This window comes from Acinetobacter sp. 766875, from assembly GCF_000582055.1.
In the GTDB taxonomy this organism is placed as follows: domain Bacteria; phylum Pseudomonadota; class Gammaproteobacteria; order Pseudomonadales; family Moraxellaceae; genus Acinetobacter; species Acinetobacter nosocomialis.
Window position 1 is genome coordinate 57672 of sequence record NZ_JEXX01000003.1, and the last position, 57671, is coordinate 115342.

Below are 57671 nucleotides of genomic sequence, written 5' to 3' on the forward strand. Positions count from 1 at the left end.
ACTCTTCGTTATCTTTGAAATTAGAATAACGTGCATTAATAGTGACATCAGATGTCGCTTTATATTCAACTTTTGTTGTGATTAATTGATTATCAAACTCTCTTCTTGCAGCATTATTCACACCACTATTTTCTGAGTAGTTGTTATTACCCTTATTTTGGCTGATTTCAACGCTGGCATTTAAGTCATTTTTATTGTTGTAACCTAATTTTGCACTATAACCTTTTTGGTCATAAGCTGCTTTCATATTCTCTGGTTGACTATCGAATATACGAGTACCATCGCTTTCCAAACGTTGTCCGCGAATTTGAGCATAGAATCCTTCATCACTGACTAAATCTGCCCCTACAATTGCTTTATAGGTTTTATTTTCACCATAAATACCTGTAATAAATGCAGAGTTCTTTTGAGGGGTAGCCGTAATCATTTGAATTACACCCCCGATAGCATCACTACCGTATTGTACAGATGATGGGCCTTTTAGAACTTCAATGCGCTCAACATCAGTTGTATCCAAGAACTCAGGATAGATAGGAGATAGTGTATTTGGTGTATTTAAGCGAGCACCATCTTTAAGTAATAAAACATGATTTGGGTTAGTGCCTCGAATAGAGAGGTTTGTACCTTGTCCAAGACCGCCATTTTGTTTGATATAAACAGAAGCATCTTTTTGGATGAGATCAGATAAATTGAGTGCGGGATTCTGCTCAATGGTTTTTTCATCAATCACTGAAATGCGCGCCGGAACTTCACTCGCTTTTTCTGCGCTTTTAGAAGCAGTTACCACAATTGGATCAAGCTGAATTGCGTTTGTTGTATCTTCAGCAAAAATAATAGGCGAACACCCCATCGCAATAGCGATAGCACCTACCAGACGAGTAGGTTGAAAAGACTTAGACATAACATGCTCCATACATTCACCCCACGTGAATGATCGGGTAGATAGATGAAACAAGCAGGTCTCCGGACTTCAGCGCCATAATTCATTTATGGACATATTCACCTTCCCACATCACTGCAGTGGTGTAAATCGATCTCGACTTAAAAAATATGCTTTACATTGTTACCGTTGCGGGGGCAGTGCCGGACTTTCACCAGCTTCCCTAAAGCATCAATTGCTTACACTTGCTTCCATTTGAACGCAGTATAAAGTGCTGAATTGCTTCCTACAATGTCATTTCGAGCAATTCCCGGAGAACTTTTACGCAAGGGACTAAAATTGCATTACAATGACGCTTATTTTAAAAAATGGTTGTAGTTTAGGCAGATCATGAGCCCATCAAACCAAAAGCGTACTCGAGCAAAAATTTGTGGAATTACTCGTAAGCAAGATGTTCAAGCAGTGGTCACAGCTGGAGCAGATGCGATAGGTTTTGTGTTTTTTCCGCCAAGTCCAAGAAACGTAACAGTTGAACAGGCAGAAGAATTGGCAAAACTTATTCCACCTTATGTACAAATGGTTGGTTTGTTTGTTAATGCAAGTGCCACTGAAATTCAGGATGTACTTGATTGTGTTCCCCTAGATGTATTACAACTACATGGCAATGAAACTCCAGAACAATGCCAAGACATCGCTCGCCATTGTAAACGTCGTTGGTATAAAGCAATTCAGGTTAAACCTGATCTGGATGTAGTTGCTGAAATTCAAAAATATCAGGCAGCTGGTGCCAGTGCTGTATTGCTCGATGCATGGCATCCTGAGCTTAAAGGGGGCACAGGACATCAGTTTGACTGGTCTAAATTCCCGAAACTTGATATTCCATTAATTTTGGCAGGTGGTTTAACCCCTGACAATGTCATTGACGCTATTCATACTACCGGTGCTTTTGCAGTAGATGTGAGCGGAGGCGTAGAGTCCGCAAAAGGTATAAAAGACCAACAACTCATTGAAAGATTTATGCAAGGAGTCCAACGTGGATCAGCAAAATAATGTGATTGACTATACCCAATTCCCAGATGCAAATGGGCATTTCGGTATCCATGGCGGACGTTTTGTGTCAGAAACTTTAATGGCGGCATTAGAAGATTTGGAAAATCTCTATTCCCGCATGAAAAATGATGAACAGTTTCTGGCAGAATTCGACCGTGACCTCGCCTATTATGTAGGTCGTCCTAGTCCACTTTATTATGCTGAGCGATGGTCAAAAGAGTTAGGTGGTGCGCAGATTTACCTTAAACGTGAAGACTTGAACCATACAGGCTCACACAAGGTAAACAACACGATTGGTCAAGCACTACTTGCAAAGCTTTCTGGTAAAAAACGTATTATTGCCGAGACTGGTGCAGGCCAGCATGGCGTGGCAACAGCAACAATTGCAGCACGTTTAGGTCTTGAGTGTGTTGTATATATGGGTGCTGAAGACGTTAAACGACAAGCCATGAACGTTTATCGTATGCGTTTGTTGGATGCAACAGTTGTTCCTGTACAAAGTGGCTCTAAAACGCTGAAAGATGCCATGAACGAAGCAATGCGTGACTGGGTAACTAACGTTGATACGACTTACTATGTCATTGGGACAGTTGCAGGTCCGCATCCTTATCCTCAACTCGTTCGTGATTTCCAGTCGATTATTGGCCGTGAAGCCCGTAAACAGATTTTGGAGCAAGCAGGTCGCTTACCAGATGCATTAGTTGCATGTGTAGGTGGTGGTTCAAATGCAATGGGCTTGTTCTATCCGTTCTTAAACGATGCCAATGTGAAAATGTATGGTGTTGAGGCTGCTGGCTTCGGTATTGAAACTGGTAAACACTCCGCGCCTTTAAATGCAGGTCATGTGGGCGTATTGCATGGTAACCGTACTTACCTCATGAGTGATGCACAAGGCCAAATTATCGAGACACATAGTATCTCGGCAGGTTTGGACTATCCGGGTGTGGGTCCTGAACATAGCTTCTTAAAAGATATGAAGCGCGTAGAATACGTGCCAATTAATGATACTGAGGCGCTGCAAGGTTTCCGTGACTTAACCAAAATCGAAGGGATTATTCCTGCGCTTGAAAGCTCACATGCTATGGCATATGTATCTAAGCTTGCACCAACCATGTCTAAAGATCAGATTATTATTGCGACTGTTTCAGGCCGTGGCGATAAAGATTTAATGACAGTTGCACGCATTGATGGCGTAGAAATGGTTGAGATGTAAGAGGAAAAAAATGCCAAGTTTGTTTATGGTAATGTTGGGTGGCCGTCATGCGCGTGCCAATACAGAAGTCCATGACATCGTTATGGCTGTAGGGGATACTTTAGAAGAAGTTTACCCTCAACTTAAACAGGCTTGGTTTGGTGAGGCTCAAGGGTTACATATCGATGCTTGGGCCAAGCTTTCAGGGGTTAGCTCTCAAGGGCAAAACTATCAAATCCAGTTTACCGATGCAGCCCCATCAGCTTCAGATCTAAAGTTATATTTGATTAATCTGGGTGGATATACACCCCAAGCTTTTGGTGAGTTGCATAGTTATCATTTGGTTGTTGCACCTGATGCGGTAAGTGCAAAACAATTAGGTAAACAGTTTATAGATCAAGAGTGGCATAAACCACACACTGACCGTGTAGTGGATATTGATGATTGTATTCCTATTGACCATATTGCGGGTCGTTATATACAGTTAGTGCAAGGTGAGTTCAATCCAACACGTTGGGAAAATACTTATTTACTTCTTTAACTGTTCTTAAAAAAAGCTTAAAGGCAAAAATAAAATATAAAAAGTTGCTGATCTCATGTATAGCTCGCTCAAATCGCAACTTTTTTGTACCACTATTTACAATTCATCTGCTTAGACTAGAAGCTCAACATAAGCTCTTTGGAGTAATCAAAATGGGTCTTCTAGATGAAGTAGGTAAAATTGCTGGTGCAATTATCGCGGAACAAGGCGTCGATAAATTAGATCCAGATGCAGGTTTTCTAGAAAAAGCAGCTGGTGCTTTTGCTGGCTATGAAGCAGCAAAAATCGCTGAGAAAAAATTGGAAAATCAGGACAGTAACGAGCAAGAATCAGAGCCAGAACAGGCAAGTGACGATGATGCTTAACTTTTAGAAATTGAATTACACTTAAATCGAGAGTTGAATTTGATTTTGTTGATGGAGTGGGTCATAGCTACTGAAATAGACCCTCAAAGAGTTTAAGTTATCGTATATAGATTTAAGTGAATATCAGAAAAAAGAGCATATCAATATGCTCTTTTTTTATGGCTAAATCAAAGTCATTTGAAGATCAAAACAGATAAGTAGCCAACTGGTCAGTGATCAGTCTATTATTAGTCAATAGCTGAACAGGAAATCAACGGATAATAAATAATGGATTTAATTCAAGAAAATGGACAGCCTCGTTATGGGCGTTTTGAATCTGTACCGTCGACTATTCATGTACAACGTTATATCTATAAAACGCCTTATGGTAAGGTTTTAAAGGGCTGGCGTAAGCAATTAAAGTATAAAAAATTTAAATTCTGTGGCATTCAGCATAAACACTACAGTATTGGTCTAGCCATTGCAGATATTGGTTGGGTTGGACATGGTTTTTTCTATATTTTTGATCATGAGACAGGACAAGTCATTGAGTGGAACGCCATTCAACCTTTAGGTCATAAAACTCATCTTGATGAGCAGCCATTATTTAATCAAAGTTATTTTTCTAAATCGCCTTATCAACTAGATATTCAACATGCTAATGGTGTGCGATATATTCGGGTGACTAAATATGGGGAAATTTGCCTGAGCGCCCGTATTTTTTGTGCTGGAACAGATATTTTAAGTTTGTGTACCCCAACAGGTATCAATGGTTGGACATATACCCAAAAGCAGACCACTTTAGCTGTAGAGGGAATGTTCATGAATAAACAGAATCAACTTATACAATTTGATGAAAAGACATTTGCATCGCTTGATGATACTTGTGGATTTTTACGTCCCGAGACAGCATGGTTCTGGCTTTCATGTAATTTTTGGGATGAACAGGGGCGACGTATTGGGTTGAATTTGGCTTCTGGGGTCAATGAAAGTTTTGGTAATGAAAACTGTTTATGGGTAAATGGGGTTTTATTTCCACTCACTGATGTTTTGTTCGAAAAAATAAATGATGAAAAATGGAAAATTAGCTCTTTAGATCAAAAACTTAATCTAGAAGTGCATGTTGGTTGGTGCCGATACGAAAATATAAATTTAAGAATGATTGGCAGCCAATTCAACCAGTGGCAAGCTAAAATTACTGGCACTATTGAACATGAAGCAATTGATACGATTACTTATAATGAGCAATACGGTCTATTAGAACAACATTATGCAAAATGGTAACAAGCAGGTTATAAACCTGCTTGCCAAAATGCCTCACCCGCTGCGATAGGGTCATTTGTTTTTTCTAAAGTCTCAATCCAAACAGGGTACTGACGAATAACTGCATGTTGGCTTGGGTGAAAATCTTTTTTAAACCAGTCCAGATATTGCTTTTTCATAGCCGTTAATGTGCCATTTTTGCCAAAGAACCAAGGTAAACCTTTGAGTGTCATCGATAACCTTTCTTTAGGGCTAAACCCATCACATTTCAACATGATGTTGGTTCTATAGAGGGTAAAACCAAACATGAGTACAGTTGTTAAAACAAGTACAAAGCGACGGGTTGACTCTGGAACTTCACCCACCTGTCTCATGACATCAAATGCCACATCACGATGCTCCATTTCTTCGATAGCATGCCATGCAAATAATGCGCGAACGTAAGGATGAGCATTTTCCAAGGTTTTTTTATTGCTATAAAAGGTTTCTGCCATTAATGCTGTTAAATGTTCAGCCGCGGCTGTCATTGCAATATTGTATTGTGGTGAACGTTTGGTAAGCTCAAAACGGAAAATTTTTTTAAGTGTGCTTGTGAACTCATCCACAGGCATACCTTGTTCTTTCATGAGCTGATTCATTTTGTCATGGGCAATACCATGTTGAGCTTCTTGTTTAATAAAATCTGCAACTCGCTTTTGTAGTTCCGGGTCATCAATTTTGTCACGGAACATTCGCACACATTCAATGAAGTAACGCTCTCCGTCGGGAAAGGTTAAGCTGAGTGCATCAAACATGCGAGTCAAAAAAGGATCGTTATTAAACCAAAAGCGTGGTGCTTCGTTTAAATGAAAATCTAGATCTTTGCGAACCACTGGCTCGACCTGATAAGAAACATGTGCGTTCATCTTTGTATTTCTCGCAACTAAGCTTTTCATTAGTATGTCGTGAATGGTCGGCTTTGTTTTGACAGTTATCGCCAATTTTTATACAGTTTGCGACAATATGGCAGTAAAAAAAAGGAAACGCCATGCAAGAGTTTACGATCTCAAATGGATACTTTTACCTTTGGAATACGTATTTAAAAGAAAAGGGAATAGCGTGGCAGTCACTCAATTTAAGTGACACTCAAACTCGGCAAATACAAAATATTTTATCTGCCTCTATTGATGCTCAGTCCTCCTTACATCTTTTTACTGAGCTTTTAGAACTAACCGAATCTCGATTACAAGTGACCAATTTGGCTTTAGAAATGGCAGCCTGTATTACACCTGCCAATTTTGGCGTGCTGGGTTATATGGCCTCCAGAAGTGATACCTTAGGTCAAGTGGTTAAATATATTGCTAAATTTCATCGCCTAGTAATAGATGGGGAGCAAGTTGTACCCATACAAATCGAGCAAGATGCTTCCAAAATTCGCTTGTATTGGCCTTTGGTTGATGACAGTAATATTGTGCTTAGTGAGTTAACCTTAGCCGCAATGGTACAGCTTGCTAAAGAGATTGCTCCCTTACATGATTTTCTTTTACAACATGTCGAATTTGTACACCGACCTCGGGGGCCATTGGTTCTTTATCAACGCTTCTTTCAGTGCAAATTGTCATTTGACCGACCGTACTATGCATTAACTTTTGCAAGTGAAAGTTTAAATGTTCGCCCCCAGCATGCAGACCCGACTTTAGTGCAGCTTTTAGTAAAACAAGCTGAAGAAGCTTTGGTTCAACGGAAAATACATACCGATTTAGTTCAGCAAATACATTGGATCATACAAGAATATTTAAAGCATAAGCAGCAGGCTCCAAAAATAGAAGATATTGCCATCGAACTTAATGTTTCAGTACGAAGCTTGCAGCGTCAACTACAGGCATTAAACACTTCATTTAAATTAATTTTAGATACTGAGCGTATGAAGCGCTGCGAGATATTGTTAAGTCACAATGAAAGTCTTACTGCGATTGCTGACCAGTTGGGTTATTCCGATCAGTCTGCACTTGCGAGGGCACATAAAAATTTAACAGGGCAAACATTATTAACTCGTAAAAAGCAATTGCAACTCACCCATAAAAATACAGAGAAATAGATTTTTTGATGATTTTTTATTCATATTGCAAACGAATAATGGCTCAAAAATAGGAAGCTTTGATCATTGAGAAAAGTTTCAAAATATTGATAAATGTACGCCATGGGTTGTATGAATCATACAATCGAATATCGCCATAACGTTAGGCCTGTTCAATGAGCAAAAAATAGCGTTAAAATGCGGTGTTCTTGTATTTCTACAAACAACTCCTCAATTTTAAATAATTCAAGGAAAGCACAACCCTATGTCACGTCTTGCCACCCGTTTTGAAAAGCTGCAGTCCCAACAACGTAAAGCGCTTGTATCTTATGTCATGGCGGGGGATCCACAGCCACAAGTAACAGTTCCGTTACTTCATAAAATGGTTGCGGCAGGAGTAGACGTTCTTGAGCTTGGTTTACCATTTTCAGACCCGATGGCTGATGGTCCGGTTATTGCGCTTGCTGCGGAACGCGCGCTTGCGGCAGGGACGAACACCTTAGATGCATTGAACATGGTAAAAGAGTTTCGTGAACAGGATCAGGAAACCCCTGTTGTTTTGATGGGTTATCTCAATCCTGTTGAAGTGATTGGTTATGAGAAGTTTGTTTCTTATGCGAAACAATGTGGTGTAGATGGCTTATTACTTGTGGATTTACCACCAGAAGAGTCAAAAGAATTTGGTGCGATCTTAAAACAGCATGATATGGACCAAATTTTCTTACTTGCACCAACTTCAACTGATCAACGTATTCAACACGTAGCAAATCAGGCAAGCGGTTTTATCTACTATGTTTCACTTAAGGGTGTAACAGGTGCAGCGACTTTAGATACTTCTGAAGCGGCTGCGCGTATTGAAAAAATCAAAAGTATAACTAACGTTCCTGTTGGCGTTGGTTTCGGAATTAGTGATGCTGCATCAGCGAAAGCGATGGGTAGCGTTGCAGATGCCGTGATTGTAGGTAGTGCTTTCGTTAAATCTTTTGCAACGTTAACAGCTGATGAAGCTGTTGAACAGACGGTGAATAAAGTCAAGGAGCTTCGAGCAGCGCTCGATGAGTTAGTATGAATCAAGAAGTGAAATCAGGGAAAGTTCTTAGCCCTTCGACGCCATGGACACAGCGTCCAGTTCCAGGTATTGAAGTTGCAGATGAGCAACAGACTCTCAAAGCAACATTTACTGAGCCGACTATTGAGTGCCCTGAATGTCATGCTTTAGTGACACGTACAGCTATATCTTTCAATGCGTATGTATGTCCACAGTGTGACGAACACTTAAAAATGAAAGCTCGCGATCGCTTAAACTGGTTCTTCGACAATGTTGTAGCTGAATTAGGTCAAGAATTTAGCGCCAAAGATCCTTTAAAGTTTGTCGATAGCAAACCGTATCCAGAACGTATGCGTGAAGCGCAAACTAAAACTGGTGAAACGGAAGCCCTCATTGCTATGCAAGGAAACTTAAATGGCGTAGACATGATTGCATGTGCTTTTGAGTTCGACTTTATGGGTGGCTCAATGGGTACTGTAGTAGGTGACCGTTTTGTTAAGGCGGCTGAGCTTGCAATTGAAAAACGCCAACCTTTAATCTGCTTTGCAGCTTCTGGTGGTGCACGCATGCAAGAAGGTATGTTGTCACTTATGCAAATGGCGCGTACTTCTGCTGCAATTCAAAAATTAAAAGATGCAGGTTTACCTTATATCGTAGTGTTAACCCACCCAGTTTATGGTGGTGTAACTGCTTCTTTAGCAATGTTGGGCGATATCCATATTGCAGAACCTAAAGCAATGATCGGCTTTGCTGGTAAACGTGTAATTGAGCAAACTGTACGTGAAACATTGGAAGAACCGTTCCAACGTGCTGAATATTTGCTTGATCATGGTGTAATCGATCAGATTGTTCATCGTCATGCTTTACGTGATACTGTATCTCGACTTGTATCGAAATTGATGAACTTACCTTGAAACAACAAGCTCCACTTTCAACAGACTCTTTAGATACATGGCTCAATTATTGGAGCCATGTTCACGTTACAGGGATCGATCTTGGTCTGGAACGTGTTATTCCCGTAGCAGAAAAATTAGGAGTGACAAAACCCACTGCTAAAGTTTTCACTGTTGCCGGAACAAACGGGAAAGGTTCAACTACAACAACACTTGCGTCTATATTAAAAGCACAAGGTTATAAAGTTGGGTTGTATCAATCGCCGCATATCTATCGGTTTAACGAACGAGTCAAATTAGGTGGAGTCGAGGTTGATGATCAAAGCCTGATTGATGCTTTTGTACAAGTTGATCAGGCTCGTCGCGATTGCGATTTAAGCTTATCGTTTTTTGAAGCAACCACTTTGGCTGCTTTTGTCATTTTTAAACAGCAACAATGCGATGTATGGGTGCTTGAAGTCGGTTTAGGCGGACGTCTGGATGTCGTCAATGTCATTGACCCTAATATTGCTGTGATCACCAATATTGGTCTTGACCACACTGACTGGTTAGGCGATACCATCGAGAAAATTGCTTTTGAAAAAGCAGGTATCATTCGTCCTGATATTCCAGTCATTTTTGCAGGTGAGCAAGTTTTACCTCAAGCCATTCAAGATAAAACCAATAGTTCAAAAGCGACACTATACGCGATTAACAGAGACTATTTCTATAAACTCGCAAATGATGGAAAACACTGGTATTTTGCAAGTGAAGGAACTACTTTAAAACTGCCATTAGGGTCACTTGCAATTGAAAATATTGCAGGAGCAGTTGCTGCTGTCTTAAATAGCGGACTTGAAATCTCACAATCGGCGCTAGAGGAGGGCATTGAAAATGCTCGCTTGGCAGGACGCTTTGAAGTGCGTCAAGTCAATGGAAAAACCATAATTTTCGATGCTGGACACAATCCACATGGTGTTGAATTTTTGTTAAAGCAATTGCGAAATTTCTTAGAATACAATAAACAGTACACAGAAGTTGTCGCAGTATTTTCAATGCTGGCAGATAAAGATATAAAATCAGTAGTCGATTTATTGAAACCTACTGTTTTACATTGGAAAATTGCTGAGTTGAATGTGCCGCGTGCTGCACCGATTCAGCAATTGAATGACGCCCTACAAGGCCAGACAATACAACAATTTGGCAATATCAAAGAGGCTTTTAAATCAGCGCTTGAGCAGACAAATAACAATCAGCTGATTTTAGCCTGTGGTTCGTTTCATACTTTAGAAGCGATTTGGGAGTATTTGGAAGAATGTCAATGAATAACAAACAACGCTGGATGGGTGGCGTTGTTTTATTAGGTGGTGGTGTTTTATTGGCAGCATTACTTCTAAAAGGAAATGAAGAAATAAAACATGTGGGCGCTGAACCACAAACCTCTACATCACCGAAGCCACAAGCTAAGCCAAAGCCATCCGCACAAGAAGGGCAGATGGTACAGCTACAGCCGCTTGCAGTAGATGTGGAAACAGAGAAACGTCTTCTGGAAGAACAACGCCGTTCCCGTGAAAAAGCTGTCGCGGAACAAGAAGCTCGTGCTGCTCAGTTCTTGGCAATGCAACAACAAGCAGAAGCAGATGCAGCGCGTAAAGCCGCTGCAGAATATGCTGCGATTAATGCACGCCGTGCTGCTGCGCAGGAAAGTTCAGATAATATCCCTCCTGAAGTTGCAGGTGGTGAAGGTAAGACAAAAGGACAGCAGACTGATACAAAAAAGCCAGTAGATACAGTTAAAGCAGATGCAGATAAAAAAGCTGCTGAAGCGAAGAAGCAAGCAGAAGCCGACAAAAAAGCCGCTGAGGCAAAGCGTCAGGCCGAAGCTGATAAAAAAGCAGCAGAAGCTAAGAAACAAGCCGAGGCAGAAAAGAAAGCTGCTGAAGCTAAAAAGCATAAGGCTGAAGCAGAGAAAAAGGCTGAAGAAGCTAAACATCAAGCTGAGGCGGAAAAGAAAGCTGAAGCTAAGAAACATGCTGAAGCAGAAAAGAAAACAGCAGAAGCTAAACATAAAGCTGAAGCAGAGAAAAAAGCTGAAGCTGAGAAAGCGCGTGAATTGCTTGAAAATGGCGATAAGAAATGGATGGTACAGGTTGCATTGGCTGCTAATCAGGCAAATGCAGATGCTGTTGTTTCTAAACTACGCGCTAAAGGTTATAAGGTCACGACAAGCCCAACCAGTAAAGGTATTCGTATTATGGTTGGTCCAGCAAAAGACCGTGATACTGCAGATGCAGCTCGTAAGAAAATTACCTCTGACTCCAGTTTAAACATGAAGTCAGCTTGGGTGATTGATTGGGTGCCATTAGATCAGCGCTAATCTGATCATAAGTTTATTCAAGATCTAGTTAAGATGGATTCGACAATTGTTGTTGAATCCATTTTACATTTTCAGGGGTGAATAAACGGTCAATATTTTTCCAAATAATATGGTAACCATAACCCCCTTGTTTCATTTCTTTAACAGCATCATCAATTGTCCAATCTTTAAAAATAATTCGGTACATTGCAACGCTGGCACCGGTACGGTCTGAACCATGGTAACAGTGTAATAAAACACGTTGGTGATTTTGTTTGGCAATTTTAATTTGCTGCATGACTTCTAATAGATCTTGTCTGTTAATAGCCCATGTGTCGATAGGAATATGAACAAGATTAAAATTTTCATTTTTAAATACTAATTCATCTGAGTCTTTAGCTCTTAAATTAATAATAGTTCCAATTTGATGGTGCTTTAACTCGGGAATCATTGCTGCATTTGGTTGTTCGCTACGAAAAACATCATTACTCACTTGATAGAAATTATGGGTTTGAGAAACTAAAGTTCCCCAATCTTTGGGTCTATGCTCATGTGCAATGCTTTCATGTTGCATACATCCTTGTAGGTTTAAACACAGAACAAAAGCAATGAGGGAGAGTTTTTTCATGTTTGATACCGTCGAAGCTCATGAGGATCATGGGCACAAATAATTTCAATCGTTGGCTCATGTTGAGCCAAATGCTGTATTTTTTTCAGGTTAATAAGACGCTTTTCATTGTCTTCTGCAAATGTTTTTTCCAGAAGGGTTAGCGATCTTAATTTATTTTTAGGATTTAACTCTAGGTGTGAGTAGTAAGCATCTCCGCAGAACAATAACCACTGATTTTGCTGTTTGATGGCAATACCACAATGTCCTGCGGAATGGCCTAATAATGGCACCATTAAAATTTCGTCTTGGAATAACGGGAAACCTTTGACTTTTTCAAGATTAAACCATTTTTCACCCTGTTGATATTCAACAAAATTCCAGTATCGATGATGATTATATTGATTGGTTCTATAACGAAGCTTACCTTTAAAATTAGGCAATTGTGCAGCATTATATTCAGCGGCTAATACATGAACTGTGGCATGAGGAAAATCCGAAATGCCACCTGCATGGTCAAAGTCGAGGTGAGTCACAAAGATGTGTTGTACATCTTTAGGATGGAATCCCAGTTTTTGTATTTGCTGAATCGCGCTGAATTCAAGATTCGGCTCAATTTTCCCCAAACGTTTGACTAAAGAGCCAAGGCGCTGTTGCATGTGTAAATAGTCTTGCAGACCAAATCCGGTATCAATGAGCACAAGGCCTCGATCAGTTTCGACCAAAAGACAATGGCATACAACCTCAGCTTTCCAGCCTTTCTGCCCAAATAAAGGTGCGCAGACAGGACACATACTGCCGCATTTCAAATGATGAATTTTATGGATCATAATTTTTGTTTTTTGCACAAACTCCTTGGGAGTTATAACTGATCTCGACAGTAAAAACCATGTGTATTCAATAATGCAAAAAAAAGCCATCGGTTGAGATGGCTTGGAGATGGAACATTCGTTTATGAGCTTTAGTTAGTTTTCTTTGCTTTTTCTCATTATTGATTACGCGCTTTATTGGTTTTTTAGGCAACTTTTCAAATGTCTACCTATGCGCTTCGCTTATCTTGCAGGAAACTTTTCAGATGCTTGCCTACGCGCTTCGCTTATCTTGCAGGGAACCTTTCAGATGCTTGCCTACGCACTGCGTTTGTCTTGCAAGTGATAAAGCCTTTATTCGGCTTTATCACTTTCAGGCTGTGGTGTGAGACGTAAATAAGGTTTCACCGCAGTATAGCCTTTAGGGAAACGTTGTTTAATTTCTTCTTCATCTTTCAAAGAAGGAACAATCACAACATCCTCGCCTTGTTGCCAGTTCGCTGGAGTAGCTACTTTATGCTTGTCGGTTAATTGTAATGAATCTACTACACGTAAGACTTCGTTAAAGTTACGACCAGTCGAAGCAGGGTAAGTAATAATTAAACGAACTTTTTTGTTCGGATCAATAATGACTAAAGAGCGAACTGTAAGCGTTTCGCTAGCATTTGGATGAATAAAACCATAGAGCTCAGATACTTTGCGATCTTTGTCGGCAATAATTGGAAAATTAACTGTAGTATTTTGAGTTTCATTAATGTCATTAATCCAGCCTTTATGCGACTCAACGTCATCTACAGATAGGGCAATCGCTTTAACATTACGTTTTTCAAATTCATCTTTTAGTTTTGCTGTATAACCCAATTCAGTTGTACATACTGGCGTATAGTCGGCAGGGTGTGAAAATAAAATGCCCCAACTATCACCTAAAAAATCATAAAAACTAATTGTGCCTTCGCTTGATTCTTGTTGAAAATCAGGGGCAGTGTCTCCTAATCGTAATGTCATGATCTTTCCTCAGTTGCTTAAAATTTGTTATATGTTGAAATGACTATGCCGCAATTTATTTATTATTAAAATTATTGTTTTTTTATTTTATTATGAACTTTTTATATAAGTGTAAATATATATGACTAAAACTCGTTAATTTATGGCCTGAATCAATGTAACTTTAAGATAAATTTGCTAAATTAGATTTCTCGGAAGTTGTGTTCAATAGATAAGCGTTAATGTTGAGTTTTAGGTGCCAGATGCATTAAAGGGGCTTAGATAAAGGGTAAAACCGTTTATCTAACTATCAGATTTTTTTTATGGGTTTTGTGCAAACCCCTTGTACTTCAAATTTCTGACACCATAATAAACGACTGAGAAAAAATTTATTCATTTGACCAAGCAAGATTTAGAGAGTTTATCCATGTTGGCAAGTCTGATCGGAGGTATCTTCGGTACAAAAAATGAGCGTGAACTCAAACGCATGCGCAAAATTGTTGAGCAAATCAATGCGCTCGAGCCGACGATATCAGCTTTAAGCGATGCAGACTTATCTGCAAAAACTCCAGAATTCAAACAACGTTATAGCAATGGCGAAAGTTTAGATAAGTTACTCCCTGAAGCGTTTGCAGTTTGTCGTGAGGCAGCAAAACGTGTGATGGGCATGCGTCACTACGATGTACAATTGATTGGTGGTATTACTCTCCACGAAGGCAAAATTGCCGAAATGCGTACCGGTGAAGGTAAAACCCTTATGGGTACTTTGGCGTGTTACCTAAACGCATTAAGTGGGGAAGGCGTTCATGTGATTACCGTGAACGATTACTTAGCACAGCGTGACGCTGAGTTAAACCGTCCATTATTTGAGTTTTTAGGTTTAAGCATTGGTACAATTTATTCAATGCAAGAACCGTCAGAAAAAGCAGCGGCTTATCTTGCTGATATTACTTATGGTACCAATAACGAATTTGGTTTTGACTACTTACGTGACAACATGGTGTTTTCTTTAGCAGAAAAGAAACAACGTGGTTTGCACTATGCCATTATCGATGAAGTTGACTCAATCTTGATTGATGAAGCACGTACCCCATTAATTATTTCTGGTCAAAGTGAAGACTCTTCACATCTCTATACGGCAATCAATACAATCCCACCAAAACTACGCCCGCAAAAAGAAGAAAAAGTTGCGGATGGTGGACATTTCTGGATTGATGAAAAGCAACGTTCAGTTGAAATGACTGAAATCGGTTATGAAACTGTAGAGCAAGAACTTATTCAAATGGGCTTGTTGGCTGAAGGCGAAAGCTTATATTCGGCAACAAACCTAAATCTTGTTCACCATGTATCTGCCGCTATTCGTGCGCATTTCTTATTCCAACGTGACGTTCATTATATTATTCATGATGGTGAAGTCATCATTGTTGATGAGCATACTGGCCGTACAATGCCGGGTCGTCGTTGGTCAGAGGGTCTGCACCAAGCAGTTGAAGCAAAAGAAGGTTTGGAAATTCAGCCTGAAAACCAGACTTTAGCGACAACTACATTCCAGAACTATTTCCGTCTTTATAAAAAGCTTTCAGGTATGACAGGTACTGCTGATACTGAAGCTGCGGAAATGAAGGAAATTTATGGTCTTGATGTTGTTATTATTCCGACACATCGTCCAATGATTCGTAATGACCAAAACGATTTAATCTATTTAAACCGTAACGGCAAATATAATGCGATTATTCAAGAAATTATGAATATTCGTGAGCAAGGTGTTGCACCGATTCTAATTGGTACGGCAACTATTGAAGCCAGTGAAATTCTATCTTCTAAATTGATGCAAGCTGGTATTCACCATGAAGTGTTGAACGCTAAACAGCACGAGCGTGAAGCAGATATTATTGCTCAGGCGGGTAGCCCGAATGCAGTAACAATTGCAACCAACATGGCTGGTCGTGGTACAGATATTATCTTGGGTGGTAACTGGAAAGCGAAGCTTGCCAAGCTTGAAAACCCAACAGCAGAAGATGAAGCACGTCTGAAAGCACAGTGGGAGCAGGACCACGAAGATGTATTGCAAGCAGGTGGTTTGCACATTATTGGTTCTGAACGCCATGAATCACGTCGTATTGACAATCAGCTGCGTGGTCGTGCGGGCCGTCAAGGTGACCCTGGTGTTTCTCGCTTCTATTTATCTCTTGAAGATGACCTCATGCGTATTTTCGCAGGTGACCGTGTTGTTGCCATGATGCGTGCAATGGGCTTACAAGAAAATGAAGCGATTGAACACAAAATGGTAAGTCGCTCTATCGAAAATGCTCAGCGTAAAGTTGAAGCACGTAACTTCGATATTCGTAAGAACTTATTGAAATACGATGATGTGAATAATGAACAACGTAAGATCATTTATTCACAACGTGATGAAGTGTTAGCTGAAAATACTTTACAAGATTACGTTGAAGAGATGCATCGTGAAGTCATGCAAGCCATGATTGCCAACTTTATTCCACCTGAGTCAATTCATGACCAATGGGATATTGAAGGTTTAGAAAATGCTTTACGTATTGATTTAGGTATTGAACTTCCGGTTCATGAATGGTTAGAACAAGACCGCCGTCTTGATGAAGAGGGTCTGGTTGAGCGTATTAGTGACGAAGTGCTCGAACGTTATCGTCAACGCCGTGCGCAAATGGGTGATGAGTCAGCAGCAATGCTTGAGCGTCATTTTGTTCTAAACTCTCTTGATCGCCACTGGAAAGATCATTTAGCTGCAATGGATTATTTGCGCCAAGGTATTCACTTACGTGGCTACGCGCAAAAGAACCCGGAGCAGGAATACAAAAAAGAAGCGTTTAACCTGTTTGTGAACATGTTAGGCGTCATTAAAACTGATGTTGTGACTGATTTGTCTCGTGTACATATTCCAACACCAGAAGAACTTGCAGAAATGGAAGCTCAACAGCAGCAACAAGCTGAGTCGATGAAGCTTTCTTTTGAACATGACGATGTAGATGGCTTAACAGGTGAAGTGACTGCCTCTCAAGAAGCACTCAATGAGCCGGCTGGTGAACAACAAATGTTCCCAGTACCAGAAAGTCGTAATGCACCATGTCCATGTGGTTCTGGTTTAAAATATAAACAGTGTCACGGCAAAATTTAATTTTCGTGATAAAAAAAGCAGAACAATCGTTCTGCTTTTTTTTCATTTGTAGTAAGCCTGTGAATAATGTTTGCAGTTTTAAGTATTAAATGCTATTTACTTCTCATCCAGAGTGTATGTTGGAAAGACAATGAAAAAAGTATTACAACCTTTATTTTTAACTGTTCTTGCTGTACCAAGTTTCGTTTTCGCAGCAGAAACAGCTTCAGCACCTCAAACCACAACGGTTGATAAGGTTCTTGCGGCAAAAGGCCCAACTTCGGCTCAAGCTGTAGTGAAACAAGAAAATACGACGGTAATTAGTCCTCGTACAGGTATTCGTTATACATTGGGTAACACAGGTAATCGCCCAATCATTTTACAAACTGCTGCGATTGCTCCAGCAAACTCTGCAAACATCAATCGTATTGTGGCAACGAACCCAGCTCTATCTGCAAAAAGCCAAGAAAAAGCAAAAATTGCATTAATTGGTGAAGCGGCAGTTGCAGGCGCAGCAGCTGTGGCGGCAAGTAATGTAACTGCTCCTGCAGCGACAAACAGTGTTGCACCAGCAAACCCTGCATCAATGAATTAATTTTCATATATAAAAAAGCCGGTCAATTTTGAACCGGCTTTTTTATATTAGGGTGTTTGAAAATACTTAAATCTGATTATTCACATCTTCATTCTTGGTTTCACGAATAAGTAAAAAGGCGACCAATGATAAAAGTGATGCCGCTGTAAGATAATAACCTACAGCATACAAACCATAAGTTTCAGCAAGTTTTGTGGCAATTAATGGCGCAAACGATGCACCAAAAATACCAGCTAAGTTAAAGGTTAATGCTGAACCTGTATAACGAACTGAAGTTGGGAAAATCTCAGAAAGAACCGTACCAATCGGACCATAGGTCAAACCCATAATTGATAGGCCAGTACATAAGAAAAGAAAAACGATAAGAGTATTTCCAGACTCTAACATGCTAGAGAAGAATAATCCGAAGATCGCAGCAGCGATACATACACCAACTGAAGTTGCTTTACGCCCAAATTTTTCTGCAAAAATAGCAGATAAAGGTATGAAGGCTGCAAAACAAAGTGTGGCAAAAAGTTGAAGTTCTAAAAACTCACCACGTGCATATCCCAGTTTTGTCGTTCCCCAGTTAAGTGCAAACACTGTGGTCAAATAAAACACCACGAAAGTACAAATTGCGGCAATTGTGCCGAGAATAAGCTTTCCAGTGTGTTTCGTGACAACTTCTTTAAATGGAATATTAACTTCTTTTTGCTTATCTAAAACTTTCTGGAAAGCTGGAGTTTCATGGAGTTTTAAACGGATATATAAACCAACAATAACCAAAATTGCACTGGCAATAAATGGAATACGCCAGCCCCATTGCATGAATGCTTGTTCAGGAATAGCTGCACTTAAAAGTAAGAATGAACCCGTTGCTAAAATAAAACCAATAGGTGCGCCAAGCTGTGGGAACATGCCATACCATGCACGCTTACCTTCTGGAGCATTTTCAGTTGCAAGTAGTACAGCACCACTCCATTCGCCTCCTAGACCTAAACCTTGTCCGAGACGGCAAACTGCTAATAGTAAGGGCGCGACAATCCCGATTTGGGCATAAGTCGGAAGTAAGCCAATACATACCGTTGATATACCCATAGTAAGCAAGGCTGCCACTAGGGTTGCTTTACGTCCAATACGGTCCCCTAAATGGCCAAATAGCGCTGCACCAATAGGGCGGGCAATAAAGGCAATCGCAAAGGTTGCTAGAGACTGTAATACTGCGGCACTGCCACTGCTAGCAGGGAAAAACAGATGTGGAAAGATAATCACGGCAGCAGTTGCATAGATATAAAAGTCGAAGAACTCAATGGTTGTACCGACTAAGCTTGCAAACAAAACCCGTGTTTTTGAATTGGTGGCTACTACAGGAGCAGCTGTCGCAGAGGTTGACTCCATATAAGTCCTTATATCAGTTAAAATTTATTTTTAGTTTACTATTCTCTTTAAAGGCATATTTTTCTTCAAAGAATAGTGTGAAAGAACATCTTCCATGACTCTTTCAGGATCACTGAATATGAGTGAAAAATGGATTAAACAACGTACCAATAGATTGCAAGAAAGTGTGCACCTGCACCTAAAAGTACAAAAATATGCCATATCGCATGGGTATATCTTACCTTTTTTAACGCGTAAAACAATGCTCCAACGGTGTAAGCTAAACCTCCAGTAATCAATAACATCAAAGCGTCTTTACTTAAATAGGTACGCATATCATCCATTACAAAAACGGCAAGCCACCCCATAAGAACATAAGCGAGCAAAGAGATTTTCTGAAAACGATGAATAAAAACTAACTTGAAAAGTGTACCAATTGCAGCAATGCTCCAGAGTGCAATAAGCAGAATATGAGCTTTTTGTGTAGGTATCGCAATACTCAAGAACGGGGTATATGTCCCAGCAATTAAATAATAAATAGCAGTGTGGTCGAGTTTCTTATACCAGTAACGTAAGTTTTGGGACTGGGCAAAATGATAGAGAGTCGAACTGGTAAAAACGAGAATGAGGCTAAATGAATATACCCACAAACCTACCCACTGTGCGGTGGAAAGATAAGAACCTTTTATAATTAAAAGGATAGATGCAATCACGGCCATAACAACGCCAGCACCATGGCTATAGGCATTAAAAAGTTCTTCTTTAGGATCGTAAGTTTCTAACACCGATTTGCTCATAAGTTTATTTTTTTGATTAAAAATACAAATGTATAGAAATACAAAACAGTCGTAAAGTTATTTTATTTTTAATCCTATACCCTTTAAACTTTCACTTTATATGAGTCACCATTCTTTAGGTATATCAGTGTCGGTTTTCTCCTTTGAGCAAGAACAGCAATTCTTTCATGAAATCAAACAAATGCTTGATGAGCAAAGTTTTGAGCGTTTGATTTTGAGCCAATATAAAGGAGAGGTGGCACAGCTAGAAAAAATCACTTTCCGTATTGTGGAGTTAAATGGGAAAAAACAGCTTTCAGCTTTATATCATTATACTACTCAAGATGTGACTAAAAACTATACCTTTGAAGAGGGTTTAGAACAGATCGCAACACTGATTGTTCAATGCAAACAAGCAAATTTATTTTCAACTCTGCAAGAAATTCAGCTTAAAAAAAATAAGAAAAAAGCCATGCTTAATATGGGTAAAAAGCAAAGTACGAATACGACTCCAACAGTACAAGCGCATGATCGTGAAAAACACCGTTATGTACAGCAAGGCAGTGCATTTTTAAAAGAGCTTGGTATTACCGATGAGAAAGCTCAAATCATTCCAAGCATGGCTCGTAAATGGAAGCAGATTAATAAATTTATCGAAATTTTTGCGAGTGCGTATGAGCAGATCGATGCAGAGCAAAAAGAATTACGCATCGTCGATTTTGGTTCAGGAAAAGGTTATTTAACTTTTGCTTTGTATGATTATTTACAGGAACAACAAAAGATACCGCTGATTACTGGTGTAGAGCTGCGTCGTAACTTGGTGGAGTTTTGCCAGAATGTGGCAGACAAAGTGCATTTTAATCATTTGGACTTTTTTGAAGGCGATGTTCGTAGTTATCAGCCAGAAAAACTGGACGTTATGATTGCTTTGCATGCGTGTGATATCGCGACTGATTTTGCCATTCATACCGGAATTCGTTTGAACGCTTCAATGATTATGTGCGCGCCGTGCTGTCACAAAGAATTACGTCCACAACTACATAGCCCTGAAGTTTTACAACCCATGCTACAGTTTGGTATTCATGCTGGACAGCAAGCTGAGATGTTGACCGATACTTTGCGTGCGTTACTTTTAAAAGCATATGGTTATGAAACCAAAGTTTTTGAGTTTGTATCGCTTGAACATACCAGCAAAAATAAAATGATTTTGGCAACAAAACGCAAAGACGTTTCTCAACCTGATGCGAAAATTATGGCTCAAATTCAAGCATTGAAAGAAATGTATGGGATTAAAAAACAGACCTTGGAATTGTTGTTACAAGATCAGTTGCCAATCGAAAATATTGGTTGCAAATGCTAGGAAGGTGAGTGGATGTATAAAATTATAGCGGGTGATTGGAAACAGCTTGAGAAGGACGCCAAATACATCCGTGAACAAGTTTTTATTCAAGAGCAAGGTATTGCACCCGAAGACGAGTGGGATGATTTTGATGTCACTGCTGTGCACTTTATGGTGTATGACAAAGAGCAGCCTATCGCTACAGCACGCTTGTTACCGCAGCATAGTGTAGGACGTGTTGCTGTTTTAATGCCTTATCGAAAGCAGGGTATAGGTAAAATTTTAATGCAGCATATTATTGACTATGCGCGTAATCAAAAATTGCCTTATTTAAAGCTTTCCGCGCAAACTTATGTGACAGCTTTTTATGAAGCTCTAGGTTTTAAAGTCCAGGATGAAGTTTACCAAGATTGTGGTATTCCACATATTGATATGACTTTAGCGTTAAGTTGAGATTCCTTTTTAGAAATCTCAACTTTGAATTACTTCATCGCATTCCAGTTTTCGATGGCTTGTAAGCCTGTTTCCAAACCAACTTCATAGCTGTAACGAAGCTTTTTCGGATTTGTCGTTAAACGCCCTGCCATATTTTTAAGAGGCGGTGGACATACCTCTAAAATTTGCTGTTCAGGGTTACTGCTACGAACAAATTCAACTGAAGCATTATAACGGGCACAGCGGTTACGCAAGCTATTTGCAAAACCGTAATGGTGTTTAAAAGCATATTTTGCAAGGAATTGGTCGCCTCGACTACTTGCTTTAAAGTAGTTCTTCGGACGAGTACGTAAAACTAATAGCTTTTTGACACCACTTTGCTGAGCCGTCCAGCGAACGGGTAGAGCATCTGCAACGCCGCCATCAAAGTAGGGTTCACCCATAATATCGACGGGATGACGAGTTAAAACCGGAATTGAGCTAGAAGCACGCAGTGCATTTAGCAAATTATCTTTACCAGCACGAAGATACTCAGCATGACCAGTTTTAGCATGCGTCAATACCATATAAAAATCTGGATTTTTGGCAAAAAGGCTCTGTTGATCAAGTGGATGTTCTTTTTCACCAATTTCCCACATCCATTTTAAATCAAGTAAATCGCCACCTTTAAAGAAGCGCTTATAATCGATAAATTCAGGACGTAATGAATGGTCAACATAGAAGGTTAAAGTCCGACCTTGTTGACCTGCTAAGTAGTTAGCCACATTGGTCGAACCAGAAGATACACCAACGTATAAGTCAAAAGGATTGAACTGTTGTTGTAGAAAAGCATCAAGTACACCACTGGTAAAGGCACCACGCATGCCTCCACCTTCTACAACCAGTGCGTTGCGGGAAAAATCTGTCATTTGAAAAATATCTGATTACTGATGTGAATGCTGATGTTCTTGCATGTCCATTTCAGGCATGTTGTCATGCTGACTTTGTTGATCTGTCGATTTTTCAACTTTTTGTTGCATTTCGTGCTGTTGAGCTTTGCGCTGAGCACCTGGCATATAGTCAGGTTCATTACTCATTGCTAAATAGAAAAAGCCAAGGAAAATCGCACTTAAAACACCAACGATCAGAACAAATTTCCAGCCTAAAACTGCTGACTCGGAAGAATTTTTATCGGACATAAGGATTTCTCGAATGTGCTGTAGAAGCACAAAAATGAAATCTATTTATAGCATATTTAGGCAGTAGGCTGAAATCTTAAAGGTCATAAAGAAAAACCCATATAAATAAAATATATTTATATGGGTAAGGTTTATGCAGTTTTTAAATATTTAATAGATTTAAATTATTGAATATTTTGTTTCTGCTCAGCTTTGGTTTTGAGTAACGCAGGGGGCGTGAAGCGCTCACCATATTTGGCAGCCAACTCTTCAGCACGTTTCTCTGCTTTATCAATACCATACTGATTTAGGAATTGAATCGCTCCGCCAGTCCAAGGGGCATAACCAATTCCAAAAATAGAACCGACATTGGCATCAATAACCGACTCCAACACACCTTCTTCGTAACAACGTAAGGTATCTAAGGCTTGTACAAACAAAATGCGATCTATCATATCCTGCTCAGAAATATCGTGATCTTTCTGCCAGCGGTTTAAGCCTTCCCATAGGTGCTTTTTACCATTTTCAGGATAATCATAAAAACCTGCGCCAGCAGCTTTACCTTTACGGTTTAACTCATGAATCATGGTATGAATCACTTCATCTACTGGTGTTTTCGGTAGCTCTCTGCCTTCGGCTTGCAGCGCTTTACGTGCTTCATTGGCAACATGCTCTGTCAAAGTTAAAGACACTTCATCTTGAATCGCAAGTGGTCCCACAGGCATGCCTGCTTTCAGTGCTGCCATTTCAATACGTGCTGGGTGGACACCTTCTGCAAGCAAGCGCATACCTTCTTGAATAAAAGTACCAAACACACGACTGGTAAAGAAGCCACGGCTGTCATTAACAACGATTGGCGTTTTTCCAATTTGCTGTACAAAGTCGTAGGCTTTAGCAAGCGTCTCTGCCGAGGTGTTTTTACCTTTGATAATTTCAACCAACTGCATTTTGTCGACAGGGCTAAAGAAATGCAGACCAATAAACGCTTTATCATCTTTACTTGCTTGAGCTAAACCTGTGATTGGCAGGGTCGATGTATTCGATGCCATTACGCCGTTAGGTGCTAAATATTGTTCAGCTTCTTGAGTGACTTTGGATTTGAGTTCTTGATTTTCAAATACCGCTTCAATAATTAAGTCACAGCCTTGAAGGTCTTGAGCTGACGCTGTAGCCGTAATGAGCGATAAAACCTGATCGCGTTTTTCTGCGGTCATACGGCCTTGTGAAACACGTTTATCTAAGAGTTTTTGTGAGTAAGCTTTGCCTTTCTCAGCATTTTCAACAGATACATCTTTAAGGATAACAGGAATGCCTTTAATTGCGGTTGAATAAGCAATGCCCGCACCCATCATGCCCGCACCTAACACACCAACTTTAGTCGCTTGCCATTTGGCAACATCGGCAGGGCGGCTTGCACCAGACTTAATTGCATTTAGGCCATGCCAGAACGTGCCAATCATATTTTTAGAAATTTGGCCAGTTGCTAGTTGAGTAAAATAGCGAGACTCGATGCGCAACGCTGTATCAACATCAACTTGAGCGCCTTCCACTGCGGCAGCCATAATCGCTTCAGGAGCAGGGTAGCAGCCCTTGGTTTTGTCTTTTAACATGGCTGGTGCAATGGCAAGAACTTGTGCAACTGCCGGAGTTTTTGGATCGCCACCCGGAATTTTATAACCCTTCACATCAAAAGGCTGTTGAGATTTCGGATTTGCCTTAACCCATGTAATTGCTTTATCTAAAAGTTCTTGTTCATTTTCAGCTGTGTCATGAATTAAGCCTAAAGATTTGGCTTTATCGACACCGAACTGCTTACCTTCCATTAAAAATGGAAATGCATTTTGAAGACCAAGCAGACGTACCATACGTACAATACCACCGCCACCCGGAAGTAAACCTAAAGTAACTTCTGGTAGGCCAAATTTGCTTTTCGGATCATTGATTGCAATACGGTGATGGCAACTTAAAGCTATTTCCCATCCACCGCCCAGTGCCGTTCCATTCAATGCTGCAACAACTGGAATACCAAGCGTTTCAATTGTACGTAAATGACCTTTTAACTTCTCAACCATATTGAAAAAGTCAGTTGCATGCTCAGGTTGAACTTGAATTAGCTCATCTAGGTCGCCGCCTGCAAAGAACGTTTTTTTAGCCGAACGGAAAATAATGCCTGAAAGTTCTGTTTCTGCTTTAAGTTTCTGAGTGACCTCATCAAGCGAGTCACGAAACTCAGCATTCATGGTGTTTGCAGATTGTCCAGTTGAATCAAGCGTTAAAATGACAATATTGTCGGCATTTTTTTCGTATTGAATTGCACTCATCTTTATCTATCCCTAAATTTTTATACACGTTCAATAATGGTGGCAATACCCATACCACCGCCGACACAGAGCGTCGCTAAACCGCGTTTTTTATCTTGTCGTTCAAGCTCATCAAGTAGGGTGCCTAAAATCATGGCGCCGGTTGCGCCTAAAGGATGCCCTAAAGCAATTGCACCGCCATTTACATTGACTTTCTCAGCAGGGACATTGAGCTCATTTATAAAACGCATCACGACAGCTGCAAATGCTTCGTTGACTTCAAATAGGTCAATATCATCAATTGTTAAACCAGCTTTTTCCAAGGCTTTGCGTGCAGCAGGTGCAGGACCAGTTAACATGATGGTTGGGTCGGTACCGACTAGGGCAGTCGCCAAAACTTTAGCGCGTGGTTTTAAATTTTGTTCTTTTACTGCTTTTTCTGAAGCTAATAAAACGACAGCCGCTCCATCGACAATGCCTGATGAGTTACCTGCGTGATGAACATGATTTACTTTTTGTGCTTCTGGATATTTTTGTAAGGCAACAGCATCAAAGCCCATTTGTCCCATCATTTCAAAACTTGGGTTGAGTTTTGCAAGGCCTTCGAGTGTGGTATTGCCTTTAATAAATTCATCTTTTTCTAAAATCACCACACCTGAATGATCTTTGACTGGCACAAGTGATTGATCGAAATAACCATTTGCTTGAGCTGCCGCTGCTTTTTGTTGCGACTTCACCGCAAAATTATCAACATCTTCACGGCTATAGCCGTCTAAGGTTGCGATAAGATCAGCCCCGATACCTTGTGGAACAAAAGATGATTTAAGGTTGGTTTCTGGATCTAACGCCCATGGTCCGCCATCAGAACCCATTGGAATGCGTGACATTGATTCAACGCCACCAGCAACCACTAAATCTTCCCAACCAGAGCGGACTTTCATGGCTGCCATGTTGACGGCTTCTAAACCTGAAGCACAAAAGCGGTTAATTTGTACGCCAGCAACATCATCATTCCAACCAGCAGCAATTGCTGCGGTTTTGGCAATGTCCCCACCTTGATCGCCAATTGGTGTTACGCAGCCCAGAACAATATCGTCCACTTTAGATGTATCAAGCTGATGGCGTTGTTGCAATTCGTTTAATAGAGTGGTGAGTAATGATATTGGTTTTACTTCATAAAGAGAGCCGTCTTTTTTTCCTTTTCCGCGTGGTGTGCGAATGGCATCAATAATATAAGCCTCGCTCATAACAGTTCCTTTTTTATTGCTTAAAATTTATTTGTGCTTTGAGTGTACTGGTTTTAATAGCGAGCGCAATGACGATAAGCGCACCAGTCAGGTGATGATTTTTGCCAATAGAGATATAAAAAAAGCCCAAGTTGAACTTGGGCTAGATGTGAATATAAAGAGATATAAGACTTAGTGGTAACCGTGTAGTTGGCGATATAAGCCAGGAGTTACACCAGTCCACTTTTTAAATGCACGGTGGAATGTACTGGTTTCACTAAAACCTACCTGTTGAGCGACATCTTCAAGTGTTAATTCAGGGTTGAGCAACAAGTGAATCGCAGCATCACGACGTAGAGCATCTTTTACGCCTTGATAGCTTTTACCTTCAGCAGCTAAGCGGCGGCGTAAAGTTTGCGGAGATAAATACAGCATTGATGCAACGTCGTTAAGCGTTGGCATTTCTTCACCAATTTGACTCTTGAGTACGTCACGAATACGAGAAGTCAGCGAGTTGGTGTTCTTGAATTTTACTAAAAGCTGAGCAGGGGCTGCTTTCAAGAACTCTTCTAGCGTTTTTTCATCTTGACGGATTGGTAAATCAAGATAATCAGCTGCAAAGGTTATTTCAGTACGTGGTGCATCAAACTGCATAACTGGCGCAAAGAATAAAGCATCATATTCATCTGCATGTGCAGGGCGCGGATAGCTAAAATGAACACGTTCTAATGGTAAGCGGCGTTCAATCAGCCAAGATGCCAAACCATGCCAAATCATGAGCATACTTTCAGTAATGAAATGATCTGGATCTAATGTTTTTGGAATGAGAGGTACTAAACGCGCTTCGTGTTTGTCACGCTCTAGCGTTACTGACCATTCATCACCAAATAATTTATAAAACTGAGATGAGAGTTCAAGGGCTTGGCCCAAGGTTTTTGCATGAATAATCAACTGACACATAATGGCAAAAGTGCCCAAACGACGCGGCTGTACATCAAAGCCGACGTGTTCATCTTGTGTGACCATCCATAACATTTTTATAAAACGGGTATATTGTTCTGGTGAGATTCGAGCTTTAGGTTGACGTAATAGTTCCGCTTCGATACCCACATGTGAAAGTAACGTCTCGACATCCATGCCAAGGCGTTTTACGCCTGTCAAAGCCGCATTCACGAAGTGGATGCTAATCGTATCGCGACTCATATTGAATCCTTCAGTCTCTTTGATGTTCACTTTAAATTGACCTAAATGACCGTCTAAAAAAATAAATTGGCGATTTACAACAGTGTAAAAGCACTTTTTACATGTTAAATTGCCGAAATGATCAAGGTAAATGGCTGAACATGACATTGTTTTAGAATATTTGCTTAACTAATATAAAAGAAAATTCGAATAATAGTGGTTAAAAATACGATGACGACAGCATTAAATGGACTTAAAGTTCTCGATTTCTCGACGCTCTTACCTGGACCTTTTGCCACAATGTATTTGGCCGATATGGGGGCAGAAGTCATCCATATCGAATCACCATCACGTCCAGATCTCATTCGGATAATGCCGCCATATGCCAATGGACAGGCGACTGCACATAGTTATCTAAACCGAAATAAACAGTCGATTGTTCTCGATTTAAAAGATGCTGCCAGTATTGATCTGATAAAAGCCAAGATTTCCGAGTTTGATATTGTCATAGAACAATTTCGACCAGATGTCATGCGCCGTTTAGGATTGGACTATGCAACGCTTGCAGAAATTAACCCGCGTTTAATTTATTGCTCAATTACAGGTTATGGACAAACAGGAAGCTACAAAGATCGAGCTGGACACGACATTAATTACTTAGCTTTAGCAGGTATTTCTGGATATAGTGGCCGACAAGATAGTGGTCCACCACCGCTTGGCATTCAGGTTGCCGATATTGCAGGTGGATCATTACATGCAGTTATTGCGATTTTGGCTGCGGTCGTTGAGCGCAGCCGTAGTGGTATAGGCCAATATATTGATATTTCCATGACGGATTGTGTGGCGAGTCTAAATAGTATGGCTGCGTCAGCTACGCTTGCAGGACAAGTTGAACAGGCGCCAGAAAAGGGAATGCTTAATGGAGGTATTTTCTATGACTATTATATGACTCAAGATGGTCGTTATCTTTCGATTGGCAGTCTTGAACCGCAGTTTATGGCTGGCTTATCTGCTGCATTAGATTTACCTGTGTTATTGCAAAAAGGCGCTTCATTAGATGCCGAAGATCGACAGGAAGTTAAACAAGCCATTCAAGAAAAAATTAAAACCAAAACATTTAAAGAGTGGCATGAAATTTTTGCAAATCTTGATGTGTGTGTAGAGCCTGTATTGAGTTTAAGTGAGGCTTTAAATTCACCGTTAGCACAACAACGTGGATGGATTGTGAATGTACCTTTGCAAAATAATACGGCAGATACAGAACCTCAAATTGCATGCCCAATTAAGTTCTCACGTTCCCAAATGCGATATTCCTTTGTAGGTCAAAAGGTTGGCGAGGGGCAGTGGTAAGGTTAGAGGGCTATTTCTTATACAGTAAGTACTAAGATTATTATCTGATTAATCAATTGATTAACATTTTGAATAATTTCTTTACATAAAATTAGCGTAACCTTTATAAACAAAGACATAAAAGGTTCGTAAACATGAAAACGCATAAATCTTTGATGGTTTCCTGTTTATCCGTTTTATCAATTACTCTTTTTGTTCAGCATGCACAAGCTGCTGCTGCATTTGACCCAAATAGTTCTTGGATGTTGGGTGATTGGAACGGGCAACGTACAGCGTTACAAGCACAAGGTTATGATTTTTCTTTTGGATATACCGGTGAATACGCCGGTATTTTAGATTCAAAGAATACTTCTACACACGGTAGCGCTTATACAGGGCAACTTGCTTTAGGTTCGCATTTGGACCTAGGTAAAATTTTAGGGTGGCAAGATACTGAAGCTCAAATCACTTTAACTTATCGTGATGGGCAATCGCTTTCTGAACATTCTCCAGCTTTAGCTGGACACATTAGTTCTGCACAAGAAGTGTGGGGGCGTGAGCAAACTTGGCGTTTAACAGACTTGTGGATTAAGAAAAAATTCCTTGATCAGAAGTTAGATGTAAAAGTTGGTCGTTTTGGTGAAGGTGAAGACTTTAATAGCTTTGACTGTGACTTCCAGAACTTGGCCCTCTGTGGTTCACAAGTGGGTAACTGGGTAGGCGATCAGTGGTATAACTGGCCAGTTAGCCAATGGGCAATGCGTGTTAAATATAATGTGCAACCCGATTTATATACGCAAATTGGTGTATATGAATATAACCCAGAGAACCTGGAGCGTGGCAAAGGTTTCAACCTAAGCACAGATGGTTCTCACGGTGCAATTATTCCGGCAGAGGTCGTTTGGTCACCTAAATTAGGCGTGCAAAGCATGCCTGGTGAATACCGTTTAGGTTATTACTACAGCACTGCTGATGCAGAGGAAATTACTAATCCAACCAAAACATCTCATAAGCAAGGTGTTTGGGTAACTGCGAAACAAAAATTATTCCAGCCAGCTGATCAAACTGATCGCGGTTTAACAGGTTTTGTGAACCTTACTTTCCACGATTCAGATACTAATAAAGTTGATAACATGCAAAATGTAGGCTTAGTCTACAAAGGTTTGCTCAATCAACGTCCACAAGATGAGTTGGCACTTGGCGTTGCTCGTATTCATATCAATGATGACTGGAGCGATATTCAAGCCAAAGAATACGACACTGAATACAATACCGAGCTTTACTATGGTATTCATGCCACTAACTGGCTAACTATTCGTCCAAATGTGCAATATGTTCGTCATGTTGGTGCATTAAAAAATGGTGATAACACTTGGGTAGGCGGTATTAAATTCTCAACCGTATTCTAAGTAATTATTCCGAAAAACGGATTGTCGAGGGCTAAATCATTGATTGAAGTATCCAGACCTTCCGTTTTTTTCTTTATGCCTGAATTTTGTTTTATATGTATTGGTGATGCCATTTTTCTATAAGGTTTTTGGCACATCTTTCCGATAAAAATGATGATTGATAAGAGGTGGTTTATGAATCAACCTTCTTCAAGATCAGGATTAACGACATTTACCGTAATCATTATTGGGTTATTGGCGTTATTCCTGTTAATTGGAGGTATTTGGCTCGCTACACTAGGCGGTTCAATTTACTACATTGTAGCTGGAGTCTTACTTCTCATTGTTACATGGCAACTCTACAAGCGCGCTTCAACTGCTTTGTGGGTTTATGCTGCATTAATGCTAGGTACTATTATCTGGAGTGTCTGGGAAGTTGGAACAGACTTTTGGGCGCTTGCACCTCGTTTAGATATTTTAGGTATTCTTGGTTTATGGTTATTGGTTCCGGCAGTGACTCGTGGAATCAACAACCTTGGATCAAGTAAAGTTGCCTTATCTTCAACTTTAGCGATTGCAATCGTGTTGATGGTTTATTCTATCTTCAACGATCCACAAGAAATTAATGGTGAGATCAAAACTCCTCAACCAGAAACTGCTCAAGCCGTTCCAGGTGTAGCAGAGAGTGATTGGCCAGCTTATGGTCGTACTCAAGCTGGTGAGCGTTATTCTCCGCTCAAACAAATTAATGACCAAAATGTCAAAGATTTGAAAGTAGCATGGACACTACGTACTGGTGATTTCAAAACAGATAATGATTCTGGTGAAACAACCAATCAGGTTACGCCAATTAAAATTGGTAATAACATGTTTATCTGTACGGCTCACCAACAATTAATTGCGATTGATCCGGCTACTGGTAAAGAGAAATGGCGTTTTGATCCTAAACTTAAAACAGATAAATCGTTCCAGCATTTAACTTGTCGTGGTGTAATGTACTACGATGCAAACAATACTACTGAGTTTGCAACGAGTCTCCAAAGCAAGAAATCTAGTTCTACACAATGTCCACGTAAAGTCTTTGTTCCAGTTAATGACGGGCGCTTAGTGGCTGTGAATGCTGACACTGGTAAAGCATGTACTGACTTTGGTCAAAATGGTGAAGTGAACTTACAAGAGTTTATGCCATATGCTTATCCAGGTGGTTATAACCCAACATCTCCTGGTGTTGTGACAGGTTCAACAGTAGTTATTGCTGGTTCTGTGACAGACAACTATTCAAATAAAGAGCCATCTGGTGTGATTCGTGGATATGACGTGAACACTGGTAAGCTTCTTTGGGTATTTGATACTGGCGCAGCAGATCCAAATGCTATGCCAGGTGAAGGTACAACATTTGTTCATAACTCTCCAAATGCTTGGGCACCTTTAGCATACGATGCCAAACTTGATATCGTTTATGTTCCAACAGGTGTAGGTACTCCAGATATTTGGGGTGGTGACCGTACCGAGTTGAAAGAACGTTATGCGAACTCTATGTTAGCGATTAATGCTTCAACTGGTAAATTGATTTGGAACTTCCAGACAACCCATCACGACTTATGGGATATGGACGTACCGTCACAACCATCTTTGGCAGATATTAAAGACAAATCTGGTAAAACTGTTCCAGCAATTTATGTATTGACTAAAACAGGTAATGCCTTTGTTCTTGATCGCCGTAATGGTCAGCCAATTGTTCCTGTAACTGAGAAACCAGTTCCACAAACAGTTAAACGCGGACCACAGACTAAAGGCGAACATTATTCAAAAACTCAGCCATTCTCTGACTTGAACTTGGCACCACAAGATAAATTGACTGATAAAGATATGTGGGGTGCGACAATGCTTGATCAGCTCATGTGTCGTGTGTCATTCAAACGTCTCAATTACGATGGTATTTATACACCACCATCTGAAAACGGTACTTTAGTTTTCCCTGGTAACTTGGGTGTGTTTGAATGGGGCGGTATGTCAGTTAACCCTGATCGTCAGGTTGCTGTCATGAATCCGATTGGCTTGCCATTCGTAAGTCGTCTAATTCCTGCTGATCCAAACCGTGCGCAAACTGCAAAAGGTGCAGGTACTGAGCAAGGTGTTCAGCCAATGTATGGCGTACCGTATGGTGTAGAAATCAGCGCATTCCTATCTCCGCTTGGTTTACCTTGTAAACAACCAGCTTGGGGATATGTGGCTGGCGTAGATTTGAAAACTCATGAAGTCGTTTGGAAAAAACGTATTGGTACTATCCGTGATAGCTTACCAAAACTGTTCCAATTACCAGCTGTTAAAATTGGTGTTCCTGGTTTAGGTGGTTCAATCTCTACTGCCGGTAATGTTATGTTTGTTGGTGCAACTCAAGATAACTACATCCGTGCCTTTAACGTCACGAATGGTAAGAAATTATGGGAAGCACGTTTACCAGCAGGTGGACAAGCAACACCAATGACTTATGAAATCAACGGTAAGCAATATGTTGTGATCATGGCCGGTGGTCATGGTTCATTTGGTACAAAAATGGGCGACTATTTAGTGGCTTATGCATTGCCAGATAACAAATAAACGTTTGCTATCAAAAAAGCCCAGATTTATCTGGGCTTTTTTATATCGATGTATATAAGCTTATCAATAAAATCGTTATTAAATATGCAAAAAAAGCATTTTATTGATGAATAAAAGCTCGCTATGCTATCCGCCTTAATAATGAATCTACTAGCCATACGCCATGTATTTATATACCGATTTCGACCAGCAGCTGGTTAATGAACGAGTTGCTCAGTTCCGTGATCAGACTGAACGCTATTTAGCTGGCAAACTTTCTGAAGATGAATATCGTCCATTACGTTTGCAAAATGGTTTATATGTGCAACGTTATGCGCCTATGCTGCGTATTGCTGTGCCGTATGGCTTAATGAATTCAAAACAATTACGTAAAGTTGCTGAAGTTTCAACAAAATATGATCGTGGTTATGCACACGTATCAACACGTCAAAACATTCAGTTAAACTGGCCTGCACTTGAAGATGTGCCAGATATTTTGGCAGAACTTGCAACTGTACAAATGCATGCTATTCAAACTAGTGGTAACTGTATTCGCAACACGACAACTGACCAATATGCGGGTGTGGTTGCTGGTGAAATTGCAGACCCTCGCCCAACATGTGAATTGATTCGTCAGTGGAGTACATTCCACCCTGAATTTGCATTCTTGCCACGTAAGTTCAAAATTGCTGTTTCTGCACTTGAAGAAAAAGATCGCGCAGCAACTGCATTCCATGATATTGGTGTTTATATCGTGCGTAATGAGGCAGGTGAAATTGGCTATAAAATTATGGCTGGGGGTGGTTTAGGCCGTACCCCAATCATCGGTAGTGTCATTCGTGAGTTTTTACCACGTGAAGATTTAATTGCTTATTTAGAAGCTGTTCTACGTGTTTATAACTTGCATGGCCGTCGTGATAACAAATATAAAGCGCGTATCAAAATCTTGGTTAAAGCATTAACGCCTGAAGTATTTGCACAGAAAGTTGAAGCTGAATTTGAACACACACGTGAAGCATTAAAAATTCAGCCAGAAATCTTGAAAAAACTGGATGAAGAGTTCACTCCGTTTGATTATCAAGATTTGGCAGATGAAGATTTCACGGATTTATTCGCTGAGCATCCAAAATTCAAACAATGGTTCAATATCAACACGCATGCACATAAAGTGAAAGGCTATCGTATTGTTACGATTTCTCTAAAACGTGCAGGCATCGCACCGGGTGATATGACCACCGAAGAAATGAATTTTATTGCAGATCTTGCTGATAAATATACGTTCGGTGAGCTTCGTACCACTCACGAACAAAATATTGCTTTGGCAGATGTGCCTCAAAAAGATTTGTTTGATGTATGGCAAGCGCTTGAACAACACAATATGGCACGTGCACATATTGGTTTTATTACCGATATTATTAGTTGCCCGGGTGGTGATTTCTGCTCACTTGCAAATGCGAAATCAATTCCAATTGCTGAAGCGATTACACGTCGTTTTGAAGACTTAGACAAAGTTTATGATCTTGGTCATTTAGATCTAAATATTTCTGGTTGTATGAATGCTTGTGGTCACCACCACGTGGGTAACATCGGTATTTTAGGTGTAGATAAAAAAGGCGCTGAGTTCTACCAAATTACATTAGGTGGTAATTCAGACCATGATGCCTCTATCGGTGACATCTTAGGCCCATCATTTGCAGCAGATGCTGTTCCAGACGTTATTGAAGAAGTATTAAATACTTATCTTGATTTACGTACTGAAGGTGAGCGTTTCGTCGATACATATCGCCGTGTAGGAATTCAACCATTTAAGGAGCGTGCATATGCTTAATACAGCTCTACCAGTGCTTTATAAAGACGGCACGATTGCAGACAATACTTATCAAATCATTGCTGAAGATGGTGTGGTTCCTCAAGGTGATGTTGTTGTAACAACAGCTCAACTCGATCAATTAACTAATGTTCAAGGCAAAAAAGCTTTGTATGTGACTGTGAGCGATTCACCAGAAGATCATACATTCCCACTTAGCGAACTCGATGCGATCTTTATTGAGTTTGCTGGCTTTGGTGATGGTCGTGGATATTCATTTGCAGCGTTATTACGTCGTCAAGGTTTCCAAGGTGAACTGCGTGCAACTGGCGATGTGTTTAAGGATGTCTTAAACTACTTAAAGCGCTCAGGTTTTGATAGTTTTGTAATTAAAGAAGGTAAAGATGTGCAAGAGGCGGCAGCTGGTTTGCAAGACTTTACCAACCCGTACCAAGCTTCAACAGCCGTACCGCAAGCAAGTTATCAAACTGGTGCTTAAATAATTTTGAATGAAGAAGCTGAACTTAGGTTCAGCTTTTTTTATAATTACTTTTTAATAAATGAATGAAGAATAAGAATGTTAGGCTTAATTTCAAAAATAAATCCTGGTGCTTGGTGGTTAATATTTGCTATTGCGACAGATGTGCTCTCAACATTTTATTCGGCTAAAGGCAATGGATTAGTTAATAAAACTGCTCAAGGAATTGCTCTAGTTTTATATATTGGGTCTTTTGCATGTGCAGCTATTGCTTTGAAATATATGCAGGCGGGAATTTTATATGTGCTTTGGTCTGGAATAGGTGTATTAGCAACTGCTTTTCTTGCAAAGATTTTTCTTGGGCAGAATATTGATGTAGCTGGATGGGTAGGTATAGGTTTTATTACCGTTGGTTTAATGATTATTGCGCAGTATTCTAATATTAATGTTTAAGACCCTTATAGAAATAGTAAGTGTCTCTATAAGGGGCTGATCTTAAAAAATATTATGTATCAAGCTGACAGTTAACCATCCACTTTATGCCAAACTGATCGGTAAATGCACCGTATAATGCACCCCAGAAAGTTTTTTCTAATGGCATTTCAACTTGTCCATTTACAGATAGAGCATCGAACAGCTGTTTTGCTTTTTCTTGCTCATCTTTTTCAAGGTTGATTGCGATGTAATGATTATTACCTTTAGTAAATACACTATTCGGGGTACAGAATTGATCGATAGTGTCTGATGCCATGAGTACTGTGTACTCATTAATCGGTAGAGAAACGTGCAGCACTAAATTTTTTTCGGCTTCAGATAATGTTACACCCTCGTTAGGTGGCATGTCGCTATAACGGCTCAGCATAGCAAATTCACCACCAAAGACCGATTTATAAAAATTAAAGGCTTGTTCTGCCTGACCTTGGAAATTGAGATAGTGATTGAGTTGCATTGTTATTGTCCATTGTTGTTTTCGTTTAAAGGAATAAGTTAAAACTTAAAAGTGATTTTGTGGGTCTTTTTTTGTAAATTTTTCATAAAAAATCCCACCGAAGTGGGATTTTAAACAGATTTTAATTAAAGAATTTCGATGGCAACAGCTGTTGCTTCACCACCACCAATACAAAGTGCGGCAATACCTTTTTTACCGCCAGTGCGTTTAAGCGCATGAATAAGTGTAAGAATAATGCGAGAACCTGTAGAACCTACCGGATGACCTAGGGCACAAGCCCCCCCATTGATATTTACTTTCTCTGCATCAAGTTTGAAATCATCAATTGGACACATGGTAACCATAGCAAATGCTTCATTAATTTCCCAAAGGTCAACGTCCTGAGCATTCCACCCAGCTTTTTTAAGAACTTTCTCGATAGCACCCACAGGAGCGATGGTAAATTCTGAAGGATGCTGAGAATTTGAAGCTGTCGCAATAATTTTAGCAAGCGGTTGTAAGCCACGTTGTGCTGCAACTTCACTTGATGTTAACACCAATGCAGAAGCACCATCAGAAATAGAACTCGCATTTGCTGCGGTAATTGTACCGTCTTTTGCAAAAGCTGGTTTAAGTGAAGGAATTTTATCAATCTTCGCATTTAAAGGTTGTTCATCTTGGTCAACAATCACATCGCCTTTACGTGTAGAGACAGTAACAGGGACGATTTCATCTTTGAAATAGCCTTCAGTAATTGCAGTTTGAGCACGTTTTAAAGAACGAATGGCAAAGTCATCCATTTGCTCACGTGTATAGCCACGTGTATTTGCCATATCTTGAGCAAATGAACCCATTAAACGACCCGTTTCAGCATCTTCTAAACCGTCGAAGAACATATGGTCTTTAATTTCGCCATGACCCATACGGTAACCAGCACGTGCTTTGGGCAATACATAAGGAGCATTAGTCATTGACTCCATACCACCTGCAACCACAATTTCAGCACTGCCTGCTTTGATCATGTCTGCTGCTTGCATCACGGCTTTCATGCCTGACCCACAAAGCTTATTAATCGTCACTGCACCTGTAGAGTCAGGTAAACCAGCTTTACGCATCGCTTGACGAGCAGGGCCTTGTTTTAAACCCGCAGGTAGTACACAACCCATAATGACTTCTTCGACATCAGTAGGTTGCAAGCCTGCTCGTGCGATTGCTTCTTTAATTGTTACTGCACCTAGTTCAGGAGCAGTTAGATCAGATAGTGATCCTTGAAAACCACCCATAGCAGTACGAGCACCATTAACAATTACGATGTCAGTCATTGTTGTAATCTCCGATTGTTCTTTATCTCAAATTAAGAAAACATTAAAACTTAAGCAGTATATTGCAAAATGAGGGATGTATTGGTCTCGGCATTAGACTGTAGAGTTCTAACAATTTTTTAATTCTTCGACACGTACATGCCCCATTTTGCTAAGAACTAATTTAAAATTTTTAAGCTGATCATAAGAACAGTAAATAAAACTACCATTAGACTCGATTGGAAGTCCCGAGCTTCCTTGAAAAATAATACTATTTTGTTTTTTACCAAAACGTTGTAATTTCATAGAACCATAAGTATGGTTAAGATCTATAGAGGTTAATAATTCTTCATTTAAATCATGCTGTAGATTGCGGTTACTATCTACGAAGCTGATTAAGTGTTTATTCCAATCTGTATTACAGATTACCTGATCTGAACTTGGACACAGAACAATGTTCTTATGCTGAATAATTGCGTCCGATTTGGCTTTTTGTATATGAATTGTGAGTACACGCGAAGTATTTTTTAATTCTACAGATGCCATAAATTGATGGTATAAAGGAATGGCTATAACTGACATAATCACAAGAATTACGAGGGTTATAGAGAGCTCAACTATAGTAAAACCAGGAGATCTAAACATTAAGAAACCTTAATATATGTATAAATAGAGCAATTTTATGTTTTCTGACAATGATTTATATTATTTTTTATAATAAGGAAACACAAAATTAAATAAGGGTTATCAGTTGGCTAGAATACTGGTAAAATCACCGCAAGCGAAACAAAGAAGTTATTCATTTTTGCTAGTTGAGTAAAAAATTACCGAATTACAACGGAAATTGTAAGTAATTTTGTCAATAATTTACTTGATTAAAATTATCAAGCACTTGGAAAGTTTATCAAGTGTTTGTATGATTCAAATGTGAATAGCTTAAAAATAATACTGGGGTAAAAATATCTCAGGGGCCAATAAATTTAGGCTGAGCTTGAACAACAATTGTTATCTCTGGAGGATATCCATGAAATTGAGTCGTATTGCACTTGCTACTATGCTTGTTGCTGCTCCATTAGCTGCTGCTAATGCTGGCGTAACAGTTACTCCATTATTGCTTGGTTACACTTTCCAAGACAGCCAACACAATAATGGCGGTAAAGATGGTAACCTAACTAACGGTCCTGAGTTACAAGACGATTTATTCGTTGGTGCAGCTCTTGGTGTTGAATTAACACCATGGTTAGGTTTCGAAGCTGAATATAACCAAGTTAAAGGTGATGTAAACGGCGCTTCTGCTGGTGCTGAATACAAACAAAAACAAATCAACGGTAACTTCTATGCTACTTCTGATTTAATCACTAAAAACTACGACAGCAAATTTAAGCCGTATGTATTATTGGGTGCTGGTCACTACAAATACGACTTTGATGGTGTAAATCGTGGTACACGTGGTAATTCTGAAGAAGGCACTTTAGGTAATGCTGGTATCGGTGCATTCTATCGCATCAACGATGCTTTATCTCTTCGTACAGAAGCTCGTGGTACTTATAACTTTGATGAACAATTCTGGAACTATACAGCTCTTGCTGGTTTAAACGTAGTTCTTGGTGGTCACTTGAAGCCTGCTGCTCCTGTAGTAGAAGTTGCTCCAGTTGAACCAACTCCAGTTGCTCCACAACCACAAGAGTTAACTGAAGACCTTAACATGGAACTTCGTGTGTTCTTTGATACTAACAAATCAAACATCAAAGACCAATACAAGCCAGAAATCGCTAAAGTTGCTGAAAAATTATCTGAATACCCTAACGCTACTGCACGTATCGAAGGTCACACAGATAACACTGGTCCACGTAAGTTGAACGAACGTTTATCTTTAGCTCGTGCTAACTCTGTTAAATCAGCTCTTGTAAACGAATACAATGTTGACGCTTCTCGTTTGTCTACTCAAGGTTTCGCTTGGGATCAACCGATTGCTGACAACAAAACTAAAGAAGGTCGTGCTATGAACCGTCGTGTATTCGCGACAATTACTGGTAGCCGTACTGTAGTAGTTCAACCTGGTCAACAAGCTCAATAATTTGAGTTTCTGAACAGTAAAAAAGCGACTCGTTAGAGTCGCTTTTTTTATTGTGATTTTTAAAATATCTTTCATTTGTATATCTCCTTGATGACATTTATTCAGTTAATTATTTATAGATAAGTTTTTACCAAACACCTTTTCTTAACTGTTGTTTGGTGTCTTGTCTATCTCTACGATGCTGTGCACGAGGTTTTTCTGTCTCATGCATGCCACCTTTTTGAAGTAAAGGTGAAAGGGCTACGTGGTTGCGAGCCTTAATTTTTGGCATTTCTTTAATTTTCATGTTTTAACCTTTAATACATAAAACTTGTTTAAGTGTATGGACCACTTCAATAAGATCTGACTGGTTCGCCATAACTTCATCAATGTCCTTATAAGCGCTTGGAATCTCATCGACAACACCACTGTCTTTACGACATTCAATTCCTTGCGTTTGTTCAATTAAGTCTTGTTGATTAAAAAGTATTTTTGCCTTGCTTCGGCTCATTTTGCGGCCAGCTCCGTGAGAGCAAGAACAAAAAGACTCAGGATTAGCTTTTCCTCTAACAATATAAGAACGTGCTCCCATAGAACCTGGAATAATTCCTAACTCATTTAAACCCGCTCTAATCGCTCCTTTTCTGGTAACTAAAAGATTTTCACCAAAATGGGTTTCTCGACTTACATAATTATGATGGCAATTAATTGCTTCTTTTGTCATTTGAAAAGAGGGTAGAAGAGGTCGAATTGCTTCTAAGATTAATCGCATCATTTCTTTGCGATTTTCGAAAGCATATTCTTGTGCCCATTCCACAGCTTCTACATAATCATTAAAACTGTTTGAACCTTCAGCAAAATAACTTAGGTCTTTATCAGGTACATGCCCGAAGCGATGTTGTGCTTCTTTCTTGGCAAGTTCAATAAAATAAGTACCAATGACATTACCAAGACCGCGACTACCTGAATGGAGCATGACCCATACATCTTGATTTTCATCAATACATAACTCTATAAAATGATTACCACCTCCTAATGTCCCTAATTGTTTTTGCCAAGTTGCATCAAACTGCCGAAGCATACGAACTAGACTTGGATGTTTCTTTATAATCGGTTGTAAACGCTTTTCGAGTGGAATAATACTCGACGCCTTAGCTTTGACCTGTTTATGTAAAGCAAAACCGACGGGTACTTTACGTTCGATTGCATCACGTAAACGGCTTAAGTTATCTGGAAGTTGTGACGCTTTTAGACTCAAACGAATTGCATTCATTCCACAACCAATATCTACACCAACTGCAGCTGGAATAATTGCATGTTTAGTCGGAATAACACTACCTACAGTCGCGCCTTTTCCTACGTGAACATCTGGCATAACAGCAATATGTGAGTATATGAATTGCAGCTGTGCCATTTTCTTTAGTTGTTCGATACTTTCACTATCTATATCTTGAGTGAAAATTTTAACCGGCACACCATAGAGTGCCTCTTCGTTTAATATTTTTTGTATGCCCATAATTTTTCTCTTATTTTTCTGTCCGAATAGGCATAAAAAAACCTAGCGAATGCTAGGTCTTAAATTCGAGCATTCGGACAAGTGAATTAAATTTGTACACTTGTCCGTGAGCTGACATCGTGCCAAATCGTTACTGTGTTTTACCTTGTAGTGTTGGCATGATGTCCTCCTTTTTTAAAAGTGCCGTTGAAAATCTGAACGGCATTTTACCTGTTTTTAACTAAAGATCAAGTTTTTGACATTTAGATATTTTTGATTAGCTCTTTAAGCTTACTATTAATCTTGCTCTGGTTTTACATCCATTTGATCGTAAGGTATTAATTTAGTCTTATTTTTCCATTTATATCCGAGCCAAATTACTAAGAATAAAGGCAAGCTAATATAGGTAGAAAGTAAGCCCATCCAGTCAATTTTACCGCCTAAAACAGCTTGATAGTTTTGTCCTAAAATAATGACAGAACAAAGAATAAAGGCAAACCATGGAGCAAATGGGAAAAACTTAGCACGGTAGGCAAGATCTTCGAGCTTATAACCTTGAGCAATATAACCTTTACGGAAACGATAATGTGAAATTGCAATACCTAGCCAAACAATGAAACCACACATCCCAGACATATTGAGAAGCCAGTTAAAGACTTGCTTTTCACCGATAAAAGTCGTTAAGAAGCAGAATGCAGCAATAAATGTAGTCGCATATAAGGCATTCATTGGAACACCACGATTGTCGAGTTTTGCAAACCATTTTGGTGCGCGGCCTTGTTGAGCCATATCAAATAACATACGGGTAGACGAATACATACCTGAGTTACCTGCCGACAAAATAGCTGTCAAAATAACCGCATTCATTAAGCTCGCAGCGAAAGCAAAGCCTACTTTTTCATAAAGCAAGGTAAAAGGAGAAAGTGCAACATTTTCTGTTGTCGCAGCTTGTAATAGGTTTGGATCATCATAGGCAATGAGTGTACCGATAATGAAAATACACAACACATAGAATAATAAAATTCGCCAGAAAATCTGTTTAATCGCAAGTGGTATCGTTTTCTTTGGATCTTTCGATTCACCCGCAGCCACACCCACCATTTCGGTTCCCTGAAATGAGAACCCTGCAATCATGGCAACACCAATCATGGCTTGTAAACCACCTACAAAAGGCGCATCTTTGTAAGTCCAATTACCAAAAGTGGCCACACCTGGTGTCAACATCACCTTAATAATCATGGCAATACCAATGATAATGAAGGCAACAATAGCGATAACTTTAACCATTGAAAACCAGAATTCGCTTTCGCCAAATCCTTTTACACTCATCGCATTAATCATAAAAATAATGACGAGGAAGAGCGCACTCCAATAGAACCCGGGAATATCTGGAAACCAGAACTTCATAATAAACTGTACTGCAACGAGTTCAAACGCAACCGTGATTGCCCAGTTATACCAGTAGTTCCAACCTAGTGCGAAACCAAAGCCTTCTTCCACATAGCGACTGCCATAGGTGAAGAATGCGCCAGATGTCGGTGTATGAGTTGCAAGTTCGCCCAAGCTGGTCATTAAGAAATAAATCATAATACCAATGAGGGAATAGGCGAGTAACGCCCCACCTGGACCTGCATTTGCAATGGTTGAACCAGAAGCAAGGAAGAGACCTGTACCAATGGAACCACCAATGGCGATCATATTCAGATGACGAGCCCCAAGCTTTCGCTGGAGTTTTTCAGGAGCATGTGTTTCGCTCATGGAGATTCCTTACATAGTTTGTTATGCACAGGCATATAACACCTTAAAGCCTTGTAGATCAGTTTTAATCTCACACTGACCAAAGTGCTTCTCGATTAAGATCGGATAGTTTAAAAAACGGTTTGCTACAATCCATAGCTCACCTGATGCCTTTAAATGTTTTTTAGCGTTCTGGCAGAGTCCTTCACTTGCATCGTAGTTGGTATGAATACCTTGATGAAAGGGGGGATTACTGACAATGGCATCAAGTTCTGTTGGGGCGTCTGCAATTCCTGTAACGGGCTGCAATCTCAACTGGTCTGAACCTATTCCATTTCGACTAAAAGTCATTTCCGTTGACCGTAAAGCGAAGGCATCAATATCTAGGGCATGAATAATATTACTTGAATTTACTTTTGCCAAATAGCAACTGATAATTCCCGCACCACACCCGAAGTCGGCAATTCTACCTGATTTCACCTGATTTAGATAAGGGAGTAAAACAGCAGTTCCGACATCTAGATGATTTTGACTAAAAACGCCAGGTAGCGCGCAAATGGTAAGTTCTTGTTCATTTGCTTGAACAGTATAGGTTTTTAACCAGCTTTCAAGAGGTTTGATCTTTTCAGTTTTTTCAATTTTTAAATGCCATAATTGACAATGGCGTGCACTATCGAGTTTAAGTATCTGACCAAAACTTTGTAATTGTTTAGCTGCTCTTTCAACACCGCCTTTTTTCTCACCTACTAGAAAAACTGATTGATCAGCCTTTAAATGGCTCATCACTACATGCAATATATAGTTTAAAAGCTCTTTTGATTTAGGCACAAAAATTAAAGCTTGATCAAATTCTTGTGATGGAAACTCAACTGAGAAATGTGCTGGCGTACCTGTATTAATGAAACCTTGGTAGTCGGCATAATTCCATGTCCAGACTGAGGCATCAACCGCAGTAGGTAATTGACTGACTAAGGCATCATTGGGTGCATTAATCAACAAGAGTCTACCTTTTAAATAGTCTTGCTGTCTTAATACCACTTCACTTCTAGGATCCATGTACATCTCTCATGAAGAAGAATGCCCAGTGGAAACTGGGCAGTAAACAAAAAATTAAAAAATAGGTTATTTGTGGATTTCAGGCAGAACAATATTTAAAATTAGTGCTGCAATACCACCTGTTGCTACACCAGAACTAAAAATATTTTTAAATAACTCTGGCAAGTGCTCCAAAATTTGTGGAACTTGGGCAACACCTAAACCGAGTGCAAGTGATATTGCAATAATTAAAAGTGCGCGACGATCTAAATGAATTGATGAAAGAATGTTAATGCCTGAGGCAGCAACAGCGCCGAACATTACCATAACTGCTCCACCTAATACGGCTTGTGGAACAGCTTGTATTACACCAGCTACAGCAGGGAATAGACCTAATAAAATGAGTAAAGCAGCAATCCAGATTCCTACATAACGACTTGCTACACCGGTTAATTGGATAACGCCATTATTTTGGGCAAACACCGAACTTGGGAAAGTATTGAATAGGCCAGCAAGTAATGAATTTGCACCATTTACTAACACACCACCCTTAATACGTTGCATCCACTGAGGACCATCTACAGGTTGGTTTGATAGTTTACTGGTTGCCGTCACGTCACCAATTGCTTCTAATGAAGTCACTAAATAAATAAATGCCATTGGAATAAATAAGCCCCATGAGAAGCTTAAGCCAAAATGCATTGGTGTCGGAATTTGAATCACGGGTGCATCTTTTAAACCAGAGAAGTCTAAATACCCCATAAACCCGGCAAGAATGTAGCCAATAACTAAAGCAATTAAAATAGCTGAACTTTTAATCCAGACAATACGAATACGGTTTAGGACAATAATAATAGCAAGAACCGTACACGACATTATAAGGTTATCAGCACTGGCAAAGGTATGGTCCTGCATGGCTTGATAACCACCGCCCATACTAATCAAACCTTCTTTAATGAGCGTTAGACCAATCAGGAGTACCACAATACCTGTTACAAGGGGAGTAATTAGCTTTTTTACCCATGGGAGAATTTGTGATACGCCCATTTCAATAAATGAACCTGCAATCACAACACCAAAAATAGCAGCCATAACTTGATTGACTGGCGTCCCCGCAGCAACCATTGCACTGCCAATACCGATAATCGGGCCAATAAAGTTAAAGCTTGTTCCTTGAACAATGAGTAGACCTGCACCGAAAGGACCAACTTTTTTGCATTGTAAGAAAGTTGCAATTCCTGAAATGACCAAAGACATGGATAAAATCATGTTAGTTTCGGTACGTGAAACGCCCAAAGCTAAACAAATGAGAAGTCCAGGTGTAACAATCGGGACAATAATTGCAAGCAAATGTTGAAAAGCTGCTAGAAAAGCCACGAAGGGTTTTGGTCGGTCATCTAGTCCATAAACGAGGTCAAGACGGTCTTGTGATGGTTGATTGGACATGGGAGTAAATACGCCGCAATTTCGCAAATTGGCGCTATTCTAATCGAGATACCTATCTTTACAAAACGAAATACAGACTATTGGAAATTTTTTTTGTCAATGTCAATAAACTGTCACTACTCAAGAGTAGTGTTTTTCTGTATAATTTGCCCTCAAATTTTAGGCGTTTCGAATTTTCATGTCAGATATCAAAAATCTCCGTAATATCGCAATTATTGCGCACGTCGACCACGGGAAAACCACACTTGTCGATAAACTACTTCAGCAATCAGGTGCTCTCGGTGACCGAGCAGGCGAGATTGAGCGTGTCATGGACTCGAATGCGCTTGAAAGTGAACGTGGTATTACCATCTTAGCGAAAAACACCGCTATTACTTGGTTAGACAAACGTACAGATACAACTTACCGTATCAACATCGTAGATACCCCGGGACACGCCGACTTCGGTGGTGAAGTAGAACGTGTAATGTCGATGGTTGACTGCGTACTACTTCTTGTTGACTCACAAGAAGGCCCAATGCCACAAACTCGCTTTGTGACTCAAAAAGCCTTTGCTCGTGGTTTAAAACCAATCGTGATTATCAACAAAGTTGACAAGCCAAGTGCTCGTCCAGACTGGGTAATCGATCAAGTATTTGATTTATTTGATAACCTTGGTGCAACTGATGAGCAACTTGATTTCCCAATCGTTTATGCATCAGGTTTACGTGGTGTAGCGGGTCCTGCTCCTGAAGAGCTTGCAGAAGACATGACTCCGTTGTTCGAAACGATTGTAGACATCGTTGAGCCACCAGCGGTTGATGTTGATGGTCCATTCCAAATGCAGATTTCATCACTTGACTATAACAGCTTCGTAGGTGTTATCGGTGTTGGTCGTATTCAACGTGGTTCTGTAAAATTAAATACTCCTGTTACTGTAATTGACAAAGAAGGCAATACACGTAACGGTCGTATCTTAAAAATCATGGGTTACCATGGTTTAGAGCGTATTGATGTTGATTCTGCATCTGCGGGCGATATCGTATGTATTACTGGTATTGATGCACTTAACATTTCTGACACGATTTGTGATCCGAAAAACGTTGAAGCATTACCACCTTTATCTGTAGATGAACCTACAGTGTCTATGACTTTCCAAGTAAACAACTCACCGTTTGCTGGTAAAGAAGGTAAATTCGTAACTTCACGTAATATTCGTGAGCGTCTTGACCGCGAATTAATTCACAACGTAGCTTTACGTGTTGAAGATACTGATAGTCCAGACCGTTTCAAAGTGTCTGGCCGTGGTGAACTTCACCTTTCAGTTTTAATTGAAAACATGCGTCGTGAAGGCTTCGAATTAGGTGTATCACGTCCGCAAGTAATCATTAAAGAAATTGATGGTGAAAAACAAGAACCTTACGAAAACGTAACGTTTGACGTTGAAGAGCAGCACCAAGGCGCTGTAATGGAACAAATGGGTCACCGTAAAGGCGAAATGACCAATATGGAAGTTGACGGTAAAGGCCGTATCCGTATTGAAGCAACTGTTCCTTCACGTGGTTTAATTGGTTTCCGTTCTGAATTCTTAACCATGACCTCTGGTACTGGTATTATGACTTCAAGCTTCTCTCACTATGGTCCTCTTAAACAAGGTACTGTTGCGAAGCGTCAAAACGGTGTGTTGATTTCTATGGTTCAAGGTACATGTTTGGGCTATGCATTATTCAGCTTACAAGACCGTGGTCGTTTATTCGCTAAGCCACAGTTGGAAGTTTACGAAGGTATGATCGTAGGTATTAACTCTCGTTCAGACGATATGGTTGTAAACCCAACTAAAGCGAAACAGTTAACTAACGTTCGTGCGTCTGGTACTGATGATGCTTTAACTTTAACACCTGCAATTGAATTCACGCTTGAACAAGCTCTTGAATTTATTGAAGATGATGAGTTAGTAGAAGTTACTCCAAAATCAATTCGTATCCGTAAGCGTTACTTGACTGAAAACGAACGTAAACGTAACCGTGATAAATAATTTTTCTTAAATGAAAAAGAAAAACCGCTAAATTCGTTTAGCGGTTTTTTTATTACTTACTGGTAAAGCTGAAAGTAAACTTAAAGTCATATTTTTCTTGTAAGCAAATATGTTGTTAAAGTGTGAAATAGCTTTCTTTTTTTGAAAAAAATATTAAATTATCAATATCATGGCGAGTACTATCTAGACGGATAAGAGGCCAGTGAAAAAAGAAAAATATGATGTGTTCCTCCCCCCTACATCTGGAGATGTTTAGATGAGTATTATTCAAGAATTTAAAGAATTTGCCATTAAAGGCAATATGATGGATTTAGCCATTGGTGTAATTATTGGTGGTGCTTTTGGCAAAATCGTAGACTCGTTAGTAAAAGATATCATCATGCCGCTTATCACTGTAATTACTGGTGGTGGTGTTGATTTCTCGCAGAAATTTATCGTATTAGGTGCAAACCCTAATAACTTACAATCTCTAGATGCCTTACAAAAAGCAGGTATCAACGTATTAACTTATGGTAACTTCCTGACCATTTTAATTAACTTCCTGATTTTGGCTTGGGTTGTGTTCTTAATGGTGAAATTATTAAACAAACTTCGCCGTGATAAGAATGAGCCAGAAGCTCCAGCTGCAACTCCAGAAGATATTCAATTATTACGTGAAATTCGTGATGAGTTGAAAAAACAAGCTTAATAAAAAGAATTTGAGTATAAAAACGGTACCTAGCGTACCGTTTTTTATTACATAGCATTTTATACTGGACTAGAGATATTGATAAACTTGCTAAATCACAGTTAAGTTTAGCTAAGCAGATAGAACAGGAACATAAATTAATGAATCAGCTTTTTGTATATGGAACCTTATGCCCTAATAAAGCAAATGCTCATATTTTAGAGCAGATTGGTGGAAGCTGGACGAAAGCTAGTGTACGAGGGGTAATTCATATTTTAGATTGGGGGCCAGACAAAGGCTTAAAGGCCTTAGAGTTAGATTCGCAAGCAGATTGGGTAGAAGGCTATTTGTTTAGCACAGAAAAGTTAGCAGAAAACTGGCAAATGTTAGATGATTTTGAAGGCTTTCAATACCAACGCGTGACAGCTGATATAAAACTAGAGTCGGGTGAATATATTAAAGCTTGGACATATCAAATGAATGCCCAGGCTAATACTTTTGAAAACGATAATTAAATTAATGAGTCCTAACGTAAGCTGCCCATTCGGAATTTAACTTCTAAAAGATGATAGCCAAACTGACTTTTGATAGGACCTTGTAACACGCGTTCAGCAGCAGTAAAAACGACTTTGTCGATAACAGGTACCAACTGTCCTTTTTTGACTTCACCAAGTTCACCGCCACGTTTAGCTGAATTACAGGTAGAATATTGCTTGGCAAGTTTGGCAAAGTCAGCCCCACTTTGTAGCTTCTTTTTTAGCTGTTCGGCTAAGTCTTTATCTTTGACTAAAATATGTCGGACAATTGCTGTTTGCATGTTGTCTTTCTCCAAAAAATTAAGGCTTTTTCAGCTTTTTAAGCGGTTGGCATTGTGGGCAAAATACACTGGCGCGTTGACCAAGTTTTAAGTTTTCTAATGTGGTTTCACAGTTAACACACATTTCTCCGGCACGACCGTATGCGAGCAATGTTTGCTGAAAATAACCATTTTCACCCATGGCATTGCTGTAGTCTCGTAAAGTCGAGCCGCCTAAATCAATTGCCGATTTTAAAATGCGCTTAATCTCGATAACCAGTTTCTCAATTTGTTGCATAGTCAAATCGCCAGCAGGCTGAGCTGGGTGAATGCCAACATTAAACAAGCTTTCGGTTGCATAGATATTGCCAACACCAACCACTACATGATTATCCATGAGTGCAATTTTTATGCCGACAGCTTTATTCTTGAGTTTGGAAGCTAAATATTCTGCATGAAAGTCAGTACTTAAAGGCTCTGGGCCTAAAGTATCGATGAGTTTGCCTTGAGTTTCAGGGTTAAGCCAAAGAATGCAGCCAAAACGACGTGGGTCGTGGTAACGTAACTGATGATCTTCAAATTGAATAATCAGATGATCATGCTTTCTCAATTCATCGTTTGTTTGACATAGACGAAAGCTACCCGACATTCCTAAATGCCAGAGCATTTGATTTTGTTCAAACTCTGCCAAAATATATTTTGAACGACGATTTAATCCAATCAGGCGTTGCCCAACAAGTCTTTGAATATCATCTGGTATTGGCCAACGTAAGCTAGGATTACGTACTTCAACACTTAAAACTTTTTGATTCAATAAGGGAAATAAACTGGTTTTGGTGGTTTCGACTTCGGGTAACTCAGGCATGCCAACTCGCAGAATTAACAGATATACTGGATTAATCAAGTATAACGTGTGGTATGTAATATTTCAGAGAATACTATGTCAGATATTTTACCATTAAGCTGGTTTCAACGAGAAACTTCGGAAGTAGCATATGATTTAATCGGCTGCGTATTATGTAAGCGACAATCTGATGGACAAGTTATCCGCTGTACAATTAGTGAAACAGAAGCTTATTTGGGCGTGCGTGATAAAGCCTGCCATAGCTACAATGACAAACGTACCGCACGAACAGAAGTGATGTATCGCCATGGTGGTACCATTTATGTCTATTTAATTTATGGCATGTATGAAATGCTCAACATTATTACTCAAACAGAAGGTGTACCTGAAGGAGTGATGATTCGATCAGCATTTTTAAATAGTGCTTCAACCAAAAAAGAATATAAGCTTTTGGCTGGACCTGGCAAACTGACACGTTATTTGAGCATTGATCGGACTTTAAAAGGCCAGACTTTAGGTGAAGAATCTGGACTATGGATTGAGGCAGCCACTACACAACAAGAAGTGGTTTTAACGCCACGTATTGGAATTGATTATGCCGAGGAAGCAAAAGATTGGCCTGAACGATATTGCTGGAAAGATCATCCATCTTTGAGCCGATAACTCTTAAACTGGAAATCAATTTTTATATCGCAAAACGACTGTTCCAGATTTACAACAATGTAAACCGAATTCTATATCCAGACAAGGCACTGCTTTTTGTTATCATAACTACAATATAAATAAAGGAAATAAGCATGTCCTTATTACGCTTAGACCGACTTCACTACTGTATTTTGATGAGTATGGGCTGTATTTCTAGCCCACTTGTTTGGGCAGAAGACTTAAATTCAGACGTTGCCAAATTGCCTACTTTACATGTGGAAGCAACGCGTACTGATACTACTTACTTACAAACACCTGCTTCGGTTTTTCGAATAGATGCACCTCAGGCGGATAGTTCTTCACAAGTGAATTTGACCGAAGTTGTGAAGGGGATACCGAGTTTGCAAATTCGTAACCGTGAAAATTATGCGCAAGATTTACAGCTATCTATGCGTGGTTTTGGTGCACGTTCTACTTTTGGTGTCCGAGGTATTCGCCTATATGTGGATGGTATTCCTGCAACAATGCCAGATGGGCAAGGCCAAACGTCTAATATCGACTTAAGCAGTCTGGACCATGTTGAAGTCCTAACAGGGCCTTTTTCTTCACTTTATGGAAACTCATCGGGCGGGACAATTTTAACTTCTACTAAAGAAGGAAAGGGGAAAGACTCAATTGAGCTCAGCTATTCGGGTGGTAGTCACGATAAAAGCCGAGCAGGGCTAGTGCTACAAGGTGGAGCAAAAGGGGCGAATGAACCAAGTTATATTATTAGCTCATCATACTTCGATACCGATGGTTACCGAGAACATAGCGGGGCAGAAAAAATATTAAATAATGCAAAGCTCAGTTGGAACCTTGATGATGGAAGTAAAATCAACTGGGTGACTAACTATGTCAAAATCAATGCCGATGATCCACAGGGTTTAACGCATGATCAGTGGAATGCGAATCCAAAGCAACAAGTTCCGTTTTTAAAGCAATTTAATGTTCGTAAAGATATCGAACAAACCCAAACGGGCATGACATGGTCTAAGCCGATTAATGACAAAAATGAACTTTATGCCATGGCATATTTGGGTAATCGTCAAGTCACTCAGTATCAATCTATTCCTAAATCTACCCAAGATGCCAGTATCAATCATGCGGGTGGTGTGATTGATTTTGACCGTAATTATTATGGTGCTGATTTCCGTTGGATAGGTAAAGAACTATTGCCAAATACAACGGTGAGTTTGGGGGTTGCACTCGATGCGATGGATGAAGATCGTAAAGGCTTTGAAAACTTTAATTTAGTAAATGGTCAACCTTCTTATGGCGTCAAAGGTAAATTACGCCGTGATGAAGACAATACTCTGTGGAATATCGATCCATATTTACAAGCTTCATGGCAGTTCTTACCTACATGGCGTATAGATACAGGTGTACGCTACAGCAATGTGCATTACAAATCCAAAGATAACTATTTAAGTAATGGCGACGATAGCGGCAAGACTGATTACAGTAAAGTTTTACCGTCGCTTGCGTTAAGTTGGCAAATTTTACCTGAGCTCATGGCTTATATGAGTTATGCCAAAGGGTTTGAAACACCGACCTTTACTGAAATGGCATATCAAACTGATACGACAAAGTCAGGTTTTAATTTTGATTTAAAACCATCGACAAGTGATACCTATGAAGCTGGTTTAAAATCACAAAACCAATTAGGTGATTTTACTTTGGCAGTTTTTCAAACTAAAACCAAAAATGACATTGTTTCAGCAGGAAGCTCAAATGGTCGTTCTACCTTCCGAAATGCGGATAAAACTTTGCGTGAAGGGGTAGAGTTTGCATGGAATAAAAAGTTGTGGCGAGATTTAACAGCGACAGCAAGCTATGCCTATTTAGATGCTACTTTTGATGCGGATATTCCTGCTTTAGGCAATATTGCTCAAATTCCAGCTGGCAATGCGATTCCTGGAATTGCTAAAAATCAGGCTTACATTTCTTTAACTTGGCAACCGAGCCACGGACTATATGGTGGTGTAGATGTACAGTATATGGACAAAGTATACGTGAATGATACCAACAGTGACGCAGCACCAAGCTACAGTGTAACTTCAGCAAATATTGGTTATGCATGGGATTTAGGTAATTGGAAAGTCAAAAGCTTTGCTCGTGTAGATAACCTATTTGATAAAAATTATGCGGGTTCAGTTATCGTAAATGATGGTAATGATCGTTACTTTGAGCCCGCTGATGGGCGTAACTGGAGTGCAAGTTTACGTGTAATTAAACAATTCTAGGAATTTAAAATGGCAAAATTATTTGAAACGGTTAATTTTGATTCGCTACAACTGGTCAATAGAATTGTAATTGCCCCAATGTGTCAGTATTCAGCAACTGATGAAGGCGAAATTACCTATTGGCATGAGCAGCAATGGGCAAATTACGCGTTGTCTGGAGCTGGGTTATGCATTGTGGAGGCTACGGCTGTACAAGCGGAAGGTCGAATTAGTTACGCAGATCTTGGACTTTGGAATGATCAGCAACGTGACCAAATCAAAACTTTATTAGGAAAAGTTAAAACACTTTCTCCTATGCCATTTGGAATTCAGTTAGCACATGCTGGACGTAAGGCATCAACTGAAAAGCCTTGGTTGGGTAAAGGTCAAATTGCAAAAGATCAGCCACATGGTTGGCAAACAGTTGCTCCAAGTACAAGTACTTTTTCAGTTCACGATGCTGCGCCACATGCATTAACAATCGATGAAATTAAACAAATTCAACAAGACTTCGCTGCTGCGGCAAAACGTGCAGTTGAAGCTGGCTTTGAGCTAATTGAAGTACATGCAGCACATGGCTACTTGTTGCATCAATTTTTATCGCCAATTGCGAATCAACGAACAGATGAATATGGCGGTTCTTTAGAGAACCGTATGCGTATGACGCTTGAAGTACTTCAGGCAATTAAACTTGCTGTTCCTGCGGGTTATCCTGTAGGGGTGCGTTTATCTGCAACTGATTGGATGGATGGTAACGAACAGTGGGACGTTGAGTCTACAGTTGGGTTATCAAAAGCTTTAGAGCAGCTGGGAGCCGCTTATATCCATGTCTCTAGTGGTGGCTTACATGAACACCAAAATATTACCATCGGGGCAGGTTACCAAGTACCATTCGCGGAGCAGGTTAAAAAACATGTATCTATTCCTGTGATTGCGGTAGGTCTTATTACTGATCCACAGCATGCTGAACAAATTTTAGAAAACCAACAAGCTGATGCCATTGGTCTTGCACGTGCAATGTTATATGACCCACGTTGGCCATGGCATGCTGCAGCTACATTGGGGGCAAAAGTCAAAATTGCTCCTCAATATTTGCGTTGTCAACCACATGGCTTAAAACAGCTTTTTGATTCTTTTTAGTTTTTAATATTCGGGCAAATTAAGATTTGCCCGTTTTTCTTTTGAAATGAGTGAGGAAGTAGTCTGTGGTTTTTCAGGTAATTTTACCAATTTTGATTTTATTATTGATGGGGTACTGTAGTGTCCTCATTAAACTGGTAACACCTGAACAAATTAAGGCTCTGAGTGCATTTGTTATTAAAATTTCTTTACCTGCTTTTTTAATCCAATCTTTAGCCAATAAAAACTTACAAGATATTTGGCACCCAGCTTATTTTATTGCTTATGGTGGCGGCTCTTTAATCTTGTTTTTTTTGGCTTTTATCCTTTACCGCAAGTATTTTAAAAATAGCCTAACACATAGTGCAGTCATATCGATGGGCGCTTCTATGTCAAATACAGGTTTTATGGGTACAGCGATTCTAACCATGCTAATGGGGAGTCATGCTGCAATCTATATATCTTTAACCTTAATTATCGAAAATTTATTAATAGTTGCTTTAATGCTTATTTTGGCAGAAGCGGGTTTGCATCAACAGCAACGGCTTTTGCCTTTACTGAAAAAAACATTCATTAATTTACTTAAAAACCCTGTAATTATTGCAATTTTAGTTGGGATGAGCTGCATTTTGCTAGATATTCATCTGCCTTCAAAACTTGGACAAGCCTTAGAACTTTTAGGAAGAACAGCTTCGCCTCTAGCATTATTTGCTATTGGTGGCAGCTTGGTTGGTATTGGTATTACCGCCGTGAATTTCCAAAGTATATTGTTGGCTGGATTTAATGTCATCCTTATGCCTGTTGTGATTTTTGGGCTGTTCCTTTTACTGCCAAACGTGAGCCAAGAGATGTTATATGCTGGCACTTTACTTGCTGCGCTGCCAATGCCGATCGCTTTTGGTATTTTTGGTCAAGCCTACGGTTTAAATGAAAGAGCATTAACACCTTTAATGATAAGTACCATTATTGGTTTTATTGGGGTAAGTGGACTTATCGCTTTGTGGTGGTAAAAGAAAAGCCCCATACGGGGCTATTGTTTCTTTGCTATTTTTTAGGTGCAGGCTGTGTAGGGGCGGCTGCAGCTTGTTTATTCTTCTCAGCAATAATCTTTTCGACTGAAGCTAAAGATTCTCTAGCATTAGGAACATTTTGGTTAGCAAGTTCAGTAAAAATCTGTTTTGCTTGAGGCAAGTTCTGAGGAATGATATTGCCATTTGCCATCATAGTCGCTAAAGCCATAGACGCTGGTGCATAACCTTTTTGTGCAATTGCTTGTAAAGCTTCAATGCCTTGGCGTTTCATTAGCGGGTTTTTATTTTCAACCCCTTGGCTAATATCATAAAGTGCTTTGACTTGAATAGCAGGGTAGTTTCCTTTTCGAATTAAAGGCGCTAGCTTTTGTAAAGCAATTTGATGAGACTGTGGCTTTTTCTGAGCAAATAAAATAGTCGCAATTTTTACCGTTGCATCATCAGAGCCTTGAGCTGATGCTTTTTGCACATATTGGCTAAATTTATTACTATCTTTTGCAACGCCTAATTCACCAGTTTCATAAATCTGTGCAAGTCTATAACTGGCCTGAGCATAACCTTTGTTTGAAGCGTCTTCATAATATTTTAGAGCTTTGGCATTATCTTTAGGGGTGCCTTGTCCCATTTGCGTCATATAGCCTAAGTTATAGATCGCTTGAGCATTGCCTGTCTGCGCAAGGCGCTGCACTTCTTGGAAAGCAGCAGGATAATTTTTTGCCGCATACAATTGTTCAGCCTGTTTAAAGACATCATTTTTTGCCACAGATGCTGTAGTGTCTGCCGCAAAGATTGATGAACTTGAAATGGCGATTAGGCTGGCGATGAGTAATTTCTTCATTTCTTTTTAACCTTTTACTTTGTAGCTACATCATTCCATCGATGTATTGAATCAACTCAACTTCTCATCATAAATATTGATAGATGAAAGTAAACAGCCGATTTGTATATAAAACGATGTCTATAAAGCAAACTGTGGAGAAAAGTAATACGCCACCTCTACTTAAGAGAGTGGCGTATTGGATTATTTTACTGACTGTAATAATGCTTCAATCTGTTTTGCATCACTTGGTACGCCAGAGATTCTTTGACCATCTTGTAAGAACAGAGTTGGTGTGCCATCTATATTTAATTTCTGGCCTAAAGCAATATTTTTCTGAATTGGACTTGTACAGCTTTTGCCAGCCGCTGGCAATTTACGGTTAAGCATATAATTTATCCAAGCTTCTGAAGGGTTCTTTGAACACCAGATCTGATTTGAAACTTTTTCAGCATTGGGGTGCAAACTGGTCAGCGGATATAAGAATACATATACCGTTACGTTATCAACCCCAACCATATTTTGTTCTAGACGCTGACAGTAAGGACAATCAGGGTCACTGAAAATATAAAGAGTACGTTCTCCTTTACCTTTTACATATTTAATCGCTTGGTTTAGAGGTAGCTTTTTAACATCAATTTTACCCAATTCGGCAATTCGTTCTTCTGTCATATTTTTTTGTTGTTTGATATCAACCAAATTGCCTACAAAAAAGTATTTAGCATCTTGATTGGTATAAACAATACGACCGCTTGTATACACTTCATAAATACCTTGCACAGGTGATTGATAAACACCTTTTACAGGTAAGTCTGGGTAATTTGTTTTCAGATTTTGTTCAAGTGTTTTGACATCAGCATGAGCAGAACCGAAAAAAGCCAGACTCAACATGAGTGTAGCAAGTTTAGTTTTCATATTTTTTCTCTTAGATTACAACATGGACTATGATGGCATAGAAAAATTAAAAAATTGATGCCCTAATTAAATGAATTTATTAGAATTTTGTATCTATAGAAAAGCCCGTAGGGTCATCCACGGGCTTTTTATTTGCTAAATCTGCTTATTGTGGTCTAGCAACATCACCACTTAAAGCTTCCGGTAAGTCGAGAACTTGAAGGCCGAGTTCAGCTAGAGCGGCTGGTTTTGCAACCACTAACGCAATATATCCGTCAGGAGTTTGGGTACTATTTACTACTTCAATATCGTTATTTAATTGAGTAGCTGGAGCAGGTGCTTCACCTGTACCTTGAACTAGATGCAACCAGTGTTTTGGTTTTGCTTTAAACCAAAGGCGCGCCACAATTTCTTGACCTAAGTAACAGCCTTTATCGTAATTGACGCCTTCACGTTGATGTAAACGTAATTCTTGTGGCTGAAACTCATGTTCGGTCGCTTGAGCAATCCATGCTTGACCCGTCATGATAGCTTGTTTTTGCCATTCGGAAATATCAGTTTCTGTAGAGCTGAACTCAGTGTGACCATTCACAACTTTTGGAAACACAGCGCCTTGTTCACTTAAGGTCATTTTTGAAAATGCGCCATATTTTTTAATATGCTTAGCAAACTCTTCAGCTTGATCTTGAGTAACAACAATCTCAAAACTTTCAGCGTTAATCTTTTTCAACCATAGGCCAAAATGAATACGGCCTTTAAGATCACAAATGGCTGTATAGCGTGTTTCATTTTCAGCTAAACGCTCAGTATCGACAGTCACTTGGCCTTGTAAAAACTTCTGTGCATCTACACCGTTTAATGCATATGAGGAGAAAGCGAGCAGACTCATGATTAATCTCAAATTCAATATGTTTCTTTATGATTGATGACTATTTTGCTCCATTTTTATCAAAAAATCAGCCTTAGTTTTCGTAATTTAGTTTTGTCAGAAACTGGTTATATAAATAGAAAAAACACCAAAAATATACGTTAAATGAAATTCTAGGGTTTAAGCTACTAAACATAATTTCTATAACCTAAATGGACTTAAAATAAGGAGAACATAATGGCAACAGGTACAGTAAAATTACATCGCGTATTTAAAGCACCCGCTGAACGGGTTTATCGTGCTTTTCTCGATCCAGATGCTTTAGTTAAGTGGATGGCACCTCACGGTTTTACTGCGAAGGTTCATAGTTTTGATGCAAAAGTAGGTGGCTCATATAAAATGAGTTTTACCAACTTTTCAACAGGTTCAACACACTCATTTGGGGGAACTTATGTTGAACTCATTCCAAATGAATTAATTCGCTATAACGACCAATTTGATGACTCAAATTTACCTGGTACGATGCAGGTCACTATTACATTAAAAACTGTATTGGTAGGCACAGAAATTCACATTACCCAAGAAGGCATACCAGAAGTTATTCCTGTAGAGGCGTGTTATTTAGGATGGCAGG

The 57671-nt window shown here is 39.6% G+C and carries 54 protein-coding genes and 1 riboswitch (2 of these 55 cut by a window edge); of the genes, 29 read left to right on the forward strand and 25 right to left on the reverse strand.

Features of this window, described 5'->3' with window-relative positions; genetic code table 11:
* Positions 1-913: the 5' end (the start) of a TonB-dependent receptor plug domain-containing protein gene (locus J576_RS04365; RefSeq protein WP_081404061.1), read on the reverse strand. 995 nt of this gene lie to the left of the window's left edge; only the first 913 of its 1908 coding nucleotides appear in the window; its start codon is at positions 911-913; its stop codon lies beyond the left edge, outside the window.
* 24 nt (positions 914-937) lie between these two features.
* A riboswitch (cobalamin riboswitch) is annotated at positions 938-1144 on the reverse strand.
* A 126-nt stretch (positions 1145-1270) separates the two neighbouring features.
* Between J576_RS04365 and J576_RS04370 the strand changes: the two genes are divergently transcribed.
* The 5 genes from J576_RS04370 to J576_RS04390 all read left to right on the forward strand — a co-directional run bounded on the left by J576_RS04370 (position 1271) and on the right by J576_RS04390 (position 5291).
* The gene (locus tag J576_RS04370) at positions 1271-1930 is read left to right on the forward strand and encodes a phosphoribosylanthranilate isomerase (RefSeq protein ID WP_002051553.1); all 660 of its coding nucleotides are present in this window, start codon (positions 1271-1273) and stop codon (positions 1928-1930) included.
* A complete protein-coding gene (gene trpB, locus J576_RS04375; protein WP_002051322.1) occupies positions 1914-3143 on the forward strand; it encodes a tryptophan synthase subunit beta in 1230 nt (409 codons plus the stop codon). Before J576_RS04370 ends, trpB begins: the two co-directional genes overlap by 17 nt.
* A gap of 10 nt (positions 3144-3153) precedes the next feature.
* The gene (locus tag J576_RS04380; RefSeq protein WP_002051570.1) at positions 3154-3663 is read left to right on the forward strand and encodes a DUF1543 domain-containing protein; all 510 of its coding nucleotides are present in this window, start codon (positions 3154-3156) and stop codon (positions 3661-3663) included.
* 152 nt (positions 3664-3815) lie between these two features.
* Positions 3816-4028: a hypothetical protein gene (locus J576_RS04385; protein ID WP_002051387.1), complete on the forward strand. Its 213-nt coding sequence runs from the start codon at positions 3816-3818 to the stop codon at positions 4026-4028.
* Between the two features lie 267 nt (positions 4029-4295).
* A complete protein-coding gene (locus J576_RS04390) occupies positions 4296-5291 on the forward strand; it encodes a DUF2804 domain-containing protein (protein ID WP_002051169.1) in 996 nt (331 codons plus the stop codon).
* An 8-nt stretch (positions 5292-5299) separates the two neighbouring features.
* Here J576_RS04390 and J576_RS04395 read toward each other — a convergent pair whose 3' ends face one another.
* Complete coding sequence (locus J576_RS04395) at positions 5300-6175, reverse strand: metal-dependent hydrolase (RefSeq protein WP_002051450.1); 876 nt, start codon at positions 6173-6175, stop codon at positions 5300-5302.
* Between the two features lie 122 nt (positions 6176-6297).
* Here J576_RS04395 and J576_RS04400 point away from each other — a divergent pair, with 122 nt between their 5' ends.
* The 5 genes from J576_RS04400 (at position 6298) to J576_RS04420 (ending at position 11623) form a co-directional block, all read left to right on the forward strand.
* Positions 6298-7347, forward strand: a complete 1050-nt coding sequence (locus J576_RS04400) for an AraC family transcriptional regulator (protein WP_002051100.1) — start codon at positions 6298-6300, stop codon at positions 7345-7347.
* A gap of 244 nt (positions 7348-7591) precedes the next feature.
* The gene (gene trpA / locus J576_RS04405) at positions 7592-8395 is read left to right on the forward strand and encodes a tryptophan synthase subunit alpha (protein WP_002051145.1); all 804 of its coding nucleotides are present in this window, start codon (positions 7592-7594) and stop codon (positions 8393-8395) included.
* Positions 8392-9288, forward strand: coding sequence for an acetyl-CoA carboxylase, carboxyltransferase subunit beta (gene accD, locus J576_RS04410; RefSeq protein WP_002051365.1), 897 nt, complete (start codon positions 8392-8394; stop codon positions 9286-9288). Before trpA ends, accD begins: the two co-directional genes overlap by 4 nt.
* Complete coding sequence (gene folC, locus J576_RS04415; protein WP_002051191.1) at positions 9285-10571, forward strand: bifunctional tetrahydrofolate synthase/dihydrofolate synthase; 1287 nt, start codon at positions 9285-9287, stop codon at positions 10569-10571. The genes accD and folC overlap by 4 nt, the downstream gene beginning before the upstream one ends.
* Complete coding sequence (locus J576_RS04420) at positions 10562-11623, forward strand: SPOR domain-containing protein (protein ID WP_002051347.1); 1062 nt, start codon at positions 10562-10564, stop codon at positions 11621-11623. The genes folC and J576_RS04420 overlap by 10 nt, the downstream gene beginning before the upstream one ends.
* A 28-nt stretch (positions 11624-11651) precedes the next feature.
* Here J576_RS04420 and J576_RS04425 read toward each other — a convergent pair whose 3' ends face one another.
* The 3 genes from J576_RS04425 to J576_RS04435 form a co-directional block, all read right to left on the reverse strand.
* Positions 11652-12230 (reverse strand): dual specificity protein phosphatase family protein, encoded by a 579-nt coding sequence (locus J576_RS04425; RefSeq protein ID WP_002051273.1) that lies wholly within the window; start codon positions 12228-12230, stop codon positions 11652-11654.
* Entirely contained in the window at positions 12227-13039 is an 813-nt protein-coding gene (locus tag J576_RS04430; protein WP_017394138.1) for an MBL fold metallo-hydrolase, read from the reverse strand. The genes J576_RS04425 and J576_RS04430 overlap by 4 nt, the downstream gene beginning before the upstream one ends.
* 333 nt (positions 13040-13372) lie before the next feature.
* Positions 13373-14023 carry a peroxiredoxin gene (locus J576_RS04435; RefSeq protein WP_002051157.1) on the reverse strand — a complete coding sequence of 217 codons (651 nt, stop codon included), beginning with the start codon at positions 14021-14023 and terminating at the stop codon, positions 13373-13375.
* A gap of 406 nt (positions 14024-14429) precedes the next feature.
* Here J576_RS04435 and secA point away from each other — a divergent pair, with 406 nt between their 5' ends.
* Both secA and J576_RS04445 read left to right on the forward strand, forming a co-directional pair.
* A complete protein-coding gene (gene secA / locus J576_RS04440) occupies positions 14430-17153 on the forward strand; it encodes a preprotein translocase subunit SecA (protein ID WP_002051382.1) in 2724 nt (907 codons plus the stop codon).
* A gap of 130 nt (positions 17154-17283) precedes the next feature.
* Positions 17284-17727 carry a hypothetical protein gene (locus tag J576_RS04445; protein ID WP_002051244.1) on the forward strand — a complete coding sequence of 148 codons (444 nt, stop codon included), beginning with the start codon at positions 17284-17286 and terminating at the stop codon, positions 17725-17727.
* Between the two features lie 66 nt (positions 17728-17793).
* Here the strand turns inward: J576_RS04445 and J576_RS04450 are convergent, their stop codons facing one another.
* Complete coding sequence (locus J576_RS04450; protein WP_004712018.1) at positions 17794-19104, reverse strand: MFS transporter; 1311 nt, start codon at positions 19102-19104, stop codon at positions 17794-17796.
* Between the two features lie 134 nt (positions 19105-19238).
* Positions 19239-19880, reverse strand: a complete 642-nt coding sequence (gene trhA / locus J576_RS04455; RefSeq protein WP_031951188.1) for a PAQR family membrane homeostasis protein TrhA — start codon at positions 19878-19880, stop codon at positions 19239-19241.
* Between the two features lie 127 nt (positions 19881-20007).
* On the opposite strand from trhA, the gene J576_RS04460 reads away from it, so the two are divergent.
* Positions 20008-21219: a class I SAM-dependent methyltransferase gene (locus tag J576_RS04460; RefSeq protein WP_002051319.1), complete on the forward strand. Its 1212-nt coding sequence runs from the start codon at positions 20008-20010 to the stop codon at positions 21217-21219.
* Positions 21220-21231: 12 nt separating this feature from the next.
* Positions 21232-21651, forward strand: a complete 420-nt coding sequence (locus tag J576_RS04465; RefSeq protein ID WP_002051563.1) for a GNAT family N-acetyltransferase — start codon at positions 21232-21234, stop codon at positions 21649-21651.
* Positions 21652-21680: 29 nt separating this feature from the next.
* On the opposite strand, the gene J576_RS04470 is transcribed toward J576_RS04465, so the two are convergent.
* From J576_RS04470 to J576_RS04490, 5 genes are all read right to left on the reverse strand, one after another.
* The gene (locus tag J576_RS04470; protein ID WP_004885324.1) at positions 21681-22541 is read right to left on the reverse strand and encodes a patatin-like phospholipase family protein; all 861 of its coding nucleotides are present in this window, start codon (positions 22539-22541) and stop codon (positions 21681-21683) included.
* Positions 22542-22556: 15 nt separating this feature from the next.
* A complete protein-coding gene (locus tag J576_RS04475; protein WP_002051419.1) occupies positions 22557-22811 on the reverse strand; it encodes a hypothetical protein in 255 nt (84 codons plus the stop codon).
* 164 nt (positions 22812-22975) lie between these two features.
* A complete protein-coding gene (locus J576_RS04480; RefSeq protein WP_002051102.1) occupies positions 22976-25111 on the reverse strand; it encodes a 3-hydroxyacyl-CoA dehydrogenase NAD-binding domain-containing protein in 2136 nt (711 codons plus the stop codon).
* A 20-nt stretch (positions 25112-25131) separates the two neighbouring features.
* Positions 25132-26337, reverse strand: a complete 1206-nt coding sequence (locus tag J576_RS04485; protein ID WP_002051455.1) for an acetyl-CoA C-acetyltransferase — start codon at positions 26335-26337, stop codon at positions 25132-25134.
* 171 nt (positions 26338-26508) lie between these two features.
* Positions 26509-27519 (reverse strand): AraC family transcriptional regulator, encoded by a 1011-nt coding sequence (locus tag J576_RS04490; RefSeq protein WP_002051267.1) that lies wholly within the window; start codon positions 27517-27519, stop codon positions 26509-26511.
* 210 nt (positions 27520-27729) lie between these two features.
* Between J576_RS04490 and J576_RS04495 the strand changes: the two genes are divergently transcribed.
* The 6 genes from J576_RS04495 to J576_RS04520 all read left to right on the forward strand — a co-directional run bounded on the left by J576_RS04495 (position 27730) and on the right by J576_RS04520 (position 35533).
* Positions 27730-28848, forward strand: coding sequence for a CaiB/BaiF CoA transferase family protein (locus J576_RS04495; RefSeq protein WP_002051167.1), 1119 nt, complete (start codon positions 27730-27732; stop codon positions 28846-28848).
* 155 nt (positions 28849-29003) lie between these two features.
* Positions 29004-30236 (forward strand): carbohydrate porin, encoded by a 1233-nt coding sequence (locus J576_RS04500; protein ID WP_079377139.1) that lies wholly within the window; start codon positions 29004-29006, stop codon positions 30234-30236.
* A 174-nt stretch (positions 30237-30410) separates the two neighbouring features.
* Positions 30411-32816, forward strand: a complete 2406-nt coding sequence (locus tag J576_RS04505) for a glucose/quinate/shikimate family membrane-bound PQQ-dependent dehydrogenase (protein ID WP_002051504.1) — start codon at positions 30411-30413, stop codon at positions 32814-32816.
* A gap of 163 nt (positions 32817-32979) precedes the next feature.
* Positions 32980-34623, forward strand: a complete 1644-nt coding sequence (locus tag J576_RS04510; protein ID WP_004712033.1) for a nitrite/sulfite reductase — start codon at positions 32980-32982, stop codon at positions 34621-34623.
* Entirely contained in the window at positions 34616-35101 is a 486-nt protein-coding gene (locus J576_RS04515; RefSeq protein ID WP_002051429.1) for a DUF934 domain-containing protein, read from the forward strand. The genes J576_RS04510 and J576_RS04515 overlap by 8 nt, the downstream gene beginning before the upstream one ends.
* Before the next feature lie 78 nt (positions 35102-35179).
* Positions 35180-35533 (forward strand): DMT family transporter, encoded by a 354-nt coding sequence (locus tag J576_RS04520; RefSeq protein ID WP_002051463.1) that lies wholly within the window; start codon positions 35180-35182, stop codon positions 35531-35533.
* 52 nt (positions 35534-35585) lie between these two features.
* Here the strand turns inward: J576_RS04520 and J576_RS04525 are convergent, their stop codons facing one another.
* The 3 genes from J576_RS04525 to J576_RS04535 form a co-directional block, all read right to left on the reverse strand.
* Entirely contained in the window at positions 35586-36029 is a 444-nt protein-coding gene (locus J576_RS04525; protein WP_002051396.1) for a VOC family protein, read from the reverse strand.
* A 125-nt stretch (positions 36030-36154) separates the two neighbouring features.
* Positions 36155-37330 carry a thiolase family protein gene (locus J576_RS04530; RefSeq protein ID WP_002051130.1) on the reverse strand — a complete coding sequence of 392 codons (1176 nt, stop codon included), beginning with the start codon at positions 37328-37330 and terminating at the stop codon, positions 36155-36157.
* A gap of 108 nt (positions 37331-37438) precedes the next feature.
* Positions 37439-37954: a GspH/FimT family pseudopilin gene (locus J576_RS04535; RefSeq protein WP_025467915.1), complete on the reverse strand. Its 516-nt coding sequence runs from the start codon at positions 37952-37954 to the stop codon at positions 37439-37441.
* Positions 37955-38333: 379 nt separating this feature from the next.
* On the opposite strand from J576_RS04535, the gene omp38 reads away from it, so the two are divergent.
* Positions 38334-39386 (forward strand): outer membrane protein Omp38, encoded by a 1053-nt coding sequence (omp38, locus tag J576_RS04540; protein ID WP_002051401.1) that lies wholly within the window; start codon positions 38334-38336, stop codon positions 39384-39386.
* Between the two features lie 127 nt (positions 39387-39513).
* Here omp38 and J576_RS20185 read toward each other — a convergent pair whose 3' ends face one another.
* From J576_RS20185 to J576_RS04565, 5 genes are all read right to left on the reverse strand, one after another.
* Positions 39514-39672 (reverse strand): hypothetical protein, encoded by a 159-nt coding sequence (locus J576_RS20185; protein WP_002051090.1) that lies wholly within the window; start codon positions 39670-39672, stop codon positions 39514-39516.
* Between the two features lie 3 nt (positions 39673-39675).
* On the reverse strand, positions 39676-40881 hold the full coding sequence (locus tag J576_RS04550) for an RtcB family protein (protein WP_002051561.1): 1206 nt from the start codon (positions 40879-40881) through the stop codon (positions 39676-39678).
* 276 nt (positions 40882-41157) lie between these two features.
* Positions 41158-42618: an amino acid permease gene (locus tag J576_RS04555; protein ID WP_002051328.1), complete on the reverse strand. Its 1461-nt coding sequence runs from the start codon at positions 42616-42618 to the stop codon at positions 41158-41160.
* Between the two features lie 21 nt (positions 42619-42639).
* Entirely contained in the window at positions 42640-43653 is a 1014-nt protein-coding gene (locus J576_RS04560; RefSeq protein ID WP_002051385.1) for a methyltransferase, read from the reverse strand.
* Positions 43654-43719: 66 nt separating this feature from the next.
* On the reverse strand, positions 43720-45078 hold the full coding sequence (locus J576_RS04565) for a uracil-xanthine permease family protein (RefSeq protein WP_002051493.1): 1359 nt from the start codon (positions 45076-45078) through the stop codon (positions 43720-43722).
* A gap of 178 nt (positions 45079-45256) precedes the next feature.
* On the opposite strand from J576_RS04565, the gene typA reads away from it, so the two are divergent.
* The 3 genes from typA (at position 45257) to J576_RS04580 (ending at position 48274) form a co-directional block, all read left to right on the forward strand.
* Positions 45257-47092, forward strand: a complete 1836-nt coding sequence (typA, locus tag J576_RS04570; RefSeq protein WP_001280092.1) for a translational GTPase TypA — start codon at positions 45257-45259, stop codon at positions 47090-47092.
* Positions 47093-47348: 256 nt separating this feature from the next.
* Positions 47349-47780, forward strand: a complete 432-nt coding sequence (gene mscL / locus J576_RS04575) for a large conductance mechanosensitive channel protein MscL (protein WP_000022555.1) — start codon at positions 47349-47351, stop codon at positions 47778-47780.
* Between the two features lie 140 nt (positions 47781-47920).
* Complete coding sequence (locus J576_RS04580; RefSeq protein WP_002051116.1) at positions 47921-48274, forward strand: gamma-glutamylcyclotransferase family protein; 354 nt, start codon at positions 47921-47923, stop codon at positions 48272-48274.
* Between the two features lie 11 nt (positions 48275-48285).
* Here J576_RS04580 and J576_RS04585 read toward each other — a convergent pair whose 3' ends face one another.
* Positions 48286-48576, reverse strand: coding sequence for a peptidylprolyl isomerase (locus tag J576_RS04585; protein WP_002051379.1), 291 nt, complete (start codon positions 48574-48576; stop codon positions 48286-48288).
* 19 nt (positions 48577-48595) lie between these two features.
* Complete coding sequence (gene mutM / locus J576_RS04590) at positions 48596-49420, reverse strand: bifunctional DNA-formamidopyrimidine glycosylase/DNA-(apurinic or apyrimidinic site) lyase (RefSeq protein WP_002051106.1); 825 nt, start codon at positions 49418-49420, stop codon at positions 48596-48598.
* A 75-nt stretch (positions 49421-49495) separates the two neighbouring features.
* Between mutM and J576_RS04595 the strand changes: the two genes are divergently transcribed.
* The 4 genes from J576_RS04595 (at position 49496) to J576_RS04610 (ending at position 54437) form a co-directional block, all read left to right on the forward strand.
* Positions 49496-50062 carry a DNA-3-methyladenine glycosylase gene (locus J576_RS04595; RefSeq protein WP_002051454.1) on the forward strand — a complete coding sequence of 189 codons (567 nt, stop codon included), beginning with the start codon at positions 49496-49498 and terminating at the stop codon, positions 50060-50062.
* Between the two features lie 134 nt (positions 50063-50196).
* On the forward strand, positions 50197-52329 hold the full coding sequence (locus tag J576_RS04600) for a TonB-dependent receptor family protein (protein ID WP_002051536.1): 2133 nt from the start codon (positions 50197-50199) through the stop codon (positions 52327-52329).
* Between the two features lie 9 nt (positions 52330-52338).
* A complete protein-coding gene (locus tag J576_RS04605; RefSeq protein WP_002051194.1) occupies positions 52339-53448 on the forward strand; it encodes an NADH:flavin oxidoreductase/NADH oxidase in 1110 nt (369 codons plus the stop codon).
* Positions 53449-53513: 65 nt separating this feature from the next.
* Positions 53514-54437, forward strand: coding sequence for an AEC family transporter (locus tag J576_RS04610; RefSeq protein ID WP_002051562.1), 924 nt, complete (start codon positions 53514-53516; stop codon positions 54435-54437).
* A 34-nt stretch (positions 54438-54471) separates the two neighbouring features.
* Here the strand turns inward: J576_RS04610 and J576_RS04615 are convergent, their stop codons facing one another.
* The 3 genes from J576_RS04615 to ygfZ all read right to left on the reverse strand — a co-directional run bounded on the left by J576_RS04615 (position 54472) and on the right by ygfZ (position 57058).
* Entirely contained in the window at positions 54472-55296 is an 825-nt protein-coding gene (locus tag J576_RS04615) for a tetratricopeptide repeat protein (RefSeq protein ID WP_002051569.1), read from the reverse strand.
* Positions 55297-55479: 183 nt separating this feature from the next.
* Entirely contained in the window at positions 55480-56190 is a 711-nt protein-coding gene (locus J576_RS04620; RefSeq protein ID WP_002051371.1) for a DsbC family protein, read from the reverse strand.
* A gap of 145 nt (positions 56191-56335) precedes the next feature.
* Positions 56336-57058: a CAF17-like 4Fe-4S cluster assembly/insertion protein YgfZ gene (ygfZ, locus tag J576_RS04625; RefSeq protein ID WP_002051178.1), complete on the reverse strand. Its 723-nt coding sequence runs from the start codon at positions 57056-57058 to the stop codon at positions 56336-56338.
* 213 nt (positions 57059-57271) lie between these two features.
* Between ygfZ and J576_RS04630 the strand changes: the two genes are divergently transcribed.
* A protein-coding gene (locus J576_RS04630) for an SRPBCC family protein (RefSeq protein WP_081400977.1) crosses the window boundary here: on the forward strand, positions 57272-57671 show its 5' portion. It continues 53 nt past the right edge of the window; the window shows 400 of its 453 coding nt (coding positions 1-400); the start codon lies at positions 57272-57274; its stop codon lies beyond the right edge, outside the window.

Excerpts from the sequence above, each read along its gene's own strand:
- J576_RS04370 (WP_002051553.1), top strand. The coding sequence starts at position 1,271 with ATGAGCCCATCAAACCAAAAGCGTACTCGAGCAAAAATTTGTGGAATT.
- J576_RS04380 (WP_002051570.1), top strand. The coding sequence starts at position 3,154 with ATGCCAAGTTTGTTTATGGTAATGTTGGGTGGCCGTCATGCGCGTGCC.
- J576_RS04385 (WP_002051387.1), top strand. The coding sequence starts at position 3,816 with ATGGGTCTTCTAGATGAAGTAGGTAAAATTGCTGGTGCAATTATCGCG.
- J576_RS04390 (WP_002051169.1), top strand. The coding sequence starts at position 4,296 with ATGGATTTAATTCAAGAAAATGGACAGCCTCGTTATGGGCGTTTTGAA.
- J576_RS04395 (WP_002051450.1), bottom strand. The coding sequence starts at position 6,175 with ATGAACGCACATGTTTCTTATCAGGTCGAGCCAGTGGTTCGCAAAGAT.
- J576_RS04400 (WP_002051100.1), top strand. The coding sequence starts at position 6,298 with ATGCAAGAGTTTACGATCTCAAATGGATACTTTTACCTTTGGAATACG.
- trpA (WP_002051145.1), top strand. The coding sequence starts at position 7,592 with ATGTCACGTCTTGCCACCCGTTTTGAAAAGCTGCAGTCCCAACAACGT.
- accD (WP_002051365.1), top strand. The coding sequence starts at position 8,392 with ATGAATCAAGAAGTGAAATCAGGGAAAGTTCTTAGCCCTTCGACGCCA.
- J576_RS04420 (WP_002051347.1), top strand. The coding sequence starts at position 10,562 with ATGTCAATGAATAACAAACAACGCTGGATGGGTGGCGTTGTTTTATTA.
- J576_RS04425 (WP_002051273.1), bottom strand. The coding sequence starts at position 12,230 with ATGAAAAAACTCTCCCTCATTGCTTTTGTTCTGTGTTTAAACCTACAA.
- J576_RS04430 (WP_017394138.1), bottom strand. The coding sequence starts at position 13,039 with ATGATCCATAAAATTCATCATTTGAAATGCGGCAGTATGTGTCCTGTC.
- J576_RS04435 (WP_002051157.1), bottom strand. The coding sequence starts at position 14,023 with ATGACATTACGATTAGGAGACACTGCCCCTGATTTTCAACAAGAATCA.
- secA (WP_002051382.1), top strand. The coding sequence starts at position 14,430 with ATGTTGGCAAGTCTGATCGGAGGTATCTTCGGTACAAAAAATGAGCGT.
- J576_RS04445 (WP_002051244.1), top strand. The coding sequence starts at position 17,284 with ATGAAAAAAGTATTACAACCTTTATTTTTAACTGTTCTTGCTGTACCA.
- J576_RS04450 (WP_004712018.1), bottom strand. The coding sequence starts at position 19,104 with ATGGAGTCAACCTCTGCGACAGCTGCTCCTGTAGTAGCCACCAATTCA.
- trhA (WP_031951188.1), bottom strand. The coding sequence starts at position 19,880 with ATGAGCAAATCGGTGTTAGAAACTTACGATCCTAAAGAAGAACTTTTT.
- J576_RS04465 (WP_002051563.1), top strand. The coding sequence starts at position 21,232 with ATGTATAAAATTATAGCGGGTGATTGGAAACAGCTTGAGAAGGACGCC.
- J576_RS04470 (WP_004885324.1), bottom strand. The coding sequence starts at position 22,541 with ATGACAGATTTTTCCCGCAACGCACTGGTTGTAGAAGGTGGAGGCATG.
- J576_RS04475 (WP_002051419.1), bottom strand. The coding sequence starts at position 22,811 with ATGTCCGATAAAAATTCTTCCGAGTCAGCAGTTTTAGGCTGGAAATTT.
- J576_RS04480 (WP_002051102.1), bottom strand. The coding sequence starts at position 25,111 with ATGAGTGCAATTCAATACGAAAAAAATGCCGACAATATTGTCATTTTA.
- J576_RS04485 (WP_002051455.1), bottom strand. The coding sequence starts at position 26,337 with ATGAGCGAGGCTTATATTATTGATGCCATTCGCACACCACGCGGAAAA.
- J576_RS04490 (WP_002051267.1), bottom strand. The coding sequence starts at position 27,519 with ATGAGTCGCGATACGATTAGCATCCACTTCGTGAATGCGGCTTTGACA.
- J576_RS04495 (WP_002051167.1), top strand. The coding sequence starts at position 27,730 with ATGACGACAGCATTAAATGGACTTAAAGTTCTCGATTTCTCGACGCTC.
- J576_RS04500 (WP_079377139.1), top strand. The coding sequence starts at position 29,004 with ATGGTTTCCTGTTTATCCGTTTTATCAATTACTCTTTTTGTTCAGCAT.
- J576_RS04505 (WP_002051504.1), top strand. The coding sequence starts at position 30,411 with ATGAATCAACCTTCTTCAAGATCAGGATTAACGACATTTACCGTAATC.
- J576_RS04510 (WP_004712033.1), top strand. The coding sequence starts at position 32,980 with ATGTATTTATATACCGATTTCGACCAGCAGCTGGTTAATGAACGAGTT.
- J576_RS04515 (WP_002051429.1), top strand. The coding sequence starts at position 34,616 with ATGCTTAATACAGCTCTACCAGTGCTTTATAAAGACGGCACGATTGCA.
- J576_RS04520 (WP_002051463.1), top strand. The coding sequence starts at position 35,180 with ATGTTAGGCTTAATTTCAAAAATAAATCCTGGTGCTTGGTGGTTAATA.
- J576_RS04525 (WP_002051396.1), bottom strand. The coding sequence starts at position 36,029 with ATGCAACTCAATCACTATCTCAATTTCCAAGGTCAGGCAGAACAAGCC.
- J576_RS04530 (WP_002051130.1), bottom strand. The coding sequence starts at position 37,330 with ATGACTGACATCGTAATTGTTAATGGTGCTCGTACTGCTATGGGTGGT.
- J576_RS04535 (WP_025467915.1), bottom strand. The coding sequence starts at position 37,954 with ATGTTTAGATCTCCTGGTTTTACTATAGTTGAGCTCTCTATAACCCTC.
- omp38 (WP_002051401.1), top strand. The coding sequence starts at position 38,334 with ATGAAATTGAGTCGTATTGCACTTGCTACTATGCTTGTTGCTGCTCCA.
- J576_RS20185 (WP_002051090.1), bottom strand. The coding sequence starts at position 39,672 with ATGAAAATTAAAGAAATGCCAAAAATTAAGGCTCGCAACCACGTAGCC.
- J576_RS04550 (WP_002051561.1), bottom strand. The coding sequence starts at position 40,881 with ATGGGCATACAAAAAATATTAAACGAAGAGGCACTCTATGGTGTGCCG.
- J576_RS04555 (WP_002051328.1), bottom strand. The coding sequence starts at position 42,618 with ATGAGCGAAACACATGCTCCTGAAAAACTCCAGCGAAAGCTTGGGGCT.
- J576_RS04560 (WP_002051385.1), bottom strand. The coding sequence starts at position 43,653 with ATGGATCCTAGAAGTGAAGTGGTATTAAGACAGCAAGACTATTTAAAA.
- J576_RS04565 (WP_002051493.1), bottom strand. The coding sequence starts at position 45,078 with ATGTCCAATCAACCATCACAAGACCGTCTTGACCTCGTTTATGGACTA.
- typA (WP_001280092.1), top strand. The coding sequence starts at position 45,257 with ATGTCAGATATCAAAAATCTCCGTAATATCGCAATTATTGCGCACGTC.
- mscL (WP_000022555.1), top strand. The coding sequence starts at position 47,349 with ATGAGTATTATTCAAGAATTTAAAGAATTTGCCATTAAAGGCAATATG.
- J576_RS04580 (WP_002051116.1), top strand. The coding sequence starts at position 47,921 with ATGAATCAGCTTTTTGTATATGGAACCTTATGCCCTAATAAAGCAAAT.
- J576_RS04585 (WP_002051379.1), bottom strand. The coding sequence starts at position 48,576 with ATGCAAACAGCAATTGTCCGACATATTTTAGTCAAAGATAAAGACTTA.
- mutM (WP_002051106.1), bottom strand. The coding sequence starts at position 49,420 with ATGCCTGAGTTACCCGAAGTCGAAACCACCAAAACCAGTTTATTTCCC.
- J576_RS04595 (WP_002051454.1), top strand. The coding sequence starts at position 49,496 with ATGTCAGATATTTTACCATTAAGCTGGTTTCAACGAGAAACTTCGGAA.
- J576_RS04600 (WP_002051536.1), top strand. The coding sequence starts at position 50,197 with ATGTCCTTATTACGCTTAGACCGACTTCACTACTGTATTTTGATGAGT.
- J576_RS04605 (WP_002051194.1), top strand. The coding sequence starts at position 52,339 with ATGGCAAAATTATTTGAAACGGTTAATTTTGATTCGCTACAACTGGTC.
- J576_RS04615 (WP_002051569.1), bottom strand. The coding sequence starts at position 55,296 with ATGAAGAAATTACTCATCGCCAGCCTAATCGCCATTTCAAGTTCATCA.
- J576_RS04620 (WP_002051371.1), bottom strand. The coding sequence starts at position 56,190 with ATGAAAACTAAACTTGCTACACTCATGTTGAGTCTGGCTTTTTTCGGT.
- ygfZ (WP_002051178.1), bottom strand. The coding sequence starts at position 57,058 with ATGAGTCTGCTCGCTTTCTCCTCATATGCATTAAACGGTGTAGATGCA.